This is a genomic window from Haloterrigena turkmenica DSM 5511 (assembly GCF_000025325.1).
Taxonomy (GTDB): Archaea; Halobacteriota; Halobacteria; order Halobacteriales; family Natrialbaceae; genus Haloterrigena; species Haloterrigena turkmenica.
In genome coordinates this window covers 172,195-229,865 of the sequence record NC_013745.1, presented here as the reverse complement: position 1 = coordinate 229,865, position 57,671 = coordinate 172,195, and the positions used below count along the sequence as shown (strand labels likewise).

The following is a 57,671-nucleotide window of genomic DNA, read 5'->3' as shown; positions in this document are numbered from 1 at the left end:
CATTTTCGAATGGTTCCGTCCCACCGACATTGATCATGTTGAGCACATAGTCAGCACCGTCGAGTGCCTCGCGGCGATCAGTCGTCGACTCGATCGTTGCGTCGATCTGACTGTTCTCGACTATCTGTTCGGCAACCTCGGTTGTCTGAGCGAGGCGGTGCTCGTCGATATCCATGAGCGCGATCGTGCTGTCCTTGAGCGCTTCGAACGAGAGGATGTCTCCGACTAGGTTCTTGGCGAAGACCATACTTCCCGCTCCAATGAACGCGACCTTTGGCATACGAGTATTCATAATCGTTTGAGGTTATAAAATTACCGAATATAATTATGGAAAATATTGGGTGATGTGTCTCACGGTGGCCAAATGAGCGAAACCGCGTTGACTCATCAGCGCGTCGCGTGCTCTAATCAATTACACAGGCGCGTCCACTGTGTGTTCGCCGGTCTCGATCGTCGCGTTCTTGACAGCTTCACCGCTGTCAGCCACGAAGAGGTGGAGACTCTCTTCGGGGAACTTGACTTGAATCTTTCGTCCGGACTCCCAGCGCGGCGTTCCGTTGATCGACGCCGTGTACGACTGGTTCCCGAGATTGATATTGACGTGAGCGACATCGCCAAGCGGTTCCACGACGTTGACGGTCGCTTCGATCGCGTTCGGCGTGTCCGCCGAGACCACTTCGATGTCCTCCGGACGGATGCCGAGTACATATTCCGTTTCGTCCGTCTCCAGTGACTTTGCTGTCTCTACGGACAGTCCGTAGGTGAACTCCTCATGAACGAGCGTCTCGTCGTTGAGCGTCACGTCCAGGAAGTTCATGCTCGGCGAGCCGATGAACCCAGCGACGAACTTGTTTACCGGCGTGTGGTAACACTCCAACGGCGTCCCGATCTGTTGGAGTTCGCCGTCATCAAGGATCGCGATCCGATCGCCCATCGTCATTGCTTCGGTCTGGTCGTGTGTGACGTAGATCGTTGTCACGCCGAAGTCGTTCTGCAGGTTCTGCAGTTCCGTTCGCATCTCGCTGCGGAGTTTCGCATCAAGGTTCGAGAGCGGCTCGTCCATGAGAAACACTTCGGGATCGCGGACGATCGCCCGTCCCAGCGCAACGCGTTGCTGTTGGCCGCCGGAGAGTTCGCCTGGCTTCTGGTCCAGATTACGCTCGATCCCCGTCATCTCGGCGACGTTCTCGACTCGTTCGTCGATCTCCTCGTTGGAGAGATCAGTCGTCATCTTCAGCCCGAAGCTCATGTTCTCTCGGGCGGTCATGTGGGGGTAGAGCGCGTAATTCTGGAACACCATTGCCATGTTTCGATCCTTCGGTTTCGCGCGAGTAACGTTCTCGCCGTCGAGAACAATTTCTCCGCTCGTCGGTGTTTCCAACCCGGAGATACAGCGCAGCGTCGTCGACTTGCCACAACCGGAGGGACCGACGAGCACAAGAAACTCACCGTCTTCGATTGTGAAATCGAGATCGTCGACAGCGACGAGATCGTTTCCACCAGCGTCGAATACCTTTCTAAGATTGCTAACCTCTATACGACCCATGTGATCAACTCTCGAGTTGCTAATTATTAAGGTTTTGGATGATTGGTTGCCGGTCCGAAATAGCGCACTCCTTGTCGGCAAATCAAACCGACAACACCGGCGAACAACGAATCTGTTCACGTATTATGAACTAATCATACTCAAAGTACATTCGGACCATAGTTCTGTGAGAGATAAAAGTCGAAATGGCGGCCAATTATCGGGATATGCACAGTGGGTTCATATACCATGAACAAAATAACGATCAAAGCATTCGGACCGTAGCACTGTGAGAGACGGAAGTCAAAACAACGGTCGCTTGCCGGAACACGCACAGTCCGTTCACGAACTATGAACAACTATTTGTAGATGGACCACGGCCCATTTTCACATGGGAACGACAGACATTCCGGCAGCGGAGGAGAAGGGACCGACTGCGAGAACAACCGTTACGAGCTTCCGCGTAATCGAAGCGCTCAAAGAGCGTGGGACAGCAGGAGTGAGCGAACTAGCCGACGAACTCGACCTCGCGAAGGGAACGATTCACAAGCACCTCAATACGCTTCGGCGGCTCGATTACGTTATCAAGGATGGCCACGCCTATCGATTAAGTGTGAGTTTTCTCGGTCTTGGAACGAGCGCTCGTGCTTGCCTTCCCATCGCCGAGACGGTCGTAGAGCCGCTGGAAGATCTCGCATCAACGACCGAAGAGACCGTGGGTCTGATGATACCAGAGCACGGGCACGGGATCTACATTCTTCGTGAGAGTGCGCAGAAACAGATGGAGATGGCGGCGAGAGAGGGAGATCGCCTTCCAATGCACGCAACTGCGGGCGGAAAAGCGATCCTTTCGTATACGCCGCCTGAGGAACGCGAGCGGATCCTCGACTATCGCGGACTGCCAAAGCTGACCGATAATACCATTACGGATCGAGATGCCCTTGAAGACGAACTGCAATTGACTCGAGATCGTCGGATGGCCTACGACCGCAGCGAGTACCGCGAAGGATGGCACTGTATCGCCCATCCCGTTACGAACTCGGACGGCCGGGCGATCGGGGCAATTACTGTCTCAGGGCCAGCTGCCCGAATGAAAGAGAAGGATGCGAGCACCTATTTTGCGAGCATTATCGGTAGCACCGCCAACTCGGTGCAGAACGCATTCGCCCTCGATCGTTGATTTACATGTGTACTCTTGTAATATTGGCTCGAGCAAATTCAGTTATGTTCATGATATATGTAGTATAGGAACATGGTCACAGTTACTTGATAGAAATGATGGATTATAAGGTGCCGGGCGGGCGATGGGAGATAATGACCGACGACGACCATGACCGGCCGAACGTCATCGCGGTGGTGACCGATCAGCAGCGCTGGGACACGGTTGGCGTCTACGGGTGTCCGCTGGACCTCACTCCGACGCTCGATACGCTCGCAGCGCAGGGAAGCGTCCTCACACAGGCAATTACACCGCAGCCGCTCTGTGGCCCCTTCCGGGCGGCGTTTCAAAGCGGAAAGTACGCTAGCGAGGTCGACGTATGGCGGGACGCGGTGAGAATGCCAAGCGATGAGCTGCATCTCTCCAGACAGTTCAAAGATGCCGGGTACGACGTCGGATACGTCGGGAACTGGCATATTGCCGGAACCTTCGATAATCCCGTTCCTGAACAGTCCCGCGGCGGATACGAGGACTTCTGGATCGCTGCGGACGTTCCGGAATTCACTACACAACCGACGGAGGGTCACTTGTTCGATGCCGACGGAAATCCCGTCAAGTTCGAACGGTATCGTGTGGATGCGTTTACTGCGTTCGCCTGCGAAGCTATCGAGTCGCTGTCTGAGCCGTTTTTCCTTGTCGTCGCGTACGTCGAACCGCATAACCAGAACGATATGTGGTCGTACGTCGCGCCGGACGGGTACGCAGAGCCGTACCAGAAACGCCCGTACGTACCAGAGGATTTGCAGGACCGGCCAGGCGACTGGTACGAAGCGTTACCAGACTACTATGGAATGGTCGAGCGAATCGACGAATGCGTCGATAATCTTCTCGAAGTGTTGTCTGATCGGGGTATCCGAGACCGGACAATTATCGCTTACACGTCCGATCACGGGTGCCACTTCCGGACGCGGCCGGGCGAGTACAAGCGAGACCCCCATGAGTCCGCCATTCGGGTGCCCGCAATACTCGTCGGGCCGGGATTCGACAAGGGAGTCGACGTCACTCAGCCAACGAGCATGATCAATCTCCCACCGACCTTGCTTGATGCCGCCGGCATCGATGTCCCTAACGAAATGCACGGTGAGAGCCTCCTCCCGATCATCCGCAGAGATGTACCTGATGTCAACGGTGAGGCATTCATCCAGATTAGCGAATCACAGGTTGGCCGGGCGCTCCGAACCGACCGCTGGAAGTACGCCGTCGCCGCTTCGTCGCTAACCGGATGGCGCGGCGGCAGCGCCGAAAAATCGAGTGACGTGTACGTCGAACGTTATCTCTACGATCTTGAACGCGATCCACACGAGCAGGTTAACCTAGTTGGTCATCCAGACTTTCGATCTATCGCTGATGATCTTCGCGATCGGATCCTTGCATACATTCAGGAGATTGAAGACGAATCACCCCGGATCAAGCCCTACGAGGGCGGTTACACCGGGTTTTGATACTTTCATTCTTACTCAGCTTTGCACGTTAGCCTCAGCTGCTGAGTGAACGAATGGGCGGTCGATTTCTTGCATAAGGTTATCAATACGAAGCGATGATATTTTCGAGTGAACCGTTCCCAAGGCGCTTGAGTCAGGATCAAGACGAACAAAACTGTAGGAAAGTATCAGAAGATGCCAGTACCGACTGGCACTTTTTCCAGTTGGATTTCGCAGTCTCCAAAGCCGAGATCCTGCTTTGAGTCCTCGAAGAACGTCTCGATATGCCATCACATTGAATATGACCGAACCACGTGTTCGGTCAGTGCGTTAATTTTGTGATCGCGTCGCAACGTCGTCTAAAGTTTGCCTCCGGGGGTGGCACAGAAGCTTTCACACCACTGCCGGCCACGGCGTTACAACATCGTACACCGGGTGCACAGAATTCTAAGGGCGTTAGAGAAGCGTGCCGTGAACGACCAGTCCTCACTTAACCTCTTTGTCAACGGGATGACCATCCCGCTCTCAAGTATCGGTCGTGACGACAGCGACGATGAGTTCCAGAACGAGAGCAACGCCGATCCGGAGCCTGATCCAGAAGACGATAACAGCGAGGTAGCCAGCGAGAATACGAACAACAACACGGAGTCGCTTGACCGACTGTTATAGGTCGGTCTCGGTCACAATCTCTGTGACCTGCTGTCGGGTCTGTTCATCTTGGGATTCGGCGATCACTTTCAGTATCCCAACGATCGTTTTCCGGCGTTTGCGTGTTTTATCTTCGAAATCTTCAATCCAATTTTCCAGTGCTATCATGCACTCCACTGTTGCAGCCCCTTTTGGCGGAGTAAGTGCATTCGAGTACTCTTCGACGAATGTCTCTTCTTTCTCGCTGAGCCGCCAGACGCAGGCTTTCCGTCCGCCGCCTTGGCTGTACTCTCGCTCCCCCGTGTCTTCAAGGATGCCCTACTCGGTGAGGGTAACGAGGTAGTGATTCATACTCCCGCTATGGACGTTGGCTCGCTCCCGGACTTCTAATGTGTTCAGAGCGTCGCTCTCAGCGTTTACCAGTGCACTCAGGATGTTGCGCCGGTGCTTATTTCTCTGACAAGTTTTCCTGGATTTGTCGGCTTCTTTGGGGAGAGGGTGGCGGATGTATCAGATATCATAGTAGAGTATACTCAAGGCTAACAAACTACACTAACAATAATATTTTGGTTAGATTCAATGGAGTCGAGAACCGATTGCTGTGCATGAGACAGACGAAAACCCAAAAAATAACGCAGAGAGGGAAAATCCAGAGTAGCATCAAAACCTTGATGCATATGTGCGACATATATCGAGGAGAGTTCAGCACAGAGACCACGGGAAAATCTAGGCAGGCACCAGGGTCAGACTGACGAGTGTAACAGCAGAGGATGGCATCCGAATATATCACAAGAGAGGGGATGGACGAGATGACGCGACTAAGGGCACCTCAACGGGCGCATAGAGCCGACGGAAACTCGAGTGAGCATCAGGTACCCAGAGTAGGGAACAACCAGCAGTGGGACAGTCAGGACGTGCCGGACCTAGAGCGGAAAGAGACGAAAGAGGAACGGGGACAGTCCAGCAGTGCGAGCAGCGGCCCCAAAGCAGAGTGTACCGCCAGCGGGACAGCCAACACCGGGAGGACGGCAAGCCACCAACAGACCAGACCAGTGTACCGCACAGCAAGAGATCGCGCAGCGGGAGGCTACAACAGCAGGACGTAGCGGACAGCAATGAGGGAACCCCAGGGAGTGAGTGAGAACCAGCAAAGCATGGCTGTGGGACTGCACAGGACAGTCACCACCGACGAAAGTGAGGATAGTCCGAAATAGGCCGACAAAGACGCAAAGCGTCAGCGTGGGGATGTCAGTCAGTGCTACAGCATCTTGGGTGCTGACGTAAGCAACACAAGTTAATTCACCTCGTCGTGATGCACTGTCGGAATGCCAACCGTACCACGCATGACTAGGGTGCCAGTGTGATGAGATGGAGGTGACCAATGTAAACCGCACGAGAGCACCAGTGAGGTACCAGTATCGACACACCATCTGGGTGCCATCGTGACCGTACTATAGTACTCGTTAGAACTTTTTACGCAAGGACTGTAGGCCCGTGCAATGGAACATCTTGACGAGATCCCCGTTGAGGACCTTCAAAACGCGCTCGCCAACGTGGAAGGAAAAAGCCGACACACGGCTGTTAGCCGCGATTGCCTACAAAAACGCCGTTCCGCAGACTGAACTTGCCGAGTGGTACGGCGTTGAGCGCAAAACGATCTATAATTGGCTCAAGCGACTCGATGTCGAGTCGCTTGAGCAAGTTGCCACCGATGCTCATCGATCTGGAAGAAAGCGAAAGCTCTCCGAAGAACAGCAAAAACAGTTCGAACAAACGCTCCATGAATCTCCTACCGATATCGGCTACGACGCGCCGGCATGGACGCCGGTGCTCGTTCGCACACATCTCCAAGAATCGTACGACGTCGAGTACTCGATCTCGAGCTGTCGGCGGTTGATGAAAGAAGCGGGATTGAGCTATCAAAAGCCTCGTCGAACAGCCGCCGAAGCCGACGAAGATGAGCGGGAAGCGTTCCACGATGAACTCAAAAAAAGCGGCGGGAGATGGACGCCACAGTAGTCTGTATTGATCAAACCAAGAAATCCGTGCAAGTTGAGCCACGCGCCGCGTGGTTTCCGCGCGGCACGCGGCCAGCCGTCGAACTCTCAGGGCAACGCGACTGGACGTGTTTGTTGGGCGCGATCACCGAAAACGGTGATCGCTTTTTCTGCCGATTCGAAGAGTACGTAACCGATAAACGTACCAAACATTTCACTATTCGATTATGAGAAGAGTTCCGAGAAGACTGGATCATCGTTCTCGATGGTGCTCCGTATTTCCAAGCGTCGGCCGTCACGGACCCGACGGCCCGTGACGACCTTACCTTGGTGCGATTGCCAGCCTATTCTCCCGACCTCAATCCGGTTGAAGGGTGCTGGAGGCAGCTTCAGAACGCTCTTGGCAACCGGTTGTTCGAGTCACTTGCTGAGCTTAACACAGCGATTGATACCGCCCTTGATCAACTCTCGATACCAGATCTGAGTAACTACTTCTGATGAGTACTATAGTTGGGTGCCTCTTGTGCGAAACACTGCGGTTCCAGTACCAGCAGATCACTGGGACTCGAGTTCAAGAGTGAACTCGACAGCAGTAGAGGACTGTCACTTGCAAGTTTCAGTTCAGTGGGGATCCTCCACGAGCGACACAACGCCGTGTCGGCCAATACGCGACAGGGGACTGTCAGTCCTGGCGACCAGCGTATCACTGAACATGAGCAAGAACAAGTGACTGTCTATTTTGCGTATTCAAAAGTATCAGAGAATAACCTGTCTGACGTTCTTTTCACCTATTCTGGAACGAACTATCCGTTCACTACACTTGCGAACTGAATGTCGGCATTTCTATCAGATACGGATGATGTTCGCTCGATCGTGCTGAATACATCGCGCGTCTCTTGCAGAAACAGGAGATTTCGATCGGGGCTATTGAATTGGCCGATACAGGGAGGAACTCGTTATCCGCTTGCGGACTTCACTAATCAAATCGGTCGGTGATCCCCTACACGAGTGGGCTCGCATCATCACCGAACCCACTCTCATATGTCTCAACGACTTCTGTAACGGTAACCTCATACGCATCGTACCACTCCGTCCACCGCTGTTTCGCGCGTTTGTGGTCCGCATCCGCTCCAAACGACTCGAGTGCGTCCAACGACTCCCAGTAGTAGACGACAAGAACCTCCTCACTATCTGGTGCATGCCACGTCTGCTTACCCAGATACCCCTCCGTGTCCTCAGCAGTCGCTTGTATCGCGTCATTCAGCTGATGGAACTCCGTATCGTACTCACCCGGAGCGAGACGGAACGTCACCAAATACATCAGGACTATTCACTTGTCCACGCGAACAAAACGCTTCCCCTCGGAGCATATAACGGTTAGCAACCAACGACTCGCTGACCCCACGCCCAAGTCGGGTTTGGGGTTCTGGCCACCCTCGCCGGGAACCTCACGCCTATCCTTCGTAATTGCGAACCTTCCTATGAACGCCCCTCTAAACCGGGTCCGAGTAGATCTCGTGGTGAGTATCTGATGACACGACACAATAGCCAGTTCGACAGGAATCGATTCGCAACCATCGCAGTCGGCGCAGCTGAAACCGAAACGCATCCTCACAGGGATGGAACGAACGATGTCGTCCCGCCGATCCACCTTTCGACTACGTTCGAGTGGGCCAGCGGGGAGGACGCCAATGACCACGATTATTCGCGCGAGAGCAATCCGACGCGGGCAGCCCTCGAAGAGCAGTTAGCCCGCCTCGAAGGCGGCGAGCATGGGTTGGCGTTCGCCTCCGGAATGGCCGCTACATCGACGACGATGCTGTCGCTGGTCCCCCCGGGAGGCCACGTCGTCTCCTCGGACTCCATCTATAGCGGGACCGAAAAACTGCTCACGGAACGCATGGCCGGACATCTCGGTGTTGACATCGACTTTGTTGACGCCCGTGACCCCGACAACGTCGCCGATGCAGTCAACGCGGACACTGACTTGATCTGGGCAGAAACACCGTCGAACCCCTTGATGAGGTTGTGCGATATCCAAACGATAGCCGACATCGCTGATGACCATGCTGCTCTGTTCAGCGTGGACAGTACCTTTGCGAGTCCGTACTGCCAAGCCCCACTCGAACTGGGTGCTGACATTGTCATTCACAGCACCACCAAGTATCTCAACGGGCACTCCGACTCGATCGGCGGTGCCGTTATCACCGACGACAGTGACGTTTTCGAGCAATTAGCGTTCGCGCAGCGGGTCGGGCTTGGGAATATGCTTTCGCCGTTCGACTGCTACCTCGTTACGCGAGGCATCAAGACGCTGCCCGCGCGGATGGAACATCACGAGCAGAACGCGATGGCAGTTGCCCGGTTCCTCGAAAGCCACGATCGGGTCGCTCGTGTCCACTATCCAGGTCTCGAGAGCCACCCGCAACACGATCTTGCGAGTGAACAGATGTCGGGGTACAGCGGGATGCTGTCCTTCGAGTTTGATGGCGCACTCCTCGAACTTGAGGCGTTCATCGAGGGGCTTGAGGTATTCACGCCGGGAGCTAGTCTCGGTGGGGTCGAGAGCCTTGTTGAGGTACCGTCACTAATGATCCCCGACGAGTTCAGTCGCAGTGAGGAGTCAGCGGAGATTCCCGAGACGTTGGTCCGGGTATCCGTTGGTCTCGAAGACGCCGATGACCTCTGCGAGGATCTCCGGACGGCGCTACCGTAGGCGCACGTTCCCCCCTTTCCTCCGACCGTCCGATCCGCAAGCGGGTCGATTGTCCACCAAATCTAGCAGCCGCAAGCGGGAGTACGAACTGGTTCTAAACGAGAGAGTGCGGATTATTCGAGCGGTTCGATGACGTCTCCGGGGCGAATCATCCCGTCTTCGAGAATGTCCGCTCGAAGCCCACCTCGGTGAGTGAGTGCCTGCAATACGCCGTCCTGCGTAATGCGTTGAAGATGATTACACGGTTCACACAGTCGATCCCCTCGACAGATGACGTCACCGACTCGGAATCGTTGTCCAACGAGATGATTGAGTGCGACATCACGGGTTTCGATGTTTCGTCGGTGTTCTCCCGGTACGAGTTCGATGCCCGCTTCACGTTCGATTGCTGTGACAGCCTCTTGCTCGATCAACGTGAGGTCGTACCCATCGTGGCGTTCCTCATCTGGCTCCCACTCGACGAAGGTTCCCGTCTCAATCTCGCTAAAGTAGCGATCACCTCGGAGTCCCTGTCCGGCAACTGCTTCAACGTCGGTCTGTTCTTCCATCTTCGCTTCGGCTTCAGGTGCGATAAAAATCCGTTCGACAGTTCCACTCCCGGTCATGTGTGCTATGTGCGTTTAGCACAGTATAAACACTCTGGTGTAAGTATCGTTGACAAGTAACTTCAGCGTGCGGCTCTTGGCGGCCAGCAGATAGATCGATGGCTCTGCTGGTAACGCTCTCACCTGTACTTAACCGTTTGTCAGGTAGCTACGTGGAAGCATGCGAACTGTTCTGTGACACCCCTCGGTTGTGCCGTCCTATGGACGACGCCTCTGTCAACACACGACAGGGTATTATATTTCCTGCCAGTTTTAGAAATCAGATATAAAACCGTTTTTCGAGGTTGTAGCGACTGTCTCGAGTTACGAAGGATTCGGAGAGACGGGCGGCGTGCCCGTGGCCCCGGGACACGCCATTTTCTGTTGAACACTACACCACAAAAGCACTAACGGATAGTACCAACAGTTACCGGCCACAGACGCGTTCCCATACCGCCCGAATCCGGTCGTCCATTACGGGCTTTGCCTCGTCATTGACCAGTCCCGTATCCCAAAAGCAATACTCGAGATCCTCCTCGTGGTACTGCCAGCGTTCGGTGTGCGTCGGGTCCCAGAGCACGTACTCCATGTGGTCCGAGTCCTGGTCCTCGAGTCGTTGAGTCATTTCGACGAGTTTCGTCGTCCCTTCGGCGTCGTGGTGCCGCCAGAGAATCTCTCCCTCGAGCGGCGCTGCGCCGGGCTCGGTCGGCGAGAGTTGCGTCGGCTGCCGGTGGGCGAATGACCGATTCCGCTCCCGAACGCTCCAGGCCAGCGCCTCGATCGTGGCGTCCAGGCGCTCGGTCCATTCGCCGCCGTAGCACATGCGACACCGCTCGTCGAATCGGACTGGCACCGCGTGGCCATAGTCCTCGCAGGCGTCCCACTCGCCTTCGCCGCCCGCACCGAACGAAAACAGGTGGGATCGACGCGTCGCGTTCGACCCATCCTAATTCGAGGGCGGCGATCAGCTCGTCACGATCGGGGTCGGGGCCTAGCTCGAGGACACGGTCGGGCGGGATGAACAGGTCCTCGAGCGGGCGGCCGTAGTAGCGCCACCCGTGCTCGCTGTACCAGTCGCCGCCGAGAAACAGCACCTCTGACTCGTCGATCTTGTGCCCGCATTCCCAACAGTATAGCTGGTACTCGTAGCGGTCGGAACTGTGCGACCGTGTTAAATGTTCTCGAAATAGGCGACCTTCCCGCGGCCACACTCGCGGTCGGCGTGGAACTTCACGCCGTATTTTACGGGTCAATTAGGGGGACTCCAGATTTTCTCTGTAAAGTAATTGTCGGGTCCCTCGGTGGAATGGTGGGAACAGCTACTGGCGAGATCGGCTCTGTAGAACCCTTCAACCGGTGATAGGTTTCAGAACTCGTGCTGAATAGACAGCGCGGGCCGTGTTTAGACGCCGCTCAGTTGACGTCTCGACCGGGATTATGTGGAATTGAGCGAGGAAGCGGCGAGTATGCCATCTCAACTCGCCCGCTTCACCGACCGATGCGTCGATTTGTCCCAGAATGCTGTCATCGGCAAGCCAGCGTCGGCGATCAAGAAGGGTGACGGCGGCTACGCTGACTGGGTGATTATCTCGATCCACTGCCTCCGAGAGTACCTGAACCAACCATACCGTCGGTTGCTCGATATCCTGTACGAGATGCCGGGAATCGCGGCGAAACTCGGACTTTCTGTGGATCAGCTACCGGATTTCACCACCGTCTGTACGCGGAAACAAGATCTCAAAATGCGGATCTGGCGGGTGTTACTGCGGCTGTCTGTCTCGCTACACGAGCTCGGCGATGTTCAGGCGATCGACGCGACCGGCTTCAAACGCCATCAAGCTAGCCGCCACTACGTCCTCCGCGTCGGCTACAACTTTGATGATATCAAGACGACAGCGCTCGTCGATTGCGATACTAGCGTCATCCTCGATATCCATTGCTCGATGAAACAGCCGCACGATACACACGTTGGACGACAGGTACTGATGAGAAATCTAGCACAGCTAACCACGATCACTGCTGACAAAAGTTACGACTGGGACGTGCTGCGGCACGAGCTCAGGGATATTGGCATCCGCCCGGTGATCAAACATCGAGAGTTCTATGCACTTGACAAAGCGCACAACGCTCGCCACGACGAGAACGTCTATCACCGCCGCTCGATCGTCGAAGCGATCTTCTTCGCGCTGAAGCATCGATTCGGCGAGACGTTGCGGGCCAGAACGTGGTTTGGCCAGTTCAGAGAGCTCGTCCTAAAGGCTGCCGTCAGAAACATCGAGCAAGCCGTGAAGCTCTGATACCGCTGATCTCACGCGTCTAAACAAGGCCGACAGCGCGTATTGGTCACGGAACTCGCTCGGATTCAGTGGTGTATACGGAGGATCGTTCTCTCGTTCCATCCCTCGAGACTACGGTTGCACTTGGTCCGTCGGTCGGATCAGGACCTCGTTGATATCCACGTGCTGCGGCTGGGTCACGACAAACGTGATCGTTCGGGCGATATCGTCGGGCTCAAGAGCCTGCATCGACCCGACGTGGTCCTCTATCCCTGCCTTGATCTCTTCGTCAGGGATATGTTCGAGGAGTTCCGTACTGACTGCACCCGGCTCAATCGTCGCAACACGGATGCCCTCCGAGGCAACGTCCAGCCGGAGTGAATCGCCGAACGTCTTCACGCCGGCTTTCGCCGCGTTGTAGTGCGTGCTATTCGCCTGCAGGTACCGTCCGACGACGGAAGAGAGGTTAACGACATGTCCGCTTTCTTGCTCCAGCATCGTGGGGACGACGGCGTGGGTGAGCGTGACGAGGCCAGTGAGGTTGACATCGATGGTCGTCTGGAGCGTCTCCCTGTCCGCGTCCACGATATGGGTGAGCGGCATGAGCCCCGCATTGTTTACGAGGATGTCGATGCGACCGTATTCGTCGGTCGTCCTTTCGACTAAGGTGTCGATGTCGTCATCACCGGTAATGTCGGTCGGCACTGCGAGTGCATCGCCGTCTCCGTCCTCAATCTGCGCCGCGAGATCGTCCAGTTCGTCCTCCCGTCGAGCAGCAAGGACGACACTCGCACCGCGCGACGCCAGGGACTTGGCCGTTGCTTTACCAATCCCGGACGACGCGCCCGTAACGATCGCAACCTGTCCATCCAGTTCGGAACCGAACTCTGCTGTCATCAACTGGAGGAAGGGTACGGAGCGGGTTGGATTCGCTGCTATCTGTAAAACGTGTTTAAGTAGGCCTGTGAATCAAGCGCGAGGCGCGACGATCAGGCGCTGGTGTCGCGTGGCGTCGGATCAACTCTCCACTTCCGGGTCGTACTCCTCGTCGGTGACGTGTTCCAGCCAGGTGACGACCTCCCCGTCTTGCTCCTCTTGGATGGCGATGTGGGTCATCGCCTTGTCTGGCGTCGTACCATGCCAGTGTTTCTCTCCCGGAGAGAACCAGACCACGTCGCCGGCGAGAATTTGCTCAATCTCTCCGCCTTCGCGTTGCACGAGGCCGCAGCCACATGTCACGATCAACCGCTGGCCGAGCGGATGGGTGTGCCACGCAGTGCGAGCACCTGGTTCGAACGTGACACTCGCCGCCGCTGCGCGAGCCTCGTCTTGCGAGTCGAACAGACGATCGATTCGGGCGCTCCCTGTAAAATACTCGCCGGGACCTTCAGTGGAGGGTTGCGAACAGTTTCTAGTGATATCCATGGATTGTACCTATGCATCATTCGTGTTATGTGACTTGGATTCGATGCTATTTAGAAGCGGTGTTTAAGTACCCCTGTACGTCGAGCGAGGAGGTGAGGATCTGGCGCTCGCCACGCCGGAGGAGACTCGACAGGGACGGTTGAGAGATACCTAATTCCTCGGCGAGTTCCGCAGCCGTAACTTTGCGCGGGCTCTCATAGTAGCCACGAGAGACTGCGAGTTCCAGGGCCTCCCGTTGCCGGTCAGTGAGACCATCTCCTGTGGAGTCGTTGAACGAGGATTGGTTGGATGTGATGGAGATGAGTTCCAGTGAGATGCTGTGATCCTCGAACGTGGTGTGGAAGTCGTGGAACGTCTCGTAGTCTTTGAATTCCTTCGTTTCGTACCACCCGTCCGACGTGATGGTCGTGGATTTCATCTTTGCACCATCGAAGCGCTCAGGGTCGAAGGCCGGGGCGATCGAGTCGTCTAATTCGACCGTGAGCTTAAAGATGGTCGTGTCGGCTCGTTCTCCGAGCGGCGTCACCGTGACAACTTCGTCGAGCGCTGCAAGTTGCGCTTCGGAGACATCGTACTCGGCGTCGATCTCAACGTGGAACACCCGCGCGTCAGGCTCGAGACAAAGGGCGTGGGAGCACTCGATCTCGTCGGGCGGGAGCGACGCCGGAATACTGACGAGCGGGAGAGCGGATGAACGAAGTCGGAACTCCGTCGTGACGGTCATCGTATGGGATCATACACCGTGGATAATTAAGCATCTGGATACCGCAGGCACTGCCACGATCCTAGCCGGCCTGTCCTGTTATGGTGCTCGCTACGCTGTTTGCGGTACATCCGCCGAATTCTGTCGAAGGAAAACGAGTGCTGAATACAGCCTCTATCCAGAGTACGCTGTTATCGGTACTGAAGTAACCCCATTGATGCTAAACAAATCGTCTGTATCTCGCACGCCGTTTGTATCAACTTCCGAGGATTTCAACAGAGCCGCGATACCAAAAAATCTCAGCTATTCAGTTATTGGAAATTGTCACTATCATTCCGATGCTATCGCGAAAGGATGGTAAGTCATCGGTACTCGTACACCAGAACAGTCGTTACTCGTGCGTGGAGACCGGAAGCGACTCGTAGGGTTCCTCAAGATATTCGATATCCGAATCCGAGAGGACGATCTCGAGCGCCACGACAGCCTGCTCGAGGTGCTCTACACTGGTTGTCCCGACGATCGGCACATCCACGACAACTGCCGATTACTGTGTCTGAAAAACATAAGACAGTTGGTAGTTTGTAGAAGTCTACATCCCGAAGTCGTGGCGGAACGCACGACCATTCTGTATATCGAACTTTGATTTATCAAGTGCGGTTTCGTACTGTAGGACACCCGAGCGCTCCGATATTGACCGAATTAGGCCATATTCAATCCACTTGTCTAAATACCAGTTTAACCAAGGGACTTTACTAGGGTCGATACTGTACCCCACATACGAATGTCTACTCCCAGCGAGAGACGGGCTCACTCCCAGGGGAAGACCGTTCAAGATGCGGTCGAACGCTACCTCACGTACAAGATCCAAGCTGAAGGCTCCCGGACGACGATGCGCTCGCCGCTGATGGGGTTCGCCGAGTTCTGTCGGGACGAACTCGGCATCGAGGACATTGGAGATCTCGAGCCGGCAGACGTCCGTCGGTACAGTGAGGACCTATACGACCGAACCAAGATCGACGAGGAGATCTCGGCGTCGACGGCACAGACGTATTTCGCGTACGTTCGTGCGTTCCTGTCTTGGTGTGTTCGAGACCAACTCCTCGAGACGAACCCAGCGGACACGACCGAGGCGATGGATCCGCTCCCTGAAGACGACGGAAAGCGGAAAACGCAGTACTGGTCGGAAGATGAGCGCGAGCAGCTCATCAACTACGTCACGAAGCGCGTCGACATGGCGCTCGAGGGAACGATCCGGGTCGATCGAGAGACCGCGTTCCGCGACAGGGCGATCGTAGTCATGCTCGATGGCACGGGGGCGCGTGGGGCAGAACTATTCTCGGATCCAAAGGACGAGAAACGTGATGGCCTCCGCTGGTCTGACGTCGACTTCGAAGAGCGGTCGATCGAGGTCTATGGGAAATCACGAGACTATGAAACCGCACCATTCCCCGAGAGCGTTCACGATGTCCTCGAGCGATGGCGCGGCCTCCTTGATCCACCGACCGACGAGTGGCCTGTTTTCCCGACCGGACACTACCAGTCGAAACGGCAGGAACTCGTCGAATCGATCGGAAAGGAGGCGGTTTCTGCAGCACTCGAGGACCGGGGTGACGCGGGGAAAACCGAGGTTCTTGACCGACTACACCGTGAGCATGAGGTCCCACCGCCGTCGATCTCCAAAGAGGGAGTTCGGCGGTTGATGAAACGACTCACGAAAGAGGCCGGTATCGAGCCGGACGGCGATTACGACTATCTCACACTCCACGGCGCACGACGGGCGCTCGGTCGTGACCTGTACGCGAGTGGCTTGTCCGAAAAGGCACAAGAAGCTCTCCGCCACCAATCGATTGAGACAACACACGAAGCATATTCGGATACCAAGATGAAGGACGTCTCCGACAGTATCGACGAAGTCCGCGACTGATCTGGCCTACGAGTTTCTCAGTCCACTCTCGTCTTCGTCCATTGGTAGAAAGGGGATAGCCTCCTCGATGGGGTCGAACACGAGACGGTCGCAGACAGCGGCGACGGCGTAGGCGCCGAGAAACGCCATGGCGAGGGCGGTGTAAACCAGCGTTTCGAGGGAATCAATCCAGGCCATCAGCGGCTCACCCTGATTTGCATATCCCGTGAATACACAGACAGCGTCGGGATGCGCAGTTCGTATGCAAGGGGGGACCGTTACGGAGGAACCAGTGGGTAACTCGCAATATGTGTGGAATGGATTAACGAACGGGATCGGCATGAGCAAACCTGTGTACGTTCTGACGGAGGCCGGAATATTGCCCAGTTTCGAAGCTCTTGACGGCTTTGTATTCGCAGTTGATCAGGCCGGACCGTCTCGTCAATCATGACATCGGGCCACCGAGGATAGCGACTCAGTCTTTATCTGCACGGCTGATAATAGATTATATTCCATAACATCTTTATATTCTATATTCTACTAATCATGTGGAGAAATGATAGTTAACGATCCCAAAGTATATAAAATTAGAAGCATAATTCGAATTTTAACTCTAGTTTTTCTCATATCCGTGTTGTCTTTTCAGATGTCTGGTATTGGAACTGCTTCTGTTGTTCAGTCCGAAACGGGTAATATTCCAACAACAGGAGATAATATCACGTCAAACGTAACTACTGCATTTCTCAGTAGCGATAATATAAGCCAAAGTCAAATAGAGAAACTTACGCTCATTACTGGAGACATAGTTGCTATAGACAAGCGTGGTCTAGAACCGACGTATCGACTTCTTGGAAACAAGTCAGCAACGAAATTCGAGACTCGAACTGGTGTTCACATCGTACCAGAAGGAGTTGACCTCACGAAATTTGATAAAAGCTTATTCAACATCGACTTACTCCGAGAACAAGATATAACGGACGCCGAATCAGATTCGATTCCAATCATTGTTGAATATACTGAGCGTGATGCGATGAACGACGGTGTGCCTACCAAGCAGCGAGGCGATATCAGAAATCATCGGCAATTAGAAACGGTTAATGGGACAGCGGTGTCTGTCTCGAAGTCTGCCACAGACGAAACGTACCAGCGGTTAGCAAGCGCACGAAATGTTAAATCAGTGTATTATGATGCGACGGTTAAGGGTGCCGGGACCACTCCTCGTTCAAATATAGATTTGGAGTCGGCTCATGATCAATACAATGTGACCGGTGAAGATGTCACAGTTGCAGTTCTCGATACCGGAATCAACGAATCACATCCAGATATTGGCGATTCAGAGGTTAGAGAAATCGACCTAGTGGACGACGGAAAAACCGGAGATCTCCCTAACCATGGGACACCAGCAGCTGGACTTATTACTGGAGATGGTACCTCTAACGATACGTATGTAGGAGTTGCCCCAGACGCTGATGTCATTGATGTTCGAGTATTAGACCGGACCGAGTCTGGGAAGATATCCACGGTCATTGACGGGGTTGAGTATGCTACCCAACAAGATGCGGATGTAATCTCGATGAGTTTCGGTATCCAACCATCGACAATTCGGACGAATGATCCATTTCGCAGCACCATCAAAGATGCAGTGAAAAGGGATACAACTGTCGTTGCTGCAGCCGGTAACAACGCTGGCTATGGATCAATCACCTCGCCAGGAACATTGCGTGACGTAATCACTGTTGGGTCAAGTGTGAACGAATCGGAGGTACCATCGTTTTCTAGGCAAGGACCGACTCCGATCGGTCGGTATGTGAAACCAGATCTCGTCGCTCCTGGGGATGGTGTTACGGCACCAGATGCTCGTACTACTGGATACCGTTCGACTGAGGGGACATCATTCTCAACTCCGATAGTAGCTGGAACCGCCGCGCTTCTCCATGAGAAACACCCCGGATGGAGCGAGCAGCGGGTGAAGAATGCGATTACGTCGACAACTGATTCCCTCGGTTCACAGGACATCTACACGCAGGGAAGTGGCGAACTCAACGTGACGGCAGCACTCAGTCCCGACATTGTAATTGATCCGACGACTATCGACTTCGGACAATTTCCTGCCGGGGAAACAGTGACGAAAACGGTTACTGTCCGGAATTTGGGCTCAGAGCGTCGACAAGTGAATGTTTCTGCGAAGGCAGTGGCCATTCAGTCGTCCGATCCCGGGACTGTATCGGTGAATCGATCGTCAATGACTCTCAAACCAGGTTCTACAGCTAGTTTGGCATTGACAGTCAACACCACTAATGACCTGTCAAAACCTCACTCTGGGAGACTTCATGTGGGCGATACGACTGCGATCTTTGGATACGTTCCGAAACGGCAGGTAACGGTCAAAAAACACGGACTCGGATCGATAGATGGTGATCGTATTACACTCATGCACACTAAGACGAATAGAGTATATGGTCCAAAAGAGTTTGACGGCTCTACAGCTCATTTTGCCATTGAACAACCGGGTGAGTATGTCGCGGTTTCGTCAGGCCGTCACAATGGACAGCCGGTGATCACAGCGAAATCAGAGTATATTGATGGGCTCGAGACAATTATCTTAGACGAATCTCAGACTGTCACCCAGACGGTCGATACTGGCACACTCCCACAGAGCGGTGATGAATTACAGAACCGAACAGTGATCGTGAACGCCACATTGGATAGTGGGCCTATTGATGAACGTGTAGTCGCTGAAAATGCGCCAACAGCTGCAGTTCGGATCAGTCCGACTTCGGACATGAACTACGCGGTCCGTCGCGTGATTACGGCTCCTCAAGGTGAGAAAGCATACAATACATCGACGGTTTATCACCTAAAGCATACCAAGCAGCATGTATCTGGTCTCCACACAGTCAGTATTGATGTAGACGATTTGAACACACACACCGTTCGATACTACAAAGGGACGCCTGACGAAACGTACTCTGCTACACTCGCAGCTGATGACTTCGATAATGTGCCGATATATCAGTCATATATGCCTGCTGGTCTGGGAACAATATTCAATCAGACTATCTATGTCTCGCCAACTATCGCACACTACCATGATGCCTTCGCAGAAGGATCATTCGGATACACCGAATGGAGCGCAACGCCACAGCAGGTCATCCAAGAATTCGACAATGACTCGTCACTAACAACAGCGGTAAAGAAGCATCCCTTCCGGTCAAAGTTGATGCGCTGGTCGCTCTCAGAGCATCACTTTAATAGCACAGTATTTCCAACAGTCGGTCAGCCGCCGAATGGTTACGTAATCAGTGACAGCCCATCAGAACAGTATGATCTCTGGATAAATGGCGATAAGACTCACTCTTTCACCGAGAATTCAGCAGATGTTCCGATTTCATTAGCCAGAAGAAATATCAGTTCGGTCCGACTCCGTGTCCAGGACCAACATGGCATGTCACCGCTGTCGAATAATACCGTCACCACGTTCAAGGCCACGACTGACACCTCGGACACACGACCACCAACTGTTCCTAGTATCTCCTTTGAGTCGCACGGAAGAACGAACGTAGTCCCTACTGGATCGCTTAATGTCACCGTCTCAACGTCGGACACAAGGAGCTCTGTCCAGAACGTCACACTCTATACCGCCAAACGAGATAGTAACGGAGTTCCGTCAACAACACCGTTTGCCAATGAATCCAACTGGGAGCACGTCCCACTTACAAAAGCAAATAGCGGAAACTATACGACGACTCTGGAGTTGGGCCCGTATCGGGGGACCCTTAGCGTAGCTGTAAGAGCCGTTGACGACGCTGGCAATTCCGTAGAGACAACGGCGACTAATGCTGTTGTAGTTGGAAATCGATCGCCAACTCCAAAGATGACAGCGAATGCCTCGCTGGTGAAAGCAGGTACTCCTGTTCACTTTGACGCAAGTGGATCATATGACGATTCGAGCGTATCAGCCTATCGGTGGGACTTTGACGGCGATGGCACAGTAGACGAAACTACCGCTGATCCAACGGCAACACACCAGTACACACAGACTGGAAAAGTAAAGCCTGCGCTCACGGTTGCTGATTCACAGGGGTTCACGAACACTACACAACCACTTTCGATTTCCGTCGCTTCTTCTCTTCCACAGCACCTAGATGAAATAGATAGTCGCACAAAAGCTGACATTCAGAGTGCAGTTCAAATAGGACAGATACAGGTTGAATCTAGGCGATTGAACGGAAAACAGGAAATTGGAAAGGAATCAATGTTCGTCGCTCGTGGTGATATGAACGGAGGTTTCGAAGGTGGTAATGGTAGTACAATAGTTATTCAGGAGGGCCGTGTTAACGGTCACGCTGAAGGCCACAATGTGATTGCTCGTGACACTCAATTCAATGGTGGTGTAGAAGCCACTGGAACCGTCACGGCAACTCAAGGTTCGGTAACTGCTAGAGGAGGGATTGAAGCATCCGAATCTATCACGGTCCTTCCAGATACAGCCCTAACTGTGCGTGGTGGAATGGAAACCAAGGAGTTGATTGTTGAAGAGAACAGCTCACTTGTCATTCACGGCAAGATAGAGGTAGACGAATTTATACTGGAGAACGGATCAAGCGCTCGTATTTGGGGCAGCCTACATTGTAACGAAAATAGTGTCGAACCATCCGCAACCGTAAATGTGAACGGCGAAAACGGATGTATGACAGAAGATATGGGAGGTCAAGATAACGGTCAAACAGAGAAACTTTCAGGTGTTGATATAAAGATAGGGAGAGCAACATAAGATCCTACCGTAATTCTGTGCTAATTGGCCCGGAAACTAGGTCACACTCGCTCGCTGTTCGCGGCCAGCTGACGCTGCATCTGCTGAACCGCGTCACGAACCCGAGTTCGATCACCGAGACGCAACTGTAACCCCTCGAGCGAGTCCTGTAACTCATAGATTGCCATTGCATCGCCTGAGACGTCCTCGAGGCCCAACTGCTCGACGAGGGAGAGATCGACCGGGACCGATGGCGGGAGTGAGACGTCGGCCTCGCTCCGAGCCTCCGAACCCGTATCGACGATCGCCTTCGCAGCCTGCAAACAGCCACGCTCACTGGTCAGTTGCGGGATCGTTTCGACCTCCTCCTCACGTGGATCACCAAAATAGTGACCAGTCTCGAAGCTCCCGACAGCTTTGTATTCGTAGTCGATCAGGCACTCTGTACCATTCAAGATCGTGCCATCTGCGAGCGCCGTGATCGTCAACTCGTTCCGACTCAGTTCGTAGTCGACACCCCGATTGTAGACGTTGCCGTTGACGTCGACGACCCGATCACCCCCGGGAACGAGAACGGCGTCCTCGGCATCAATTAGCGCACCGAGTTCGATAGCGGTCCCGATATCGGCGTAAACTCCTTCTCACGAACGGGCTGTGCGCCGCCTTTGACGTTCGCTCGTTTGATGTTCGGCGTGACCTTCCGTATCGTATAGTCAACGATCTCGAGGCATCTTTGCATTTGAATGCCTCTCATGGATGTTCTGAACTATCTTATCTTGTGATTTCCGCGCTGCTCCTGTATGACTTCTCCGTGGACAACTGGTGTCTTTCCTGTGGCCTCTCGAGGAGTCTATAGAGTGAACCAACGACGAACCGATCGAGCGGTATACGAACTAATAACGGTACGTTGCTTACAACCGCTCGCTGTGTGTATTCTCTTTCACCTCTTAGATTGATGCCCCTCTCGGGTACGGGATATCTGCCGAGGACATCGTCACCCAACGACTCAGTTGTCTCCGGAAACTGAGCGCAGCTGCCCGCTCGAGTCGGCTAAATTAGCGCGAAATAACAGTCATGGGTACGGCGACCAGCACCGTCCTGATAATCCACGGGGTCACAAGATGGAGCTATAACGAGTTCTCTGAGGCGCATACTCCACAGCCGCAACTCGGCTACAGTAGAGTTGCATAGGCCGCTGCATATATCGAACCGAACGGCTCTGTTGGAACCCTCAGAAGTCGATAATTTTCACACCCTCAATTGGACAGTACAGAGCGTGTGTCTAGCAGAAATAGACGGTGCCTTAGGAGGATGCAAATTTATAGACGCGTGCCAAAACTAACATCAGAACAGCTGTTCCGACAACCGCCCCGATAGGACCCGCTCCAAGATACTCAGAAGCGGTGACCGCAAGTACGAGGGAAACACTTCCCAACACCCATGCTACCCGTGATGGAAGGCGCTTCGTTGTAGTAGTGGTGTTCATATCTTCGATTTCTCTCCCTACCTACAATAGTTTTGCGTACGGAGCCCCTCGGACAAACACCCGGCGTGACGATCAGATGGGTGTGATATACTCGCACTCTTCAGTGGCCAGCTGTTTCAGACTAGAATCAATCGGAAAAATAGGGTTTCAACAGAGCCAACCGAACCTATGCAAAGCTGGGTTGCATGGGTTTCTCTTTAAGTGATTCTCGGCACAAAATAGGGACATAGCAGGGGGACGTTCTGTCTCGTATCCTACCGCTCGAGAGAGCCAGCTACGTCTATAGCGGTGAAACTTGCTATAAGTCCTCAAACGAAGGACTACAGGGCCGCTCTCGTTGCTCGCCTCGAACTGATCGGTGGTCCACCGCCTGGTTTGTCCTCTGCGTAGTCGTTGTCTTCCAAGTGGGACGTCTCACCCGGTCCCGTGGAAGCCCCGCCGTGGAACCGGCAGCGCCCTTTCTGTGAACCAAGAGTCCCCCAACCCCCCGGCAGGGAACAAGGCTCTTCTCGTTTCCCCTATAGACTTAGTGTTTGTTCCTCGAGTGGCAGCTTTGGCCATGTAGAGACAGAATAGACCGAATCTGTATTATCCCAGATCCTTAATCTGTCTCGTCAGCTAGGCGGCAGCAGATATCGGGCCGACTAGTGGTTTCGTTATCAGGAATACCTCTTGCGTCGTTCTCTGGGTCTAGGACTTCCACAACCCCGTCTTTGGCGAGTTAGATCAGCTGGCGATTGGCTATTCGAAACGTACACCCGAGACAGTTGACAACGCGGTAAGCCGGTGCCCAATTCACCGTCTCGAGTAGGTCGGGAAAGTCGCTATCGTCGTAGCTTGGCATTGTCTTAGAGGGTAGCTGGTCGGACTCTCCGGGAGTGTTGCGGGAGAGTGGCCGTTCAAAGGAGGACGACGTCAGCCAAACGCCCCCCTGTCCCTGTCGGTTGGTGGTGAACCGACTGCTCGAGTTCCATCCTCCGAACGCGCTCCCGGAGAATCCGGACTTATGAACTAGTTGTCCTCAAGTTCCGCAATCTGTTCCATGTATCTCGAGGCGAGCGCCGTGTGCTCGAAGGCCTTCTGGCGAAGTGCCTCAAGTTGCTCTTGCCGTTGCGTGGCCGACAATGCATTACTTGAAGGCCGTTCTTCATGAAGGTCCTCGAGTTGCTGTTCGTACTTCGCGCCAAGGGCCGTATTCTCAACGCCTCTTTCTTCTGCTGGAGAGCTTCAATACGGCCCTCAAGCTTGTCCTGATTCGTCATGAATTGAAGTGCTCCTTCGCGATCTCCTTGGCAATCTGTTTCTGCCGCATGAGAGTCGGCGCGTTCTCAATCCGTTCAGCTTCGTCCGGCAAACTGTCCTCAATACAACGCTCGTACCGCTTGGCGATCACAATGTGCGAAGAAGTGGCTAAGGTCGGGTCGTTCCCGACGTCCACCGGAGAGAAATCCGCCTGACTAGATCACCCGCTCGAGGTTTCCGATAACACGCTTTCGGAACACCACTTCCAATTCCTCTAGGGTTCAAAATCATACGGGTCGAGTTCGACCATTGCCATAGCCGATCCGTTCCGGTTCATGTGATGGCCGTCACGGAACGAGGGTTCATCAAAGAGAGCTGCTGCGAATCCCGTAATTAGTGTGGTTAGTTCACGGAGTGACTTGACCCCAAGGCTGTTCTCAAGTTCAAAGTAAAGCCCGTCGTGGGCATGGTGAATGGTCGCTCTGGTAATCGTGCTGTTTTCAAGGTCTGCAGTGGCCTGGTTAGCGATTTCTTCAGGGCTTTGTTCAGCGTCGGTGCCGACATCGACCGGAGTATCTTCGTTTGGCGCTCATGATAGAGTAGTGTAACTACGTTCTCCGAAGGTCTCACGGGGGCAGGGGCCACAGTAGAACATTCCACTGCAGCCACGACACGAATGACTGAGTCCAATAACAACCGTGCGAGAGGGACGAATTGGACAGGTTGAGGAATGGGACAAGGAACCACATGGTCTTCGTCCCCGATCGTGCCCTCGGAGAATGGTATTCGATTGGCTAATTATCGTTACTCGAGACTTCTCGGAGGATGACATCCTCATACGGCTCTGAGGAAGAACGCTTGAGGTTGAAGAGGGCGTCTCGAGTGTCCTTGGACAGGGAGCTCGTGGTAGTGTCGTTGGACATGGTTCGATACGGACACCTCCCACAACCGAATGTTCGAACCCGCTCGGAGGGGCGAAGGTGTCCAGACTATATCTATTATATCCATCATATTAGTAGCGTTGGTCAGTCTAGGTAAGCACATTCATACAATTGAAGAGTGACCGAAACTAGTGGGTTGGTACCGGCGTTCGTGTTCCTCTATCTCTTCCTCGAGGACTGTGACTGAGACGTTCCGGTCGAACTTGAGTGCGGGACTATGGCGAACTCCCTGAAGCCACGGTACTCCCTGAGGAATGCGACAGTCCCGACCTGATCGGGAAAACGCTCTGCTGGTACTGTACTGAAGCGTTCCTTTTGAACATGGAGTGCTATAGCTGGTCAACCAAGACGTTTTATCCCTATTGAATCAGTACAACCCCCTTGAGAAGGGGCAACCCGCTGAGAAAGGTCATCAAACCATCGTCTATACCAGCCACGGTTTTGAAGTAGTAGTAACGCTGCTGGAAGATGTTGATGGGACAAGATAACGAAACTTCATGAAGTGGTTTGTTCAATTAAGTAGTGTCAACAGTCATTTGTTTTATATCCTGATAAATAGATTCGATAGTCTGGGCGTCGAAATCCACCGCGCGCAGCCTGACTGAAAGAAAGGGTGCCGCTGTGTCGATAGAGACTGTTGCTAGACTTAGACGGCGCTGAAACACAGATTGAGACAGTGTGACGGTCTGGACTCGTTCAATGGGAACCACGTACGTGTGCTGCCGAACTACACCTCGTCTGAGAACCAGAGTATCGTTCTGTAGTTCGATACCGCGGCTCCTATAGGTAAGATGTGCGAGGACTGGACCTACTGGAAGAAATACCAGCGGCCACGCACAGAAGAGGCTAATGTACCCAGACCACAGTAGTCCGCCGATACAGGAGACGGCAGTGATAATACAGATAGCCATCGCATACCGTATAATATACCGTCGGCGCATCCGCTTTGGTGGCCGCTGTAACGAACCGTCCCGGTACTCAAGGATTTGTCGTGCGACAGTCTCAATGGTACTCCGAGTATCAAGCGGGATCAGCGGTTTTCTGAATGGCCAGGGTTTATGTTCTGCTATCCCCGCGGATGCTACTGTTAGTTCCGCGTAGCCAAACACTCGGTGTAACAGATTTGCCGATATCCGCATCATCTGAACCTTTTCGAGGGGAATCTCGGTAGTGAAATCGTACAGTAGTCCCCCACTGCTTCTGAGAGTTTTATCCGCCCACGTGACAGTCAAATCGTAGTATTTGAACATGGTCACGACGGCGCCGACGGACCATGCTATGACGAGGATAATTCCGACAACGAGGATCCCATCAGCGATTATGACGGGACCGCCGACCATCACGGACGGAACCGAGATACGGTCCAAGGAGGATGACAGGAGTTCTGAGAGACCGATTACAATGGTGACAAGCCCGAGCAACACATATTTCGAATGTAAAGTAGTCAAGCTCCGCAGGGCGAGCGACCGAGGCGATGCTTGGTATAGCACGGTGGGGTCAGAATTGGCCGTTGCTGTCGAGGTCGTCTCCCCGAGACGCTTTCGAATCGAGTTGGCTTGATCTTTTCCCACGTATCGTAGTTCGATTTCGCTCTCGACCTTGGTTCCTGCGGTCTCACATCTCACGATTGCTAACCCGAATACACTACTGAGCCCGTCTTGTATGATATCGACCTGCTGTATCCGATCTAGCGGAATCGTTCGGTGTTGTCTGTTGAAAAGTCCGGACTGTATCTGCAAGTGTCCATTCTCAATTGTGTAAGAAAACCGGTGCCAGCGGATAAATTCCATAATAATATCAACTATAGTAAGAATTATAAATATCAAAATCAACTCAAAAAGACGATTTATATTGTTAGTTATGTACAAGAATACTAATAGACCGGCGAATGCACTTACGGATGAGGAGGCCTCCTCCATCGCTCGCCGTACTATGGAATATGGATGTAGATTCACACAACATCACCGTCTGACGATTGTTTCGCAAAAATTTTATTTCGAATTTTGATTGTCTGTTCGGGACACAGACCCGGAATTGTCAAATCAGACTCAAATGCACTTGCCGTGTGGATTACGACCCGCGAGAGACCGAACAATCGATCCAACAGGGTTTGATTTGTATCGACGTGCTGAATGCGGTCCATCGGAACGAATGTATGACGCTTCCGAATGACCCCGTACTCGATAGTGACCCCTCTATCGTCAATGTCGAACCGCCATGAGCGGTATCGCAACAGTATGTTTGGAGCACCGATACAGACGATCAAGACGAACATACCAAATGGTATCCAGGAAGGGAGACTCTCATACTGCTCACTTCCAATCCACAAAATACCACTGACGAATACATCAACTAGCATTAACTGGAGAAACCAAAGGTATCGTACTCGATTTTGTAAATACAATTTCATAGTGATATCGTTTGAATTTCATCTAATACATCTGGCTTGATACCATTTTACGATTGGGGATTACGTTACCGATGATAGTATAACCATCGCGTTTACAACTTACGAGTGCTGAATCCGACGTTTTGCGTTGTCGCGCTACAAAAATTTGCTTTTTATTGCCGACGTTAAGCGCTCAGTCCGAGTGCACCGCAGAGCCACTTAGCCGAAGGTTTGCAACCGTACGCTTGGATAACTTCAACGGCTGCTACACAAAATGCTGAACAGCCTACAATGACGTGCGGCGCACCTGTCTTGAAACAGATGTTGAGACACTGACTGTGAGCGACTCTATCTCCATACTTGTCGCAAATTTTACTGAGCACGGCCATACAGAACGTCGCCCCGATAACGTCAGGGATGTCAACGTCGATGTTGACATCTTGTGACGTAACTCTGTCCGAAGCAGGCTCATTCGCCGTTAATTCGCCTAGGTCTGTTTCATCAGTGAACTGATCAATAGTCACAGTTCCGGCTGATGATGTGCTTTGGCTCTGGGCAGCGAATGTTCCGTCGGTTTCGGGACTGGTCGCCAATACATCAACTTGAGATGTGACCGTCCCCTCGTCTTCATTAATCGTTGGGTTAATTTCGAACGCCCAGCCACTAGCACCTATCCGATCCTGGTTTCCTTCCGGATCGTCAGTGACAAGCACATTGAGAAGAGCAATTTCCGTATTGCTTTCAGTTCTGAAGGGAACAAACAAGCTAACGGGATTAAGGTCGTTGAACTGTTCCGCTTCACTGATGGTGTCGAATTCCTCTATTGTTCGTTGGAGTTCATCCACGTTAACCTTGATTGCAACGCTATTTTCAAGGTCCGCTGAGAATCCTTTTTCATGAAGTGTATTACGAAGTTCCTGTGCCTCAGCGGCATTCATAGCATATTCGTACTCACTCTTCAACTCCGACTCCGCAAGTAACTCGGGGTTATTGCTATCTGCCGTTCGACGTAGCCCTCTAGAGGCAGAAGCAGTCCCTATTCCGAACGTAGCGATACTTGCTGCACCGAAAGATTGGAGTACTTTACGGCGATTCAAGTTACTGTTATCGTCTGTATTATCTTCCGACATTACGCAGCTACACTTTTCTCTTCATCATTATTAAATTTTTCTATACTAACAAAAAATATGAAGAAATAGATTGAAAATATATAGGAAGAGAATGTGTAATATATAGGGCCAACACAGATTGGTAGTTATCAGCGAATTAGGTAGATTACGGCAGTGGATATCTATGCTATTATTCAACACGGAGAACGTCTAACCCGTATGTTATGGGGTAGTTGTTTTTCGCCATAAGGTGTGGTTTTCGGCCAGCCCCATGAGGTGCTGCATCCGATCGGCGTAGCTCTCGATCGCGTACTCGGCCGACTCGACGAGCGCCCGCAACTCCTCGCGGTACTTCCGAGCGCGAAACGACACGTCGCCCTGGTCGAGCTCGAGGACATCGCCGAGATCTTCGATCGCGCGGTAGATCGTCGCGGGGTGTTTCCCAAGCTGGTCGGCGAGACTGTCGACTGTTGTGCCGCCGTCGGTTGCGACCGTCTCTGTGACGTCGCGGGCCGTCTCGCCCATGTCCCGCAGCGTCGTCATCAACAGATGGTCCGACTTCGCCTCGAGGCGCGGTGTGGGATCCTCGTAGAGTTCGACTGGGTCGTCACGGGCCACAGCGTCGAAGTGATCGTCTGGGACGTACACGCCGTTACCGTCGAGACCGAGCGGAATGTCTTCCCAGTGGAGCGCGTTCAGTAGCGTTTCCTCGATCTGCTCGGTCACCTCGTGGCGATCGGCCCACGCCCATGCCTCGTTGTCGTTCATCGACTTGTTCACCAGTACCTATATCTTCGGGTGGTACGACGGGTGATCTTTCGAGACCGCGTTCGGATCCGCCAGCTGGTAGATCTCGAACTTTCGCCCGTAGGTGTGGCCCGGCAACAGCTTACTCGCTGACGCGGGATTCAGAAACAGCCGGTTCTGGTTGTTGACTACCTCTTCGTTGTCGATATGGAGTTCCGCTTTCACTCCCTCGAGGTCGGAGAGATAGTGCGCAACCTTCTGGAGGACCCCGGCCGACGAGAGCTTTTCCGCCCACTCGCGACGGATCCGTACGTACCGCTTGTACGCCCACATGCGGCTCGCTGAGTGCGGGTCCGTCCGAAAGTACTCGGGATGGACTCGCCCCTCTGCGTACTCGAACACGGCTGCGTAGAACTCCGGCAGCAACTCGAGACCGCGCTCGGGTTCGATGTTACTGGTGTGGAACTCGACGTCGACGGCGCCGACTTGATTCTCCCACGGGAGCTGTATCGGGTCACCGCTCTCCCAGTGACGCATATTCGGGAACCGCGGGGAGATGTTGTACGACGCCTTCCGCTCGCCGCGCCCACGGCCCACGATATCCCATTCGTACAGTCGCTCCGCGTTGATCCCGTCTGACAGCCGCGGCGCGAAGCCGGACTTGCTGTAACTGACCTTCAGGTGCCACGGCTCGCCGTCGATCTCGACGTCCAACTCGAGGTAGCCTTCGAAGAGTGGACCGAGCATCACTGACGAGGGCGCGTCGTACGGACCGCGGCCCCAGTCGGGCCACTTCTACCGGCCCTCGATCTCGTGCGGTGTCGTCTCGACTTGTGACACCCTACTCACCCCGCTCACGCTCTCGCTCGAGTAGACTGGTCAGAACCGCTACCGGGTTCCACCACGTCGCGCCACCGCACGGTGACAGACGTGCTTGAACGACGTGCAGCCCGTCGCCTTGAGGCTGGCCGTATCGATCTGCGGGTGCTGCCCCATCACTATTGGATCGGCGCGCTTGATCCGCGTTCGCCCACACCACGCAAATCGCGTCGACTGGAATCCCGACCTGACCAGCAGCTGCGCTCACCAGCTCGGCCTCGAGGTCGCGATCGTCACGATCGACGCTCATCGCGATCCCTCCAGAATCTCGTCGGGGTTGAAGACGCGAGCCCAACTGAACTGAACGTACTCCTCGCTGCGGTCTTCGCCCGCCGATCGCCAGCCGTTCGTAACGCCGTCGATGAGATGATCGACCTGTCTCGCGGGGACGACCTTCATGGCGATCAGGTCGCGATCGTGGGGCGCACAGATCGCGAACAGGTAGACACCCCCGGACTCGAGTAGTGCCTCGTGCTGACCCCGCCGTGGCTGGAACCGGCCCCGTCGCTGCTGCTGGCCGTAGACGACGGAGACGGACTTGATCTCGACCGCCGTCCCTTCCTCAAGGACGACGATGCCGACGAACGGCAGCTGCTCGCTCGGTTCGATGAGCTCCTCGGCGATCGCGTCGTAGTGGCTCGCTTCCGAATCCGGAACATAGCGAAATCCTGGAACTGCTTCGAGAACGACTGTCTCGGACCGATCGCCAGCCTGTCTTGAGACAGCGAGCCGAGACTGACTCGAACGGCTCATCGGTTACCCAGCTCGCGTTCAGTAGCCGCACGTAGTGAGCAGAACTCGTCGAGTATCAACAGGTGTTCGATCCAGACACTACGCTTTTTGGCCCGGCGACGAATGACCCCTGTGTCCTGTGTCTCGATCCGATCCAGTACAGTGTCCAATCTGTGGATGGACGGGTAAACAGTCTGAAATCAAAAGTAAAAAGAATGGGTCCGTCTGCCCTGTTTGCGGCGAGCCTGTGGTGATCGAGTAAAAACATCGGTCATGTCTACATCCCGATCCGGAGCCGGCTGGTAATCCACAGGCCGGACGAGGCGTGGTGATCAGCTGTGCGGTCGAGGGTCCACGATCATACCGAGCTGGAATACTTCGACTTCGGTGACAACTTGCAGACTGCAGATGATGGTGGTAATGCACAGTGGATCCAAGTAGATTCGTCTCGATATTATCTACATGACCGGCACGGAACGCTCGGGGTCACAAACGGAAGGGAACTGAGACATGAGCGATGAAAACATTATTCGCGAGAAGGGTGAAGACCGAGAGATCGCCACCCAGCTGCGCATCCGCGCTGATTAACTCAGCGATGGATCTACGCTGCTCAAGGTCGCGCAGCGTATTGAACAGGTATGGAAGATTGACATCCCGACCGGAAGGGACAAATGAGCTGAGAATGGCAGGAAGCAGGAAGTACAGATTACTACTCTGACCCTGTTTGCTTGACTGCTGTCAAAAAGTAGATGTCTGATTCCCTAGGTAAACTTCTTGTAGTTCTCTCGGCGGTACAACCACTTGATCGCTGAGTTGATAGTAGTGAGAGTTGCTTCAGTCACGGCTAGGCTGTGTTCTATTTCCCGTCGGCGGTTTTGTATCCGCTGTCGCCGTCGGCGTCGAGGTACACTTCGGCTTGAGCGATCAGCTTCTTGGTCTTCCTATGTCGTGTTTTTCATAGAAGCCGACAGTCGGTCGCTCTGCTATTTTGTCCTCCTCGTGATGATAACATCTCGGCGATTACTGCGACCGATCTGCGCCCTCTTCTCATGCCGAGATTAGCCCGTTAGTGCTGAATCCTTCGTACGAGTCTCGACTGCTGATCAGCGAGCCCCTCCTATATGGTGGATCGCGGCAGCGGAGAGGCGTCGATCTCGTAAACTAGTTCCACCGTGTCAAAGACTACCATATCGGAACGATCTGGTATACTAGTACTATAGACGGATTTGTTCCGATAGGGTAGTTCTTCACAAGGGTGCTTGTTCTCGGCAACTTCGACGACGCTGCTGCACGTTTCACCTGTAAACGAATCGCAAATAAGAAAACGGCGTCGCAAGAATTGCTACCTCTTCCCGGTCCGACGTCACAGCGGTTGGGCGATCTAGATCGGCCGTCAGTCTGATCTCACAGCGAGCGCGGCGGGGTGGGTGGGGTCGACTCGAGCAAAAACAACGGTCATGGGTACAGCAGCCGCTACCATCCCAGTAATCGATAAGTTGGACCAGAGGCGAGGAGCGAAATATCAACTCCTCGGTTAACCCGACCGAACTCCCATCGAAGGACGAAATCGAACAGCACATGACCGAACTCGAGCAGTGGGACAAAGAGGCGCGCGACGATGAGTAAGCTACACTGATCCTTTCTGCGACGACCGACGCCCTCTGAGCGGACTAACTTGAACTCGAGCGTGCACCAGGCCGGCGGCCGCGACGCCGAGGGTTTCGGACAAACGACAGAAGGAGATCGTCTTATGTGTCTCTAACCAAACATCGCCTATTCATTCGATCAAGCTACCGCCGATTTATCAACGGGTAGTGGGTTGGGAGGTGGTGTCGGCGTCTTCGGGATTGGGCTCGCCGAGCGGACAGGATCGTGGCGAACGCCCGCACCGTGGCCGCCGTTGCTGGCGACCGGTAGACAGTCGGCTTGGAACACGCAAGATGGGCTCGTTCTCGATGTCGCAGTGTTCGGACGACGAGGCACCGATCCAGCCGCTGCGTTCCTGCATCGGTTGACCGAGAAACACAATCTCTCAGACACCGTGTTTCTCGTCGATGGCTACGGCTATCTGACTGCTCTCTCGATTAGGTTTGAGCGGTCAGCTCGACTACGTTGATCGAAACCTAATCGAAAAGTGGTTTCACACCTTCAAGATGCGAGTTGACCGCTTCCATAATTCGTGGGTGGGCAGTCAGGCGAGCGTCAGAGAATGGCTTGAACAGTTTGTACACTATTATAACACACAACGACCGCACCAGTCACTCAACGGACAAACACCAGCCGAGGTGCTAAACTAGACAGTGCCATCCCCCTCGGAACCGGAGTGTAAATGCAAAAGATCAAAACCGGAAACGGGAGCTCCCTTTCTTTTACTTCCGGAGCCGAAAAGTTCTCAATACGCTTGTTCCAGTTTCAGTGTGTCCACTGCTCCGTGCCCATATTCGAAACGACGCTCAGCGTCCTCCAGGAATCGTTGCTTGCAATCGTTCCGCTCGCCATTATCGTCTGGTTCGTCGCGCGAACCGTCCCCCGGAGCGGCGTCCTTTCGTGGGTCGTACGCTGGATTTTCGTGGTGGGAGTGATTCCGCCATTCGGCCTCTTTCTCCTCGCCGAACTTCTCGGCAGTGAACTAGTTCGTGACCTCGCGTGGGCGTTCCTCGACGGCGAGGTTCGACTCACGGTCCAGATCCTCGCGGTGATCGACTCCCTAATCGCCACAGTGCTTCGGGCGTTCGTACAGTTCGTCGCCGGTCTTGTTCCGACCAACCTGCTCGCCAGTTTCATGTCGACGCTCCCGTCGTGGAACCCGTTTGTGGCACTGTCAATCGCGGGATCCCTCCTCGTGGTGTGGATCGTCCACTTCGTCACGGGTGTCGTCGTGGTTCGACTCACGCAACGGGAAGACGGTTTGTCCGTCGCAGACAAGTGGTTGACCGTCGCCGGAGTGGTGCTGTTCGTTTCCGGAATGGTGTGGACGCTCCTACAGTCCGACTCGCTAGATTTTAGTCGATTCGAACTGCAAATCGCCGTGCTAGCGTCCTCGATGGGGGTGATTTCCGGTGTCGCCGCGTCGAACCTCCCCGTTGACCTTCCGGCGTGGCGGTCAGACAACATGAGGGACGATCCCGAGTCGGGGTCGGAGACTGGTACCCCGCAACGTATCTCTGAACTGTATCGGCTACGGGGTGCTATTCGGTCCCTTTTTCGGCGATAGTTCGACGCGTCGATTACGGTGTCGTTCCACATGTCGATGAGTCTGGAAACGGATATCCTGAATGCCACTTCGACGTTCCCATTTCAGTCATTGACACCATCCAGTTGGGTGACTACGTTGGGCTTCGAGCGGTTGAAATTCCCCAAGTAAAGCCGAAGTACGTCAAACGCACCGACGGCGGGGAGCACTATCGTCTTCGCATTCCTGAAGGCAAAGACACTATAGGTACCGGTGGGAAGCCTCGAAACGCCTATCTTCCGAAGGGCGTGGAAGGTGACTTCCACCGCTATCAGAACGCCAAAGTATCGATAGCGGTGAGCCGCTGATGGACATAGCACGCCCGTGGTTCTTTTGATAGAGGAGCACGCACTTATCAGGATAATATTAAATATCCGACACTAAGTCTTGTTCTATATGGCTAATACAACGGTCGGTCTCATACGTGTTGCCCGAATCGCTGCTGGGTTGGCCGGTCTGGCTGGTGCATATGGATTTCTCTATCTAATGGGTGCATTCGGCTCAGTCTCGTGTCATCAGACAAGTGGAGGTGCCAAAGGATGTATAGCTGGTATCGACTACCTTGTCGGGAATGCTGGTGGCAACGCGTCCACGCTGTTCTTCTGGGCAACTCTCCTCTTAGGCCTCGTCGCTATCCGGAATTGCTACATGGACCAACCACCGATGCATAACATGGGGAGCTGCACTTGTTAACGTAGGTATCTCCGTCTTTGGCCTCTGGTTGGGATGGTTTTTCATGGCCTCGGCAGTGGGCTTGTTAACCGCTGCGCTAGCCCTCAGCGTTGGCGCACGGCATGATAATAATGGCGACCAAATGTCACTCTCCATAGGTTGAAAATCGTCTCTTAGAATCATGTTTTCCAAATAGCTATTTCATTGAAAAGGTCGCACACTACTTGTTCTGTACTGAGCGGTAACTATGCATGCGGAGTTATCGGACGGACTGCTTCAATCTATGCTAGTAAAGGGCCCATGCGGACTTTTCAGTCGCCTCGTCCAAGGACACCGTATGGACGACACCCCACTCGACGACGTGGACCGGAGCATCTTGCACCAGCTCCAGCTCAACGCCCGCCAGACCGATACGGAGATCGCCGAGAAGGTGGATGTGACTTCCACGACAGTCCGGAATCGCCTCGACAAACTCGAAGATAAGGGCGTGATCCGCGGCTATTACCCTGAGATCGACTACGAGGAAGCAGGCTACCCCCTCCACGTCATGTTCGTCTGCACGGTCAATCCGAATAACCTGAAATCGATGGCCGAACAGATCCTCGACATTCGCGGTGTGGTGACCACCCGCGATTTGCTTGGAGGCGAACGGAATATCCACGTCGAGATCGTCGCCGGTTCAGTCAGAGAGATCGAAGACATCCGCAACGAACTGGCGGACTTGGGCATGACAATCAACAGCTCCGAGATTATCTCCGAGACGCAGGTCCAGTCATGGGACCACTTCTATCCACGGACGAGCCCCGACGCGAATCAGGACGACGACACCGACGACGGGTCGGTCACCGATCAAAGGTAGCCGATGAATCGCTTGAAAATTTCAAATCTATCTGCGCCTATAGACTCTCAGTCCACATCCCGATTTCAATATATCCACATATAACCGCTTTAGGTTGAATTTTCCAAGTGTAACAATTATCTGGGTGAAAGGGCTTATTCGTTTAGGAGGTTGTTGTCACGGTATGGCTAAATCAACCGAGGCGGTAACCAATACTTTCAGCACATTGGCAGATCCCGTTCGTCGGTACGTCCTGCACTACCTCGACGAGCAGGAAACTCCAGTCTCCTTCGACCGTCTCGCCACTCGGGTTGCCGTCTGGCACACCGACAGCGACCCGGACGCCGTCGACGACGCCACCCTCACCGAGATGCGCACGGCCCTGTATCATATGCACCTACCCAAACTTGCCGAGGCGAGCTATATCGAGTGGGACAAGGACACCCATACGATTCGGCGAGGGCCGAACTTCGACGAGATCGTTCCGTTACTTCGGTTGATGGCCGACCACGAAGACGAACTGCCCGCGGGGTGGCCATAACCCAATGAGCCAGCGTCTCCGCACGTGGCTCTCTCGGCTCGGTGGGCGCACACAGGCCGAGCCATCGGCCTCTCGTCACGACTCCGAGAATGAAGCCACCACGGTCTTGTATTCGTGCCCTGCCTGTAAGATAATATACATTAGCGAGGAGATGGACGCCTGCTCGAAGTGTAGAGAGTCAGTCACCCAAATTCCGACCGAGCGTGAATTACCCTCTCAACCAGTCGGACATGACAGGACCACCTAATGACAGCTGAGGAACGTAAAGTGGAGACGGTGAGTCTGTTGCAGGACCTCGGGCTGAAGGAGTACGAGGCGCGGAGTTTCCTGGCATTGACCCAACTCTCGACGGGGACCGCCAAGGAAGTCAGCGAGATCTCGGAGGTTCCTCGGACCCGGGTGTACGACGCCGTCCGAGTGCTGGAGTCAAAGGGGCTGGTCGAAGTACAGCACACGAACCCCCAGCAGTTTCGCGCGGTCAGCATCGAGGAGGCAACCGCGATCTTGCGTCAGCAGTACGACGCGCGGATCGACACCCTTCAGTCACACCTCGAAGCGCTCGATCACCAACCGGAGGTCGACGACAGCGACCGAATGCAGGAGGTATGGACGCTATCCGGTCACGATGGCATCGAGGCCCGGACACACAATCTGCTGGCGGACGCCGAATCGGAGATCGTCCTGCTGGTCGTCGAGGAGGAACTTCTGACGGAGGCGTTGTACGAGCGACTCCACGACGCGGTTGACCGCGGCGTCGACGTGATCATCGGTGGCGAAACGGACGCGATCATCGCCAAGCTCGATTCCGAGATGCCATCCGTGAAGGTGTTCGAAACCGAACTGGACTGGCTTCTGGGGCCTGCAAGCGACGACGAGGTTGCCATCAGTCGCCTGCTGTTGGTTGACCGTACGACGTTGCTGGTCAGTTCCTTCTACCCGGACGCCGACCCCGACGAATCGCACGAGCAGGCGGTCTTTGCCGACGGTCTGGAGAACGGTATCGTCATCCTCCTTCGCCGGATAATCTCCTCGGGTCTGCTCCCCATGGCGAACCCGGTGAGGTAGCCAGTCAGCCCGCAGCCTCGAGATCGTCAGCGTCCCGACCGCGCCGACCAGCGGTCTGTGAGTCCGAGTCACCACCGATAGAACCAAGGTCCTCATGAATAGCAGCTATAGGAAAGAGGATTTTCTCATGGAAGTGCCAGATAACCTGCTTTGCCTATTCAACGCCGAACTGGAAGAAAAAGACGAGAACTACATCATCGAAGTACCGCGTCGTGAGGTAGCGAAGGGGCAGATTCAACCCGGTGAAATGTATCGTGCAGCGGTGATCCAGACTGAGGCTGTGGAGTCAGAAGGGCAATCCGAGAGCCGGGACCGGGATGAACTGGGGCCACCTGTTGAGGAGGGTGAGCAGCGTATTGTTGATATCGAGGATGTGGGAGAGCAAGGGGATGGAATCGCCCGTGTTGAACGGGGCTATGTCGTCATCGTTCCGGATGCCGAGCCCGGTGAGCGTGTGGAGGTTGAAATCGGTAACGTCCGTGAGAACGTGGCCTTCGGCGAAGTTATGGAACGCCATGACTACTACGAGTAGTTCTACAAGAAATTCTCAAGGTTTAGATCGGAGAGATCGGACTTGAGAGACACCGTATCCCTTTCTTGAGAATAAGTGAGAAAATCTACCTCTTCCAGCTTCGGAACCTGGCAGTGGTAGAGATCTAAGTACGTTTCTTTGACATCGTCTGCTGGAATATCGAGAAGTGTCTCGGCGTTAGACTCTAGCAGCGCTACTTCGTCAGCTAGATCAGCGAGCGCTAGCGGGGTCTGATATTTCTCGAGGCAGTATAGAGTGAATCGACGCCGTTCGTTTGATAGAATATCAAATAGGATATTATTGGAAAGCTCTTGTTCTTCACTGGCGCGGGTGACATTCTCCACCATATAACACCCGTTTAATACTCAACCTGTTATAACACCACCGATTCGTACAACCGGGTGCAGGAAAAGAAGTGTAAGAAAAAAGCCAGAACAGAGCGGGAAACTAATTTACCGTTTAGATATGCCGTAATTGACGTGTACCGTCGGCGTACTTTCGGTCTCCGCTCCTTCCTCACCGTTCCAATCGACGGTGTGGATGTTTGCCAGCCGTTCGGAGAACCGGAATTGTTGAACACCAACCTCAATAGCTCCTTCAGCAGTGCTCTCTGATACGATCGTTGCCTCTTCGACAGGGTTTCCAGCAATCATTTCGATATCGCCAGCAACGGTGAGTTCGAAACTCGAGGGTATGCCGCGGCCGACAACAGTAATTCGATGTGGGAGTTGTTCGTCTTCAGATTCGTTGTGTACCGGATTGCCGCGTGCCATACCCTCGAATAGTTTGATATAAGCTTTCTTGTCGCAAAAAGCACGCTTCCAGGAAATTCTACTAAGTCAAAAAATACTGGAGACAGTAGTGAACTACAGTTTTGAAAATCTCGAAATCCGACTAAATACTCCATAAAACAGGTGTATATAGGATATAACGAATAATCACCCCGTTGAGATCTGGGGTATATGGACGATCTGACCGGGTTCCAACGTGATCTGCTGTACGTGATCGCGGGGGCCGACCAACCATCAGGCCAAGAAGTCAAAGAAGGGGTAGAACAGTACTACAGCGGCGAGATCAATCATGGACGTCTTTATCCGAATCTCGACACGTTAGTTAATAATGATTTAGTGGAGAAAGGGCAGCTCGATCGGCGGACAAACTACTACGCAATCGCTGATAAGGGGCTGGAAGAAATCGAGGAACGGCGTGAGTGGGAGTCCCAGTACGTCAACGTCTGAAATCTCTTAGCGGTCAGTCGTTACCGAACTCGAACGAGTCCATGTCTCGCCAGTCCTCCAGTGAGCGGTCTTGAAACAGGATTTCGCCGTCTTCTCCCTTGACCTGTTTCTCGAACTCCTCTTGACGGACGGGAACACCTCCCGAACCTATCAATCTATGAACATTCGCCTCGTGCGGAATGTACACTTTCGTCCTATGGAGCGGCCTTCGGAATTCCAGACGTATTGTCGCAGAGAAAATGTAAAATGCCAGATCCACAAATTATACAGTAGCAGTATCCAGAACGAGACTTCAGAAATAGATGTAAGTATCCCGCTCACCGACCGTCAGTACGAAGTCGCTCAAATAGCAACAGAAATGGGCTATTTTGATCAAGAGGGCACCACCACTAAAGAGATTGCCGAAGAACTCGATATCACTCCCTCCACTCTATCTACACATCTCAGAACAGTCCAAGCAAGGATCCGTGCAGACCGACGCGCTGAACGAACTCGCGACATCGATCAGTATTTCGACGGCAATTCAGTCGAAGTACGGTGTGTTCGCCTGCTATCGGCAGCTCTTCGAGTCTCGAGAGGAGAAGCGACAAACGGCACTCTCACCGACCGTCGATGCCGACGATCCACTGGGAACGCTATTGGCTCTTTGGTCGTTCGCGGAGAAGATATCCACCGACTCCGCCCCAAGCTTGAGCAATCGCTCGAGACGCCAGCAGCGGTCGCTGATGACGCTCCCGAATTCGCTGTCTACATCTCCCTCTCGACGGTCGATCGAACGGGCTACGTGATGGCTGCGACGCGGATCCTGCAGACCAAGAACCTTCGACCGACTCGAGACAGCATCTCGCTCCTACAGGCACTAGTCAGTTCGCCGTACGCTGCTGTCCAAGCACTCCAGCAACTCGCCACCGAAGACGAGAGCCGAGAGCTCCGACCAGACGAACTCCGCTACGCATTGGGAACGCTCGACCCTGAGCAGTTGCTCGCCGATCTTCCACCGACAGTTGGTCGAATCGTTCAGACGCGTCTCACAGCCGAAAACCGCCTGTCACAGTGTGACCTTGCCGACCGAGCGGGCGTCTCAGCACGGACCATCCGGAACTATCACAACCGGCTCGAGGCATTCGATCTCATCCAGGTTGACGAGACTGGATACCGCCTCGCACTCTCGTTCCAGACTACTTCCGAACGCCGCGATCCCGTTGTTCCAACAGGCCTCGAGGAGACCCAGACGCTCCTCGACACCGCCGCCGCATTTCTCGAGACACTCCTCCCGCCAGAGCGATATGGTGATCCCGATGACCCACTCGGCAGCGTGCTGTTCTGGCCGCCAGACCCCCAGCGATTACTCGATCACCACCGAGTCGGATCGTGGCTGCGATTAGCAGCTGCGCTCACAGTGACAGGACCTCCCGGGAACAACCGGGCGGTACAGATGGGCCCATCACTTGAACAGCAAGCGCTGTCTCAGACAATTTCGTAGGATAGAGGCGCGATTCTTCAATTCGGCTTCGGCGGCGCCGTCGACTTCATTCCCATCGTACTCGTGAGATAACAAGGGTTCGTCTCGAACCGTGCCCAATCCACCGGATACAACACTCGAGGCGGCCGTTCACGTCGGTGCGTTTCCGTCGACCTCCGACCCGGCTGAACCCATGGGAATCGAAGACTCAAGTTCAGTCGGCGGTTACTCGGTCCTCGAGGTTGCCTCACCGTCACCCAATTCTCGATTGGTCATGCAGTGGGGACAGCCGTGTACCTCGCCGCCAATGCCGAACACTCGAATAAAGTCTTGAGTGACGAACCCTCCACACTCTTCACATTCGGGCATAGTTACTCCGCCTCCTCGGCTGGCATCCCAGTCAAGAACCACTTTGCGCGTGTGATGATCTCGGCCTGGGCCTTCTGCTTCGAGAGACTCCGTTGGTGAACTTGGTCAGTCGATCGGTACCCCCATCCCCTCGATAGTGGATTCTTGAAAGGGTATTGTGGGTCTGCTCCTACCCTTCCGGGTGCCCATTACGGATCGTAGACCTACCTTCGGGGGCCATGGGACCGGTCCGAGAGCAGGTCGATCAAAAGTGCGCTAGCATATAGCATAGCCATTGGCCAGACCTATGCATGGGATCTTTAAGACCCTGTCAAGCAGCTTGATCAAATTCTCTCTACCTGATTGACCTCCTCCCGCGCTTGAAGACGTGGGAATCCCAAGCAGTGGGATATTATGGTTTGCAACCTGCCTGTTCGCTCGGTGCAAAACGCCCCGAGGGTTGGTTGAACAGGTAGGCTACTGGCCGTGCCAACCGACCATTATTCATATCCCCGGTTAGGTGACTCTGAGTTATCTTTCTTCGAATGTTCACCGCACCGTTCATATCTGCATTCATGGCACTGTCTAGTGTCGCTTCAAGCCTCAAATGGCACAGAGAACACGGTACCGGAACCATATCGGCTCATCTGTTCACCGTTGAAGCAACACTAGACAGTGCCGCTCAGGCCATCATTACATCTCTTTCATATCCGCCTGTAGGACATCAACATTCTGAAATATCTCTAATCGCCGCGTGGTGAGTGCGGTCACGATCAGCCGGTGGGCTGTAGCAGATCAGGCATTGCAGCCCATAACACGACGAAATTGAGGGCCATCGAAAGCACCTTTGTGGTTCCAAAGAATCCCTTAGAAAACAGTACTACATCAGTACCAGCTTCGCTTACACTTATCCGAGTTCTTGGACACCTCTCAGTATGGAAGACGCCTCTGTCGATCGTATTCAGTCACTGCAGCAGTCAATCTCGGAGTGGGTTCACATCGGTCTTCGTCTCGTTCTTGTCGCACTCGTCGCGAAATCAGCGCTGAGCAAGTTCGTCACCCACGAGAATTCGGTTTCATTCTTCGATGCGGTCGGGATGCCCGCCCCTCAACTGATGGTCATCGTTAAGCAACAGCAGGAGCAGATCAGTGACCTTGAGGAGCCCGTCAGTGAGCAGCAGGAAACAATTAGTGACCCCGAAGAGACTGTTGCCGAAGGCGTCCGACCTGGCTTGAGGACGACTGAACCTCCGTCTTTGTATAGATACTCTGGTGAGCTGATTGGCTATCTCTACGAGTGTCAGCCAGAGAATGGACACTCAAGTAAGGGTGGTAATGAGATCGGAACCACCAGAAGCTCTCATCACCCTTTTCTACTAATAGCTATCCCTGAATTTAGTATTTGATGATCAGACATAAGGTTCATAGAGGAATATGTAAACTGGTATCGACATATGGTTGACTCTAAACCGGTGGGACGGAGAACGGTTCTGCGGCGGACTGCGACCCTCGGAATTGCCAGTATAGCCGGATGTTTTCGTTCTGACGCTACTGAGAATGGCAACACTGGAAGTGATTCCGTATCTTCTCCCGACAAGGCTGATTCTGATCAGGTCAGCAATGCTAGTGATGACGCGTCGAAAGATGCAGCTGAAGATGAGTGGTTCGAGAATGGAGCGGTTACATTTATCTACGATGATGGACCGAACGACGATCTAGAACAAGCATTTCCAGCGCATGAGACGTACGACGCGCCAGCTACAGTCGGCATCGTCTCCGAGTGGATGGAACGGAACGACGAGAGGTGGATGAATGTTGACGAGGTGACGAGACTCGTTGATGCTGGCTGGGAAATTGCGTCACACACAGCCACCCATGTAGCGCTCACCTCGTTCGACCTCGTTGAGGACGTGTCACCGGGCGATAACCGTATCTATCCCGAAGGACGAGGGCAGCACGGGTTCTTGCTGGGGGATCCAATTGAAGTCACTGATGGAGAGAAGCTTGTACAGCGGACGGTTGTTGAGTCGGATGACGACGATATTGGGCGCTACTTAGAACTTGACGAGCCGATCAATACCGCGTTCACAGCTGAAGAGACAGTCGAGCGGTATACGGAACCGTTCGTCCACAAGCAGCTCGCCGATTCGCAGAAGGCGTTAGCAGAATTCGGCCCAACGACGTTTTTAGCCCCGCACAATGTCATTGATGATCGGCACCTCGATATCGTCCGTGAGTACTACGAGGGCGTGTTGAATGTGAACTCCGGTACACCAGTGAACGATATCCCGTTTGATCCATTCGACACGAACCGAGCGTACTTTGCCGAACACGTCGATCGAGATCAGGTCTATGCTGACCTCACACAGATCGCTGAAGAGAATGTATATGGCGTTCTTGGTGCCCACACCCACCGCGAGGAAGTGACACAGGATCGCATCGCGGAAACACTTGAGTGGTGCAATGAGCTTGGGATTGAAGCAATCACGTTTGAAGAGGCGATCAGTCGAAACGCAGGTGAGTAGTATACACCAGATACGGCAAGCTCGCCTTGAGGAATAAAGAGAACACGACTCAATCGAGCAGCGATTAGAGAAGTTTGAGTCTGGCAGTAACGGCGGTGATGTGTTCGAGGTGAACATTGAAATGACTCGCATCGATAAAGACGGTGACGAAGCTAGCATCTTCGCCACATTTTGGGGTTGAAAAGATGAGCGCGGGCACAATGAAACTATCCATGATTCTTCTGCAGGATCCACAGCAGCAAGTCGACGCCCTCGAAGAATACATTGGTTCCTAAAGCAGTGTGGTTTCTAATGGTCTAGAAATTAAGAATCGATGAAGTGAGATTCAGCACCCGTCTCCGAACGTCCCATTGAGGGCCATTGAGTGATTGGCATAATAGGAGTAGAGATTTTGTGGAGTCACGTACCTCCCACCGTAGTACCCAACAGGACCATTTGTTTCGATGATATTGGTTTCGTGGTCTTCTGTGAACCTCAGATCGCTCCGCTCATAGATGAGATCGCCATCGAGCCAGTACTGGATGACGCCATCCGAATTTGCCACGCCATTGTCGTCGACTGTATTCATACAGACATAATACTCGAATTCGTACCACTGCCCCGGAACGATCTCTGGCTGTCGCACGGCGTAGGGTTCCCCGTGAAGGAGAAAGTCATGATCTTGATTCTGGTCCATATGGTATGTATAGGAGAGCAGATGGAACGGCCCATCTAGATCGGTTTCTTTTGTACTGACATAGAGGCGGTTACTCCACCCATTGGTGCCATCAGGGACACCGCCACCGGCACTCCCCTCCCCAAGCGACATGGCACAGTTCCAGAGCCGACAGTGTTCACTCTCAGTTCTCATCGACCAACTCGTATTAAGAGCGAAAGCGACACGGCCATTGAGCTCGAGGAGGCCGTCATCAAAGTCATAGTGGGTACTGAGCCCCCAATGATCGCCGTCCTGAACCCGAAGTTGGAGAGCGGTATCGCCAGCGTAGGTTGGGCTGGGGACAATTGCAAGGTTCTCACGATCACCATTGGACATCCAATAGATGTCCTCCCAGTTCTCATACTCTCCGTACTTGAGATGAACGACCTCCTCCGGCCGATTACAGCCGCCTCCGGCCGCACTCTCTATTTCTTCCGCTACCGTACGATCTACTCCTCCTCCAGTCACCCCAAACAGGCTCCCCACGCCTAGGAGGCTTCCCCCGCGTAACAGTCGGCGACGAGATACATCGACATTGGTTGTCCTCTCATCCACACTAACTGGATCATCGGCATGATTCTCTTTCATGCGCTATGGTAGCCATGAGATATCAAGCCATTGTATTATACTGGTTATACGAAATCAGGGTGTCATTTCAGGAATACCACTCTGAGTATTTTGCTCATATAGATTGGTTTTAATAAATATAACTGTAAGAAGTACAGCTTGAGATGCCTTACGTTTAAACTGTCCGACAACGTACTGTGGTACCACAGGCCAGAACAGGATTTGATCCGATGTCTGCAGAGGTGGATTCAGTGGCCGGGTAGATCGACGTCCTCGAGCATCCTCCTGGTCGCTCCAAGGTCGGCCATCCCGTGTGGAATAGACACGGAGTTCTCGTCGGAGTTGGCGCTGTCGGTGAGAGATTCGTATATCCGCTTCGAACGCTGGAGAACGATCTGCTCCGTGACACCCTCGCCGTTCACTTCCTGCTTTCGAGAGACGAGTAAGCCGTCCTCAAGCCATTGGACCGGCAGTCCGTTCCACTGGTGATGGAGTGTCGCCAATTCACGGGCTTTCTTCTCTATCTCCTCCTCCGATAGATCGGCCTTCGCCCTTCGACGTAGCACTCGATTAGCTTATCGACGTACTCTTTCGCGTCCCTCTCGAGGCGCTCGTAGTGGTTGTGTAGATCGGACCAGCCGACATAAGGGTATTGTGGGTCTCCCCATACCCTCGGTGCCGGCCACGGATGGTAGACCTACCTCCGGAGCCGTAGCCTACTCCGAAGGCAAGTCGGTCCAAAAGTGTGCTAGTCATTTACACAGCTGTTGGCCAGACCTATTCATGGGGTCTTTGAGACCCTCTCGACAGATCCGCTCATTCTTTAAGTACTTCTGGTCACAAGGTGGAGATATAGCAGGGGAAGTGTTCTCACCAATGTTCTAAAGTTGGTAGTCGCAACTCAGGCAATTAGCCCTCGGGATTGTATCTATACAATCCGTATATGCAAAGCCGGCTGATCAGCCAAGGGGAGAATACGCTGATAGTGACCAGCGTGCCTCTGATGACTGTGACTTTCAGTAGAATCGGGAAAAACACACCGAAACGAGATTTCTCTTTAAGTGGTTCCCGGCACAAGATAGAGATATAGCAGGGGAAGCGTTCTGATCCCAGATTCTTAAGTTCCACAGTCACAACTTAGGGCGGTCGGTCCTCGTGAGCTGGTTAGGGATTCGCTGGCTCTATTGAGACTCTCAGGAGTTCAGCGGTAAGTAGATAAAGGGTTCTTTCTGCTGTTGCACCTTCGACGCCTGCTGGTTGGTTGCCGAGTAGAGGTTAGCGTCTCCCCAACCCAGAGGTATCCTATATAGATAATATAGATATTTCTAACTATTGTCTGATTTTAAACAAGCGAAATCACAAATTCCTGCCCGGATAGTGTAGTTAAGCCGTCAATAACAACCCCATCAGAACAGAATTGCTGACTTAGACCTAGTGAGTTGACTATCTCTGAAAATGATGACGATTGAACTACTTATCCGGGAGAGATGTGAAGAACTAACCCTAAGAATACAGTTTTGAATTACTCATCTCGATAATAGCAATTAAAATTAAATAATAATGGAAGGCATATACGGTATTATTAACATTCATGGAACGGAATTGGGTGACAAACTAGAGGAATGGTATTTATCTGACGACGGTATTCGGCATGTGACCGAGGACGTGGCACTCACGGCCGATCCAGGTCGGTGTTACACCGCAAGCCAGTCCTGCGACGGCGATGAGTCGGTCCGTTGCTGGCTGATTGGCGATATATATGGCTATGACGCGAGTGCCATTGGCGAACCCGGTGGATACAGGACACGGTCTGCCAATGTTGACCCTGCACAGTACTGTGCGTCGCTGTACCAGCGCGACGGACTGCGCTTCGTCAACGGCCTCAACGGCGCATTCACACTCCTGATCTATGATCGTGAGCACGATCGCCTCGCTCTTTGTACTGACCGGTTCGGGACAGTGCCACTCTATTGGACACGGCCGGACGAGGAGACAATCGTCTTCTCGACGAATATCCAATTTCTTCCGTACCACCCGGACGTTGATACCGCCTTCGACCCGGCGTACCTCCACGAATATCTTGCCTTTCGGCGCACATTCGGGGTGACGACTCCTCTCGAGGGTGTCGAGAAACTCCAGCCGGGTACGATCACGACCATTTCGCTAGTCGACGGTGCGACTCAGAGCGACCAGTACTGGCGGCCCGAGTATTGCCCGCGCGACGAGTCCTTTGAGTGGTTCGTCGACGAGTTCGTGCGTCGGTTCCGTACAGTCGTCGACGAGTGGACCCGCGACGACTACGAGTACGGCGTCTTGCTTTCGGGGGGTCGAGACTCGCGGCTCGTTCTAGCCGCCCTCGAGGATGCGACTGCGTTTCACATGAACGACTGGATGAATCGCGAGGCCCGCATCGCTGAACGGGTCGCCCTCGAGGCCGGCGTTGACTTCGAGGTACTCGACCGAGGGGCCCAATACCGGATCAACGCCCTCAAGCGCAACCGATGGGCTGGCTCGTTCAACGGCTGGTTCTCCCAGCCCTACACTAGCGGATTCGAGACAGAGATCACCAACCGAGTCGACGGACTCTTGTCGGGACTGTATGCCGACTCACTGTTCCATGACTATGGCGTCCCTTCTCCGACAGTGTCAGTCGGCCCGCTCGGGTCGGTAACGGTGCCGATCGAGCAATCGATCGAGACGGTCGACGAATACATCAATTTGCTGCTCGAATCGGCCCACGACGATCTTCCCACCTCGACGGATCTCCAGTCGATCCTCGAGGCGAATATTTACCGAGAGGGCGAGCAAATCATCCACCACGGTGTCACGTACAACTCCCTCAACGAACTCGTCTACTACGGCAACTGCTATCCGCTCTCGAACGACGACGACCTGCGGTTCCATACCGATCTCCACCGGATGCTTCCCTACCAGTCGCCGTTTCTCGATAACCGTATTATCGACCTCTCTCTGTCGATGCCGGTCCGATACCGACTTCGACGGGATCTTATCGGGCAGGCGGTCGATCGTCTTGCGCCCGACCTGGCAGCGATCCCCCACGCAACCACCGGTGTCGCGCTCTCACGATCGTTCCCGATCAAATACGCTGGCAGACATCTGCTGGAGCTGTGGGACAAACACATTCGCAACCAGACATCACCGAAGCCATACCTAACCAACGGTCCCTGGCTGGACGACGCCGAACTGCTCCGCTCGGAGCCGTTCGCGGGGAACGTCTTCGAACAAACTGCCAACCTCGCCGACGGGCTCCCCGGCCTCGACGCTGACGGAATTGACGACCGGTACCGTACCCACCTGCGCGGCCAAAACCGCGTCGGCGAACTATACACGCTGTTGACACTACTAACGATGCCAGTCACGAAACGCATTCTCGAACCCGAAACAGATCGCACGCAGAAAACCGACGTAACAGACTCCAGTTTTTGGTCGCTCGAGAAGGGGGAGTTCGACGATGTCTGCTGAGCGCGACGCAGTCGTCGTCACCGCCTCGCGGTACCCCCACGGATACGCTTCGATCCGTTCGCTGGCTGACTGTGGCCTGCACACGATCGCCGCGGTCGCTGACGAGTCTTTGAGCGTCACAACCTCCCGGTACTGCGACGAATCGGTGCTAGTTCCGGCGCCGAGCGACCTCCCAGCGTACAAGGATTCGCTACTGGGACTGGCCGCTCGGCCAGACGTCAGAACGATTATCCCCCACCGACCACACGACACGTACCTTCTCTCGAAGTTCGCCGACGAGTTCGACCGCCACACCGACGTCGTCGTCCCAGACCTCGAGAGGCTGCGGGGCGTCCACGACCGGAAGCACCTCGCGGAGGCGGCCGCTCGGGCGGACGTGGCAATCCCAGATACGCAACTGCTCGGCGAGGTCTCCGACTGGAGCGGTAACCGGATCGTCAAATCCCGGTATAACCTACTCACTGACGAGTACCTTGAGGACATGGCGTTCGAAGATTCCGGAATCGCCAAATCGGTTGAGCACATCCCTGCAGGCGAGACGCCTGACATCGACGCACTCGTCGAGAAGATGGGCCATGAACCGATTGTTCAGGAATACATCGATGGCGAGGAGTACCTCTTCGGAGCGCTGTACGACCATGGCGAACCCCTCGGGACTTTCCAGCACAAACAGCTACGGGGAGATTCCTACACCGGTAGCGGCGGCGTCTATCGCGAGTCGGTTGACATTCCCGAACTTGAGGAAGCTGGCCGGGCGATCCTCGATGAACTCGAGTGGCACGGGCTGGCCTGTATCGAGTATGTCGAGGATGCCGAAACTGGTGAGTTCAACATCGTCGAGATCAACCCGCGGATGTGGCAGTCGCTGGCCTGTGCGACCCGTGCGGGGGCGGATTTCCCTGCTTGGTACTGGTATGCAGTTACCGATCGCCCCGGACTAATCAATCCTCGCTACGAGACTGGCGTCAGTACGCACTATCTGTACGGCGAGCTGGAACACCTCGTCAGTATCGTCCGTGAGGAGTCCCCGTTCGTCGAGCGCCCCTCGTTGCCAGGACGCGCGGCCGAGATCCTACGCTCGTGTTACAACGACCCTTGCTTCGATTATCTCCACCTCGACGACCCGCGTCCGATCGCCCGTCAGGTCCGCAACGAACTCGAGAGCGCAGTGATCAGCCGGCTCGGCTGACCGTTTCATCTGATACTGGATCTTGGCCTCAAGGTCCCCACGAACTCGCTGTCGGTTCTGCAATCCCCGCAGTCTCAGTGATCTCTGTCTGTTTGATCTCCAGTCTGATCGAGACTGCCGTCTCGGTATCCTGTCTCTGGACGTCAGGTCAACCGAGCGGCCACTTTGACCGTGGAGCTACGTCGGGCTCGTCGATCAATGTCTACAGGTCGACAGCTAGAACAGTACCCGCCCCGGATCCACCGGACCACCGTCTCACTCATTGTCTGTTCCACAGACGACATCACGAAGTTCCTCGAGCAGCAAGCGCTGTCTCAGACAACTCTGTAGGATTTAGAGTACTGCATATGACCTAGATCCTGACAGAAGTAACAGTCGCACTTCTCGAACGGATCTCCTCAACACGTTCGGCACTGCCTCCGCCTACTGCTGCTCCCACAGCATCTCGATGCGCTCCTCGATGTGATCAAGGACGAGGCGGCTCACATTGCGGTGGTCGTCCGGCCACTGAGCGTTCTCCGCGTCGGTGCGGCTAGCGGCCGGTGGTGGATGGAAGTGATCCCGTGAGTTATGTGCGTTTGGGTGCCGATCCCATCGACACTTCCACGCCCCGCCCCGTCGCTCCTCCTGGTAGTGAAAGTTGAAGTCGTCGTTGCGATACCAGCGAATCTCAAAGCGAGCAGACGCCTCATTCGGATAATAGTCACCTGACAGCTCGACGCGGAGGTGCAGCTTCCCCTCCTTGACAATCTCAGCCGACTCGAACATGCGACGCCCAACGAATCGGGAACGCATTCGCTCCAACATCGACCGGTCTATCGGTGCGGGACTCGCACCGTCATCCGCCGGTACCATCTCAGCTATGCGACGGGGCCGTCGAGCCGGCGGCCTTTCTCCTGGCGCGTTCGTGTAGGCGACGTTCCTCGATGGTGGTGGCCCAATCACCGAGTTCCACGTACACGTCGTCAATCCGCTCCGCGTCGAACTCGAGGACATCGACCTCGGCGGGCGAGTCGACCCCATATTCGCCGCGGTACTCCTCGATCCGGTCGGTCAACTCCGACACGCGGGCCTGCAACTCGTCGACCGTGTTCTCTCGCGCCAGCTTGTTGACCCGCCGCCACTCGAAATAGTCGTCGTTGCGCTCGTACCTGACCGGCCGGCCCTCATGCCGAATAACGATGCCGAGGTCGGCGTAGAAGGACAGGTGTGTCCGTGCCGACTCCTCCGAGCAGTCTGCCCGCTCGGCGATCTCGGCGGCCGTCATCGGCTCTCGGGCGTGTAACACCGCACCGTACACGCGCTGCTTCGTATCCTCGCCTTCGAACGGTCTATCGAACGGGGGCGGGCCGTCGTGACGGATATCGTCTGTCATACTCCTACCAACGGGATTAGCACACATATTTCTTTCTCTGGGCAAAATATATCGCTCAAAGTCAGAGTCACTTGCCGTGCACCCCACTCATCTTCGACCCCACGCTCGCCGCCACCCACGCCATCGTGTTCTGGATCTCGTTCGTCATAGATACCACAGCACGGATACCACGCCCTCTAGGGCGTGGAGGAAGCGCGTCACTTGATCAAACCTACTGACGCAGACAGCCCGGCGGCCGACGACTGACGACAGACCGCCACGATCACGCCGGACACCTTGTTCGGCTCCCGACTCGATCTCGACCCTACTCGACGTCGTCGTGCGTGAGCAGCGACCGCTCCTGTTCGCCCGTTGGGGGCTCATAGGTAATTACCTCGAGCAGATTGCCGCTCGGATCGAGGAAGTAGAACCCCTCGAACTCGTCCCAGTCGTAGGGCCCCTGATTCGGGAACTGGTCGTCGAGATCGTCCATCAGCGACTCGTACTCGTCCCGGTCGGTCTTGAAGGCGAGGTGCGCCTTATCTAGCGGGTGATCGAGACCGCGCTCGTCCCACCGCTCGCCGCGACCGGTTTCGGCCAGCGTAACGACGGTTTCGCCTGCCCGGAACATCGCGTGTTCGCCCTGGAAATCGTCGGGATCGCGTACCACCTCGAGTCCGAGCGCGTCACGGTAGAACGTGTAGCAGGACTCGAGGTCGTCGACGTTGACGTTGATATGATCGACGGCCTCCATCCTCAGGCACCCACTCGATCCACGTAGTTTCGGACGACGTCCGCGTCCGTGTCGACGAACTCGTTGGTCCAGACCACGTCCGGATCGATCTCCCCCTCGAGCAGATCCGTCTCGGCGAGGGTCTCTCCGAGCGTCCGCCACCGGACGCCGTCGTGGAGCCCCCAGCCGGACCGGCGGACCCGATCGGTAAACTGGAGTTCAGTCGCGGCGGTCCGGAACTTCCGCTCCTCGACGGGCCGGTTCCGCTCAAGCGTGGCGTTGCGCTCGACGAGGCAGTCGACCGCCTCCTCCGGGTCGGCCGTCGCTGCTTCCCAGCCGCGGGCCGTCGCGCGCAGGAACGCGCGGACCGTCTCCGGCTCGGCACGAGCGAAGTCGGGATCGCTCACGATCGTCATCCCGTAGACGTCGAGGTGGTTTCCGATCGGGAGTTCGTCGGCCGTCCGGTCGTGTTCACGTTCGAGTTCGTAGCCGTTCGTAACGACACCCACGGCGGCGTCGACCGCGCCGTCGAGCACCTTGTGCTGGACGCGGTGGTGGGTGTGGTCGTCGACCTCGAGCAACTCGACATCGTCCCGGATCCCCTCGTTCTCGAGCAGTTGGGCCGTCAGGATGCGCGTCTTCGTCGCCGAGGGGGCAATCGTCCGGCCGACGAGTTGACCCGGACGCTCGAGGGGCTCGCCGAAGATGTCCTGCAGCGTGTAGATCGCCGCCGGCGTCTTCCCCGTGACGGCGGCGACGGCGAGCGGCTCGAGGCCGCGGCTCCGGACCGAGAGGACGGCGCTCGCACCCGCCAGCGCGAACTCCGCGCGTCCCTTCGCAGCCTGCTCCGCGGCGAACGGCGAGCCGTGTCCCTCGACGAAGCGTACGTCGAGCCCCTCCTCGTCGTAGAACCCCCGTTCGCGGGCGAAGAAGTACGGCGCCTGGAACCCGTTTGGCTCCCAGTTGAGCTGAAAGTCGATGGTCGTGGTTGTCATTGTGGCTGGGGCACCTCCAGTTGGAACAGGTCATCCGGAATGCGGTCGACACCGAGCGCGTCCGGACCTGCGACCTCAAGCAAGTGGTCGAACAGTTGCTCCATTGCCGCAGTCGTCTCCACGTCCCAGTCGGCGACGACCATCTCTCGCCATCCGTCGCGGACGACCGCGGGATCGTCCTCATACATCATCCGCTCGCCGAGTTCGTCCCAGAATTCGTCGTCGGTCCGGAGCCGCTCGACCGCGTCGACGTACGCTCGCTTGAAGCCGCGAACGGCCTCGGGAGTCTCGGAGAGGTACGACTCGCTCGTGAGGAACGTCGAGATCGGCAGCGTTCGATCGGCGCCGGAGAGCCGCTGGACCAGATCCGCCATCGGAATCACCTCGCGGTACGGCCCGGTCTCGACGATCTCGGGAATGATCTGCCAGAACTGCAGTGCAGCGTCGACGTCGCCGTCGCGCAGCATCCGTGTGAGTTCGACCTTCGATTCGGACTCGACCGATGTCGCCTCTGCCTCGGGGTCGAAGCCGTGATACTCGAGACAGGCGGCCCGCGTGAGGATCCAGTTCTTGTCCAGACGTCGGACGACGCCGACGCGGCAGTCGCGGAGGTCGGTCAGCCCCTCGATCGACGACGCCTCGGGAACGACGAGACCGCCGACGGTCCGCCCGTAGGGGTGAAACGCGACGATCGGCGCGCCGTTGACCCGCTCACGAGCCGCCGAGATGTAGTCGATGTCGATCAGATCCGCGTCACCCTCGTGGAGCTTTGCCTCGACCGTCTCGATTCCGCCCTCGAGTTCGTCCGAAACGAGTTCCACGTCGAGGTGGAAGCCGTGGTCGCGGTCGAAGCCGAACCGCTTGATCGTGTACAGCATGTACCGCGGGCTGCCATTGTGCTCGAACCGGGCGCGCATTACGGGCAACTCCCCGGGATCGGCATGCAGTTCGTCCAGTGCCGACTGCTGAGTGTCGATATCCATGGCTCTAGCGGACGGGTGCGACGATCGTGTCGATCTCCGCGTCCTCGTCGATCAGCTCTCGCTCTTTCATCCAATCGAGGTGGCCCTCAAGGTCCCCGGAGTCGACGGGTTCGGGAACTTCGTACTCCGGAACGGTCACCGAATCGCGGATGGCCAACACGTCGACGTCCTCGAAGAGGTCGGGTGCGACCTCGCAGTCCTTCTCGAGCATCTCGAGGTACTGCTGACGGAACGCGGACGGCTCCTCGTTGATCTCCTCGACGGCGCGGCCGTAGGCGTCCATGAACGCGTCGAACGCCGCGCCGTCGAGGCCGTCGGTTCCAACGATTCCGACGTGATTTTCGAATTCGAAGATTCGCTGTAGTCCGAGCCGATCCGCGAGCGCGCTGTGGGGATCGAGCAGCGTCACGGCCTCGACCGTTCCGTCCCGGAGGGCTCGGAGCCGGTTGGTCGGCATTCCGTGGTGTTCGAGTTCGATTTCGTCCGACTCGAGGTGCTCCTCAAGCGCCCGGATCGCCGTGTACTCCTGGCCGGTCCGCCGATTGACCGCGATGGGGACGTTCGCCAGGTCGGCCGGTCCGTCGATATCCGTCTCCGGTCGCGTGTGAAACGTGTACGGAAGGTCCGCGAACGCGCCGTGAGCGACGATCCGACCGTCCTCGAGCGACCACGTCCGGCGGAGGCTCTCCCACTTGCAGACCGGGTACAGATCCACGTCCTGGTCTCCGGTCAGGGTTCCGTCCCCAGGGACGTACTTCCAGTCGACGCGTCGCCGATCGCGCTCGATCAGTTCGACATCGAGTCCGTGCTCTGCGAAGTACCCCCGCTCGGCCGCGACTCGCTGCGGCAACATGAACGAGAAGGGGAGGTGAAACACGCGAAGCGTGTCATTGTCTGTCATGCAGTGTTCCCGACGACAACTGGTGGTATAAAACGTTTCTAGGAAAGGTTTATACGGTCGGTCGGGAATACTGTCATCGTTACGTGCAATAAGATTGACGTTCCGGATCGGTGTCGCACCTTACTGTGAGGCATCACCATGGACCACATCGAAACGGCTGACGTCGATCTCGAGGAAGTTGCACCGGGGGTGTATCTCGGCGACCTCTCGACGGGCGAGCGAGCCAACATGAAGTACTGGCGGGTCGAACCGGGCGCGACGCTGCCGGTCCACCAGCACGAACACGAGCAGATCGGATACGTACTGCGGGGACGGCTGACGGCGATCGTCGACGGAACGGAGGTCCTCCTCGAGGAAGGGGACGCCTACAGGTTCCCGAGCCAAGAGCGACACGGGGCGGAAAACCGAAGCGAGGCGCCCGCGGTCGGTCTCGGCGTCCTCGCACCGCCGCGGACGGACCCCGACTGGCGACAGTAGTGCGAATCCATCGTTACAGTGGTAGCGAGGCGAAAGCCAACGACTCTAGTCGTGGGATGAAGCCGTCACTGCTGGGGACCATACGCTTCACCCTGCCCGCTTGACCACCTCCTGCGTCTTCAGGCGCGGGAGGAGGTCAACATCAATAGCGCCGATTCCGTCCGGGTGTCCCCAGAGGGCTGATGACGACTGCCGGTGGGCGTCACCGGTCCGAATGGTCGGATGCGAAGGTTCTTTGTTCAGTGGCATGGGTTGACAACCCATGCAAGGGGAGCAATCCGATCACTATGGAGTGTTTATCGACGGAAAATTTCGAGACGGTGCCGAGACGTTCGACGTCGAGAATCCGGCGACCGGCTCATCGATTGCGACCGTCGCCGAGGCCAGCGAAGGAGGCGTCGGCGATGCTATCACGTCCGCAAAACGTGCTCAGCCAGAGTGGGCGGCGATGGATCCAGCCGAACGAGGCCAGCACCTGTCGGCGTTCGCCGAGGCGATTCGGGAACGTGTCGACGATATCAGCAAGACCGTCACGCTGGAAAACGGTCGGCCGATCGGGCAGTCGGTAGGACTCGTCAGTAGCGCTGCCGACTACATCGAATACTACGCGGGCATGACGACGAAAATTCAAGGGGAGACAATTCCTGTCCCCGGCGACCAACAGGCGTTCACACGAAAGGAACCAGTCGGGGTAAGTGCCCAGGTCATTCCGTGGAACGCTCCGATCCTACTTTGCTGTCGTGGGATTGGACCTGCGCTCGCAGCCGGAAACGCAGTCGTCGTCAAACCCGCACCGGAAGCCCCGCTTGGGCTGTTGGAGATCGGCGAACTCGCCACCGAAGCGGGAATCCCCGACGGCGTTCTCAACGTGGTCACCGGCGACGGCGAGACGACCGGTGCCGCGCTCACTACCGATCCGCGAATCGACGAGATCACGTTCACTGGTTCGGTGGCGACCGGCCAGATCGTCGGTAAGGCCGCAATCGACAACGTGGTTCCGACGGCCCTCGAGCTCGGTGGCAAGAGTCCGGCAATCGTCTTCGAGGATGCTAATCTCGAAGACGCCGTTGAGGGGGCGATGAAGGCGCTGACGCTGATGAGTGGGCAGGTCTGTTTCGCGACGACGCGGATCTTCGTTCATCAGGGCTGCTATGACGAATTCCGCGAAGCACTCCGCGAAGCCGTCGAATCGATTTCGATCGGGCCGGGAATTGAAGATCGCGATCTCGGCCCCCTCGTCTCCAACGACGGTCTCGAAAAGGTACGAGGGTACGTCGACGACGCCCTCGAGAACGGTGCGAGCGCACTGACCGGTGGATCGGTACCTGACCGTGAAGGGTACTTCTACGAGCCGACGGTAATCGAAGGGGCTGACGACGACGCACCAATATCTTGTGAGGAGGTATTCGGTCCGGTCATCGCCCTCTACGAGTTTTCGGACGAACGGGAGACGATTCGGCGGGCCAACGACACTGAGTTTGGTCTCTACGCGACGGTCTGGACGAACGATCTCGGACGTGGCCACCGCGTTGCGAACGAAATTGAGGCCGGCAGCGTAATGGTCAATCAGTACTCCGGCTCGTACCCGCAGACACCCTTCGGCGGCTACAAGAAGAGCGGGCTCGGCCGCGAGAAGGGAATGCAGGCGATCGATCACTACACCCAACTCAAAACCGTCAACATCGACTACGGCGACGGATCCGACGGCACACCCGGCGAGTAACTGGATACTCAGTCAATGGACGGTATCTCGTGCCGGAGCTCCCGCCGACGGTCGGCAAAGTTCTCTACTCGTTGCTTCGGGCCGACGAGCGACCATCTCAACGCGAGCTCGCAGACCATGCCGATGTCTCGACACAATCACTCCGCAACAATCGGAACGTCCTCGAGGCGCTCGGCCTGGTCTCAGTCGACGGCAATGGGTGGCGCCTCCAACTGTCGTTCCGTACGACCGAAGAGCGTCGCACTGGAATCGTTCCCGATGTCGTCGGTGACACATTCGTCGACGCGGTCAGCAAACTACTCGAGACGAGGCCCCCACCAGAACGGTACGGTGATCCCGACGACCCGGTCGGCGGAATCCTATTCTGGCCGCCTGATCCGTGGTCACTGACGGATCATACCGATACCGAGCCTTGGACCAGACTGGCCGCACAGCTGACCGGCGCCGAACGACCGGATTGCAAGACGTTGATCGCTGTAGGACCATCAATCTGCCAACAATCGATCACCACACCGACAGGACACTAGCATAAAACTACGGTCGCAAAGTGTTCGATGATGTCATTTCCTCAATAACCTCACTATATGTCTTGCAGAAAATCCCACGTTCCCCCAGCTTGGAACTTTCCGAGCTCACCTTCATCTATCTCAGTTGCACCCTGTGTGACTGCTGTCTGGAACTCCGCCGGTGTTGGACTAAGTCCGAGTTCAAGCAGATCACTAGCAATCGCTGCAAGAATCCCGCAGACGATTGGTGCTGCAAAACTCGTTCCAGACTGCAGCAATGGTGTACCCTGTGAGTCCACAGGATGATGGACAGGTGCAAGCACATCTGGAATTGTGTTCCTGAAAGCGACGTTGCCGGACCACGGTTTTTCGTATCGGTGTTCTGTACACGAATGGTCAGGACTACAGCCCTGTTGTCCACAGAACGGGCCTTGCAGACCGCCATTCCGAACCCAGTATTGCCTAGATGCGTCGCTCTCAATGAGGTCCGACCGACAGTGTGAGACAAACCCACCGACACCAATCGCACCATCGACTCGAGCCGGACAGGTAACGGCCAGTGGATCGTCTCGACGCCGATTCCCTGCTGCGCTTACTACTGTGGGTCCTTCTTCGATTGCAAGACGCGTCTCATCGGCAACACGACAATGACCGCCACAGTCGTAATCGTTCTCTTCGTGGTGAGCAATGCCGACCGATACATTCAGAAAATCGAGACCGTAACGACTCGCATCTGCGATTGCCTGAACGAGATCGCCCCGCCGCGTTCGGCCGTTCTCTGCAATCACGCGGTACAGATTGTATTCCGCGTTCGGAGCAAAATACCCGAGTGTTTCGAATACGTCTCCACCATGACCAGTCGTATCACCCGCCGGCGAATAGACGTAGTTTTCGTGGCGATTGACAGAGAATGCG

General features: G+C 55.1%; 47 protein-coding genes and 8 pseudogenes (1 of these 55 running past the window's edge). 23 read left to right on the top strand and 32 right to left on the bottom strand.

Annotated features, from left to right (window positions below; translation table 11 throughout):
- Together melA and HTUR_RS22550 are read right to left on the bottom strand one after the other, a co-directional pair.
- Positions 1 to 280, bottom strand: partial view of an alpha-glucosidase/alpha-galactosidase gene (gene melA, locus HTUR_RS22555; RefSeq protein ID WP_012945678.1) — the start only. It extends 1,028 nt beyond the left edge of the window; only the first 280 of its 1,308 coding nucleotides appear in the window; the start codon lies at positions 278 to 280; its stop codon lies off the left edge, out of view.
- A gap of 132 nt (positions 281 to 412) precedes the next feature.
- Positions 413 to 1,546 carry an ABC transporter ATP-binding protein gene (locus HTUR_RS22550; RefSeq protein WP_012945677.1) on the bottom strand — a complete coding sequence of 378 codons (1,134 nt, stop codon included), beginning with the start codon at positions 1,544 to 1,546 and terminating at the stop codon, positions 413 to 415.
- A gap of 370 nt (positions 1,547 to 1,916) precedes the next feature.
- On the opposite strand from HTUR_RS22550, the gene HTUR_RS22545 reads away from it, so the two are divergent.
- The gene (locus HTUR_RS22545) at positions 1,917 to 2,705 is read left to right on the top strand and encodes an IclR family transcriptional regulator (RefSeq protein WP_012945676.1); all 789 of its coding nucleotides are present in this window, start codon (positions 1,917 to 1,919) and stop codon (positions 2,703 to 2,705) included.
- Between the two features lie 134 nt (positions 2,706 to 2,839).
- Positions 2,840 to 4,186 (top strand): sulfatase-like hydrolase/transferase, encoded by a 1,347-nt coding sequence (locus tag HTUR_RS22540; RefSeq protein ID WP_148225452.1) that lies wholly within the window; start codon positions 2,840 to 2,842, stop codon positions 4,184 to 4,186.
- A gap of 15 nt (positions 4,187 to 4,201) precedes the next feature.
- On the opposite strand, the pseudogene HTUR_RS26085 reads toward HTUR_RS22540, so the two are convergent.
- Positions 4,202 to 4,506: pseudogene (locus tag HTUR_RS26085) on the bottom strand (IS701 family transposase); the annotation flags it as partial.
- 130 nt (positions 4,507 to 4,636) lie between these two features.
- On the opposite strand from HTUR_RS26085, the gene HTUR_RS26080 reads away from it, so the two are divergent.
- Together HTUR_RS26080 and HTUR_RS26075 are read left to right on the top strand one after the other, a co-directional pair.
- Positions 4,637 to 4,834 carry a hypothetical protein gene (locus HTUR_RS26080; RefSeq protein ID WP_148225451.1) on the top strand — a complete coding sequence of 66 codons (198 nt, stop codon included), beginning with the start codon at positions 4,637 to 4,639 and terminating at the stop codon, positions 4,832 to 4,834.
- Between the two features lie 1,478 nt (positions 4,835 to 6,312).
- A pseudogene (locus HTUR_RS26075) lies at positions 6,313 to 7,308 on the top strand (IS630 family transposase).
- A gap of 502 nt (positions 7,309 to 7,810) precedes the next feature.
- On the opposite strand, the gene HTUR_RS22530 reads toward HTUR_RS26075, so the two are convergent.
- Entirely contained in the window at positions 7,811 to 8,131 is a 321-nt protein-coding gene (locus HTUR_RS22530) for an antibiotic biosynthesis monooxygenase family protein (RefSeq protein WP_012945671.1), read from the bottom strand.
- Positions 8,132 to 8,341: 210 nt separating this feature from the next.
- Between HTUR_RS22530 and HTUR_RS22525 the strand changes: the two genes are divergently transcribed.
- On the top strand, positions 8,342 to 9,526 hold the full coding sequence (locus HTUR_RS22525) for a trans-sulfuration enzyme family protein (RefSeq protein WP_012945670.1): 1,185 nt from the start codon (positions 8,342 to 8,344) through the stop codon (positions 9,524 to 9,526).
- Between the two features lie 113 nt (positions 9,527 to 9,639).
- On the opposite strand, the gene HTUR_RS26070 is transcribed toward HTUR_RS22525, so the two are convergent.
- Together HTUR_RS26070 and HTUR_RS22515 are read right to left on the bottom strand one after the other, a co-directional pair.
- Positions 9,640 to 10,131, bottom strand: a complete 492-nt coding sequence (locus HTUR_RS26070; protein ID WP_012945669.1) for an MOSC domain-containing protein — start codon at positions 10,129 to 10,131, stop codon at positions 9,640 to 9,642.
- A 406-nt stretch (positions 10,132 to 10,537) separates the two neighbouring features.
- Entirely contained in the window at positions 10,538 to 10,963 is a 426-nt protein-coding gene (locus tag HTUR_RS22515) for a hypothetical protein (protein ID WP_148225450.1), read from the bottom strand.
- Positions 10,964 to 11,576: 613 nt separating this feature from the next.
- Here HTUR_RS22515 and HTUR_RS22510 point away from each other — a divergent pair.
- On the top strand, positions 11,577 to 12,407 hold the full coding sequence (locus tag HTUR_RS22510; RefSeq protein ID WP_012945667.1) for an IS5-like element ISHtu1 family transposase: 831 nt from the start codon (positions 11,577 to 11,579) through the stop codon (positions 12,405 to 12,407).
- Between the two features lie 111 nt (positions 12,408 to 12,518).
- Here HTUR_RS22510 and HTUR_RS22505 read toward each other — a convergent pair whose 3' ends face one another.
- The 4 genes and pseudogenes from HTUR_RS22505 to HTUR_RS26960 form a co-directional block, all read right to left on the bottom strand.
- Positions 12,519 to 13,283: an SDR family oxidoreductase gene (locus HTUR_RS22505; protein ID WP_012945666.1), complete on the bottom strand. Its 765-nt coding sequence runs from the start codon at positions 13,281 to 13,283 to the stop codon at positions 12,519 to 12,521.
- A gap of 120 nt (positions 13,284 to 13,403) precedes the next feature.
- On the bottom strand, positions 13,404 to 13,811 hold the full coding sequence (locus tag HTUR_RS22500) for a (R)-mandelonitrile lyase (protein WP_012945665.1): 408 nt from the start codon (positions 13,809 to 13,811) through the stop codon (positions 13,404 to 13,406).
- A 46-nt stretch (positions 13,812 to 13,857) separates the two neighbouring features.
- The gene (locus HTUR_RS22495; protein ID WP_012945664.1) at positions 13,858 to 14,535 is read right to left on the bottom strand and encodes a helix-turn-helix domain-containing protein; all 678 of its coding nucleotides are present in this window, start codon (positions 14,533 to 14,535) and stop codon (positions 13,858 to 13,860) included.
- A gap of 370 nt (positions 14,536 to 14,905) precedes the next feature.
- Positions 14,906 to 15,046: pseudogene (locus tag HTUR_RS26960) on the bottom strand (aldo/keto reductase); the annotation flags it as partial.
- Positions 15,047 to 15,295: 249 nt separating this feature from the next.
- Here HTUR_RS26960 and HTUR_RS22490 point away from each other — a divergent pair.
- On the top strand, positions 15,296 to 16,438 hold the full coding sequence (locus tag HTUR_RS22490; RefSeq protein ID WP_012945662.1) for a tyrosine-type recombinase/integrase: 1,143 nt from the start codon (positions 15,296 to 15,298) through the stop codon (positions 16,436 to 16,438).
- A 6-nt stretch (positions 16,439 to 16,444) separates the two neighbouring features.
- On the opposite strand, the gene HTUR_RS27665 is transcribed toward HTUR_RS22490, so the two are convergent.
- Positions 16,445 to 16,615 (bottom strand): hypothetical protein, encoded by a 171-nt coding sequence (locus HTUR_RS27665; RefSeq protein WP_012945661.1) that lies wholly within the window; start codon positions 16,613 to 16,615, stop codon positions 16,445 to 16,447.
- 358 nt (positions 16,616 to 16,973) lie between these two features.
- Between HTUR_RS27665 and HTUR_RS26065 the strand changes: the two genes are divergently transcribed.
- On the top strand, positions 16,974 to 21,191 hold the full coding sequence (locus tag HTUR_RS26065) for a S8 family serine peptidase (protein ID WP_012945660.1): 4,218 nt from the start codon (positions 16,974 to 16,976) through the stop codon (positions 21,189 to 21,191).
- A 41-nt stretch (positions 21,192 to 21,232) separates the two neighbouring features.
- On the opposite strand, the gene HTUR_RS22485 is transcribed toward HTUR_RS26065, so the two are convergent.
- The 7 genes and pseudogenes from HTUR_RS22485 to HTUR_RS22460 form a co-directional block, all read right to left on the bottom strand.
- Positions 21,233 to 21,658, bottom strand: coding sequence for a hypothetical protein (locus HTUR_RS22485; RefSeq protein ID WP_012945659.1), 426 nt, complete (start codon positions 21,656 to 21,658; stop codon positions 21,233 to 21,235).
- 3,696 nt (positions 21,659 to 25,354) lie between these two features.
- Positions 25,355 to 26,758, bottom strand: a complete 1,404-nt coding sequence (locus tag HTUR_RS22475; protein ID WP_012945655.1) for a PH domain-containing protein — start codon at positions 26,756 to 26,758, stop codon at positions 25,355 to 25,357.
- 32 nt (positions 26,759 to 26,790) lie between these two features.
- On the bottom strand, positions 26,791 to 27,114 hold the full coding sequence (locus HTUR_RS28705; RefSeq protein WP_226377570.1) for a PH domain-containing protein: 324 nt from the start codon (positions 27,112 to 27,114) through the stop codon (positions 26,791 to 26,793).
- A 299-nt stretch (positions 27,115 to 27,413) separates the two neighbouring features.
- Positions 27,414 to 28,358, bottom strand: coding sequence for a halocin C8-like domain-containing protein (locus HTUR_RS26060; protein WP_012945653.1), 945 nt, complete (start codon positions 28,356 to 28,358; stop codon positions 27,414 to 27,416).
- Positions 28,359 to 28,592: 234 nt separating this feature from the next.
- Positions 28,593 to 29,924 (bottom strand): annotated as a pseudogene (locus HTUR_RS22465) (DUF7845 domain-containing protein); the annotation flags it as partial.
- A 1-nt stretch (position 29,925) separates the two neighbouring features.
- Positions 29,926 to 30,213: pseudogene (locus HTUR_RS28205) on the bottom strand (hypothetical protein).
- Positions 30,210 to 30,716 carry a hypothetical protein gene (locus HTUR_RS22460; RefSeq protein ID WP_012945650.1) on the bottom strand — a complete coding sequence of 169 codons (507 nt, stop codon included), beginning with the start codon at positions 30,714 to 30,716 and terminating at the stop codon, positions 30,210 to 30,212. The pseudogene HTUR_RS28205 and the gene HTUR_RS22460 overlap by 4 nt, the downstream one beginning before the upstream one ends.
- A gap of 1,924 nt (positions 30,717 to 32,640) precedes the next feature.
- Here HTUR_RS22460 and HTUR_RS26050 point away from each other — a divergent pair.
- The 7 genes and pseudogenes from HTUR_RS26050 to HTUR_RS22430 all read left to right on the top strand — a co-directional run.
- Positions 32,641 to 32,992, top strand: a pseudogene (locus HTUR_RS26050) (integrase core domain-containing protein); the annotation flags it as partial.
- Between the two features lie 32 nt (positions 32,993 to 33,024).
- Positions 33,025 to 33,909, top strand: coding sequence for a hypothetical protein (locus HTUR_RS22455; protein WP_012945649.1), 885 nt, complete (start codon positions 33,025 to 33,027; stop codon positions 33,907 to 33,909).
- Between the two features lie 98 nt (positions 33,910 to 34,007).
- Positions 34,008 to 34,246, top strand: a pseudogene (locus tag HTUR_RS28200) (site-specific integrase); the annotation flags it as partial.
- A 690-nt stretch (positions 34,247 to 34,936) separates the two neighbouring features.
- Complete coding sequence (locus HTUR_RS22445; RefSeq protein ID WP_012945648.1) at positions 34,937 to 35,458, top strand: Lrp/AsnC family transcriptional regulator; 522 nt, start codon at positions 34,937 to 34,939, stop codon at positions 35,456 to 35,458.
- A 163-nt stretch (positions 35,459 to 35,621) separates the two neighbouring features.
- Positions 35,622 to 35,978, top strand: a complete 357-nt coding sequence (locus tag HTUR_RS22440) for a DUF7344 domain-containing protein (RefSeq protein WP_012945647.1) — start codon at positions 35,622 to 35,624, stop codon at positions 35,976 to 35,978.
- A gap of 246 nt (positions 35,979 to 36,224) precedes the next feature.
- Positions 36,225 to 37,043, top strand: coding sequence for a TrmB family transcriptional regulator (locus HTUR_RS22435; protein ID WP_012945646.1), 819 nt, complete (start codon positions 36,225 to 36,227; stop codon positions 37,041 to 37,043).
- Between the two features lie 127 nt (positions 37,044 to 37,170).
- The gene (locus tag HTUR_RS22430; RefSeq protein WP_012945645.1) at positions 37,171 to 37,575 is read left to right on the top strand and encodes a TRAM domain-containing protein; all 405 of its coding nucleotides are present in this window, start codon (positions 37,171 to 37,173) and stop codon (positions 37,573 to 37,575) included.
- 2 nt (positions 37,576 to 37,577) lie between these two features.
- On the opposite strand, the gene HTUR_RS22425 is transcribed toward HTUR_RS22430, so the two are convergent.
- Both HTUR_RS22425 and HTUR_RS26040 read right to left on the bottom strand, forming a co-directional pair.
- Positions 37,578 to 37,922, bottom strand: coding sequence for a DUF7344 domain-containing protein (locus tag HTUR_RS22425; protein ID WP_012945644.1), 345 nt, complete (start codon positions 37,920 to 37,922; stop codon positions 37,578 to 37,580).
- Positions 37,923 to 38,027: 105 nt separating this feature from the next.
- Complete coding sequence (locus HTUR_RS26040; protein WP_012945643.1) at positions 38,028 to 38,348, bottom strand: hypothetical protein; 321 nt, start codon at positions 38,346 to 38,348, stop codon at positions 38,028 to 38,030.
- A gap of 189 nt (positions 38,349 to 38,537) precedes the next feature.
- Here HTUR_RS26040 and HTUR_RS22420 point away from each other — a divergent pair, with 189 nt between their 5' ends.
- On the top strand, positions 38,538 to 38,813 hold the full coding sequence (locus HTUR_RS22420; protein ID WP_012945642.1) for a helix-turn-helix transcriptional regulator: 276 nt from the start codon (positions 38,538 to 38,540) through the stop codon (positions 38,811 to 38,813).
- A gap of 70 nt (positions 38,814 to 38,883) precedes the next feature.
- Entirely contained in the window at positions 38,884 to 40,296 is a 1,413-nt protein-coding gene (locus HTUR_RS26035) for a helix-turn-helix domain-containing protein (RefSeq protein WP_226377567.1), read from the top strand.
- A gap of 204 nt (positions 40,297 to 40,500) precedes the next feature.
- Here the strand turns inward: HTUR_RS26035 and HTUR_RS28845 are convergent, their stop codons facing one another.
- Both HTUR_RS28845 and HTUR_RS28195 read right to left on the bottom strand, forming a co-directional pair.
- Complete coding sequence (locus HTUR_RS28845) at positions 40,501 to 40,644, bottom strand: DUF7563 family protein (RefSeq protein ID WP_012945640.1); 144 nt, start codon at positions 40,642 to 40,644, stop codon at positions 40,501 to 40,503.
- A 391-nt stretch (positions 40,645 to 41,035) separates the two neighbouring features.
- Positions 41,036 to 41,206: pseudogene (locus HTUR_RS28195) on the bottom strand (RNA-guided endonuclease TnpB family protein); the annotation flags it as partial.
- A gap of 352 nt (positions 41,207 to 41,558) precedes the next feature.
- Here HTUR_RS28195 and HTUR_RS28190 point away from each other — a divergent pair.
- Together HTUR_RS28190 and HTUR_RS22405 are read left to right on the top strand one after the other, a co-directional pair.
- Complete coding sequence (locus HTUR_RS28190; protein WP_012945639.1) at positions 41,559 to 42,029, top strand: hypothetical protein; 471 nt, start codon at positions 41,559 to 41,561, stop codon at positions 42,027 to 42,029.
- A gap of 48 nt (positions 42,030 to 42,077) precedes the next feature.
- The gene (locus HTUR_RS22405; protein WP_081443527.1) at positions 42,078 to 43,148 is read left to right on the top strand and encodes a polysaccharide deacetylase family protein; all 1,071 of its coding nucleotides are present in this window, start codon (positions 42,078 to 42,080) and stop codon (positions 43,146 to 43,148) included.
- 325 nt (positions 43,149 to 43,473) lie between these two features.
- Here HTUR_RS22405 and HTUR_RS26025 read toward each other — a convergent pair whose 3' ends face one another.
- Both HTUR_RS26025 and HTUR_RS22390 read right to left on the bottom strand, forming a co-directional pair.
- Positions 43,474 to 44,433 (bottom strand): hypothetical protein, encoded by a 960-nt coding sequence (locus HTUR_RS26025; RefSeq protein ID WP_081443526.1) that lies wholly within the window; start codon positions 44,431 to 44,433, stop codon positions 43,474 to 43,476.
- A gap of 227 nt (positions 44,434 to 44,660) precedes the next feature.
- Positions 44,661 to 44,978 (bottom strand): hypothetical protein, encoded by a 318-nt coding sequence (locus HTUR_RS22390; RefSeq protein ID WP_012945634.1) that lies wholly within the window; start codon positions 44,976 to 44,978, stop codon positions 44,661 to 44,663.
- 994 nt (positions 44,979 to 45,972) lie between these two features.
- Here HTUR_RS22390 and HTUR_RS22385 point away from each other — a divergent pair.
- Positions 45,973 to 47,895, top strand: coding sequence for an asparagine synthase-related protein (locus HTUR_RS22385; RefSeq protein WP_012945633.1), 1,923 nt, complete (start codon positions 45,973 to 45,975; stop codon positions 47,893 to 47,895).
- Positions 47,885 to 49,084 carry a carboxylate--amine ligase gene (locus tag HTUR_RS22380; RefSeq protein ID WP_012945632.1) on the top strand — a complete coding sequence of 400 codons (1,200 nt, stop codon included), beginning with the start codon at positions 47,885 to 47,887 and terminating at the stop codon, positions 49,082 to 49,084. The genes HTUR_RS22385 and HTUR_RS22380 overlap by 11 nt, the downstream gene beginning before the upstream one ends.
- Positions 49,085 to 49,507: 423 nt before the next feature.
- On the opposite strand, the gene HTUR_RS22375 is transcribed toward HTUR_RS22380, so the two are convergent.
- The 6 genes from HTUR_RS22375 to HTUR_RS22350 form a co-directional block, all read right to left on the bottom strand.
- Positions 49,508 to 49,852 carry a hypothetical protein gene (locus tag HTUR_RS22375; protein ID WP_012945630.1) on the bottom strand — a complete coding sequence of 115 codons (345 nt, stop codon included), beginning with the start codon at positions 49,850 to 49,852 and terminating at the stop codon, positions 49,508 to 49,510.
- 88 nt (positions 49,853 to 49,940) lie between these two features.
- Positions 49,941 to 50,459, bottom strand: a complete 519-nt coding sequence (locus HTUR_RS22370) for a DUF7342 family protein (RefSeq protein ID WP_012945629.1) — start codon at positions 50,457 to 50,459, stop codon at positions 49,941 to 49,943.
- 304 nt (positions 50,460 to 50,763) lie between these two features.
- Positions 50,764 to 51,192, bottom strand: coding sequence for a VOC family protein (locus HTUR_RS22365; RefSeq protein WP_012945628.1), 429 nt, complete (start codon positions 51,190 to 51,192; stop codon positions 50,764 to 50,766).
- A gap of 2 nt (positions 51,193 to 51,194) precedes the next feature.
- Positions 51,195 to 52,166 carry an ABC transporter substrate-binding protein gene (locus tag HTUR_RS22360; RefSeq protein ID WP_012945627.1) on the bottom strand — a complete coding sequence of 324 codons (972 nt, stop codon included), beginning with the start codon at positions 52,164 to 52,166 and terminating at the stop codon, positions 51,195 to 51,197.
- Positions 52,163 to 53,149: an ABC transporter substrate-binding protein gene (locus tag HTUR_RS22355; RefSeq protein ID WP_012945626.1), complete on the bottom strand. Its 987-nt coding sequence runs from the start codon at positions 53,147 to 53,149 to the stop codon at positions 52,163 to 52,165. Before HTUR_RS22355 ends, HTUR_RS22360 begins: the two co-directional genes overlap by 4 nt.
- Before the next feature lie 4 nt (positions 53,150 to 53,153).
- Positions 53,154 to 54,050, bottom strand: coding sequence for an ABC transporter substrate-binding protein (locus HTUR_RS22350; protein WP_012945625.1), 897 nt, complete (start codon positions 54,048 to 54,050; stop codon positions 53,154 to 53,156).
- Between the two features lie 138 nt (positions 54,051 to 54,188).
- Here HTUR_RS22350 and HTUR_RS22345 point away from each other — a divergent pair, with 138 nt between their 5' ends.
- Positions 54,189 to 54,527, top strand: a complete 339-nt coding sequence (locus HTUR_RS22345; protein WP_012945624.1) for a cupin domain-containing protein — start codon at positions 54,189 to 54,191, stop codon at positions 54,525 to 54,527.
- Positions 54,528 to 54,614: 87 nt separating this feature from the next.
- On the opposite strand, the gene HTUR_RS27655 is transcribed toward HTUR_RS22345, so the two are convergent.
- A complete protein-coding gene (locus HTUR_RS27655) occupies positions 54,615 to 54,776 on the bottom strand; it encodes a hypothetical protein (protein WP_187291514.1) in 162 nt (53 codons plus the stop codon).
- A 13-nt stretch (positions 54,777 to 54,789) separates the two neighbouring features.
- Between HTUR_RS27655 and HTUR_RS22340 the strand changes: the two genes are divergently transcribed.
- A complete protein-coding gene (locus HTUR_RS22340) occupies positions 54,790 to 56,250 on the top strand; it encodes an aldehyde dehydrogenase family protein (RefSeq protein WP_012945623.1) in 1,461 nt (486 codons plus the stop codon).
- Between the two features lie 580 nt (positions 56,251 to 56,830).
- On the opposite strand, the gene HTUR_RS28700 is transcribed toward HTUR_RS22340, so the two are convergent.
- The gene (locus HTUR_RS28700) at positions 56,831 to 57,544 is read right to left on the bottom strand and encodes a S8 family serine peptidase (RefSeq protein ID WP_394298219.1); all 714 of its coding nucleotides are present in this window, start codon (positions 57,542 to 57,544) and stop codon (positions 56,831 to 56,833) included.
- Positions 57,545 to 57,671 lie beyond the last annotated feature (127 nt).

Bases quoted from the DNA above. Each gene is read 5' to 3' on its own strand.
- HTUR_RS22550 (WP_012945677.1), bottom strand. From the start codon at position 1,546: ATGGGTCGTATAGAGGTTAGCAATCTTAGAAAGGTATTCGACGCTGGT.
- HTUR_RS22545 (WP_012945676.1), top strand. From the start codon at position 1,917: ATGGGAACGACAGACATTCCGGCAGCGGAGGAGAAGGGACCGACTGCG.
- HTUR_RS22540 (WP_148225452.1), top strand. From the start codon at position 2,840: ATGACCGACGACGACCATGACCGGCCGAACGTCATCGCGGTGGTGACC.
- HTUR_RS22530 (WP_012945671.1), bottom strand. From the start codon at position 8,131: ATGTATTTGGTGACGTTCCGTCTCGCTCCGGGTGAGTACGATACGGAG.
- HTUR_RS22525 (WP_012945670.1), top strand. From the start codon at position 8,342: ATGACACGACACAATAGCCAGTTCGACAGGAATCGATTCGCAACCATC.
- HTUR_RS26070 (WP_012945669.1), bottom strand. From the start codon at position 10,131: ATGACCGGGAGTGGAACTGTCGAACGGATTTTTATCGCACCTGAAGCC.
- HTUR_RS22510 (WP_012945667.1), top strand. From the start codon at position 11,577: ATGCCATCTCAACTCGCCCGCTTCACCGACCGATGCGTCGATTTGTCC.
- HTUR_RS22505 (WP_012945666.1), bottom strand. From the start codon at position 13,283: ATGACAGCAGAGTTCGGTTCCGAACTGGATGGACAGGTTGCGATCGTT.
- HTUR_RS22500 (WP_012945665.1), bottom strand. From the start codon at position 13,811: ATGGATATCACTAGAAACTGTTCGCAACCCTCCACTGAAGGTCCCGGC.
- HTUR_RS22495 (WP_012945664.1), bottom strand. From the start codon at position 14,535: ATGACCGTCACGACGGAGTTCCGACTTCGTTCATCCGCTCTCCCGCTC.
- HTUR_RS22490 (WP_012945662.1), top strand. From the start codon at position 15,296: ATGTCTACTCCCAGCGAGAGACGGGCTCACTCCCAGGGGAAGACCGTT.
- HTUR_RS27665 (WP_012945661.1), bottom strand. From the start codon at position 16,615: ATGGCCTGGATTGATTCCCTCGAAACGCTGGTTTACACCGCCCTCGCC.
- HTUR_RS26065 (WP_012945660.1), top strand. From the start codon at position 16,974: ATGATAGTTAACGATCCCAAAGTATATAAAATTAGAAGCATAATTCGA.
- HTUR_RS22475 (WP_012945655.1), bottom strand. From the start codon at position 26,758: ATGGAGGAGGCCTCCTCATCCGTAAGTGCATTCGCCGGTCTATTAGTA.
- HTUR_RS28705 (WP_226377570.1), bottom strand. From the start codon at position 27,114: ATGTTCGTCTTGATCGTCTGTATCGGTGCTCCAAACATACTGTTGCGA.
- HTUR_RS26060 (WP_012945653.1), bottom strand. From the start codon at position 28,358: ATGTCGGAAGATAATACAGACGATAACAGTAACTTGAATCGCCGTAAA.
- HTUR_RS22460 (WP_012945650.1), bottom strand. From the start codon at position 30,716: ATGAGCCGTTCGAGTCAGTCTCGGCTCGCTGTCTCAAGACAGGCTGGC.
- HTUR_RS22455 (WP_012945649.1), top strand. From the start codon at position 33,025: ATGCAAAAGATCAAAACCGGAAACGGGAGCTCCCTTTCTTTTACTTCC.
- HTUR_RS22445 (WP_012945648.1), top strand. From the start codon at position 34,937: ATGGACGACACCCCACTCGACGACGTGGACCGGAGCATCTTGCACCAG.
- HTUR_RS22440 (WP_012945647.1), top strand. From the start codon at position 35,622: ATGGCTAAATCAACCGAGGCGGTAACCAATACTTTCAGCACATTGGCA.
- HTUR_RS22435 (WP_012945646.1), top strand. From the start codon at position 36,225: ATGACAGCTGAGGAACGTAAAGTGGAGACGGTGAGTCTGTTGCAGGAC.
- HTUR_RS22430 (WP_012945645.1), top strand. From the start codon at position 37,171: ATGGAAGTGCCAGATAACCTGCTTTGCCTATTCAACGCCGAACTGGAA.
- HTUR_RS22425 (WP_012945644.1), bottom strand. From the start codon at position 37,922: ATGGTGGAGAATGTCACCCGCGCCAGTGAAGAACAAGAGCTTTCCAAT.
- HTUR_RS26040 (WP_012945643.1), bottom strand. From the start codon at position 38,348: ATGGCACGCGGCAATCCGGTACACAACGAATCTGAAGACGAACAACTC.
- HTUR_RS22420 (WP_012945642.1), top strand. From the start codon at position 38,538: ATGGACGATCTGACCGGGTTCCAACGTGATCTGCTGTACGTGATCGCG.
- HTUR_RS28845 (WP_012945640.1), bottom strand. From the start codon at position 40,644: ATGCCCGAATGTGAAGAGTGTGGAGGGTTCGTCACTCAAGACTTTATT.
- HTUR_RS28190 (WP_012945639.1), top strand. From the start codon at position 41,559: ATGGAAGACGCCTCTGTCGATCGTATTCAGTCACTGCAGCAGTCAATC.
- HTUR_RS22405 (WP_081443527.1), top strand. From the start codon at position 42,078: ATGGTTGACTCTAAACCGGTGGGACGGAGAACGGTTCTGCGGCGGACT.
- HTUR_RS26025 (WP_081443526.1), bottom strand. From the start codon at position 44,433: ATGAAAGAGAATCATGCCGATGATCCAGTTAGTGTGGATGAGAGGACA.
- HTUR_RS22385 (WP_012945633.1), top strand. From the start codon at position 45,973: ATGGAAGGCATATACGGTATTATTAACATTCATGGAACGGAATTGGGT.
- HTUR_RS22380 (WP_012945632.1), top strand. From the start codon at position 47,885: ATGTCTGCTGAGCGCGACGCAGTCGTCGTCACCGCCTCGCGGTACCCC.
- HTUR_RS22375 (WP_012945630.1), bottom strand. From the start codon at position 49,852: ATGTTCGAGTCGGCTGAGATTGTCAAGGAGGGGAAGCTGCACCTCCGC.
- HTUR_RS22370 (WP_012945629.1), bottom strand. From the start codon at position 50,459: ATGACAGACGATATCCGTCACGACGGCCCGCCCCCGTTCGATAGACCG.
- HTUR_RS22365 (WP_012945628.1), bottom strand. From the start codon at position 51,192: ATGGAGGCCGTCGATCATATCAACGTCAACGTCGACGACCTCGAGTCC.
- HTUR_RS22360 (WP_012945627.1), bottom strand. From the start codon at position 52,166: ATGACAACCACGACCATCGACTTTCAGCTCAACTGGGAGCCAAACGGG.
- HTUR_RS22355 (WP_012945626.1), bottom strand. From the start codon at position 53,149: ATGGATATCGACACTCAGCAGTCGGCACTGGACGAACTGCATGCCGAT.
- HTUR_RS22350 (WP_012945625.1), bottom strand. From the start codon at position 54,050: ATGACAGACAATGACACGCTTCGCGTGTTTCACCTCCCCTTCTCGTTC.
- HTUR_RS22345 (WP_012945624.1), top strand. From the start codon at position 54,189: ATGGACCACATCGAAACGGCTGACGTCGATCTCGAGGAAGTTGCACCG.
- HTUR_RS27655 (WP_187291514.1), bottom strand. From the start codon at position 54,776: ATGCCACTGAACAAAGAACCTTCGCATCCGACCATTCGGACCGGTGAC.
- HTUR_RS22340 (WP_012945623.1), top strand. From the start codon at position 54,790: ATGCAAGGGGAGCAATCCGATCACTATGGAGTGTTTATCGACGGAAAA.